This window comes from Nonomuraea sp. NPDC059194, from assembly GCF_042754765.1.
GTDB lineage: Bacteria > Actinomycetota > Actinomycetes > Streptosporangiales > Streptosporangiaceae > Nonomuraea.
Window position 1 is genome coordinate 1 of sequence record NZ_JBHZBH010000030.1, and the last position, 56686, is coordinate 56686.

At 70.5% G+C, this 56686-nt stretch carries 48 protein-coding genes and 1 tRNA gene (1 of these 49 cut by a window edge); 17 read left to right on the forward strand and 32 right to left on the reverse strand.

The annotated features are described in order from the left end of the window. The first annotated feature begins 130 nt into the window (after nucleotides 1-130). Entirely contained in the window at nucleotides 131-568 is a 438-nt protein-coding gene (locus tag ACFXJ8_RS30545; protein ID WP_379647434.1) for a GNAT family N-acetyltransferase, read from the forward strand. Here ACFXJ8_RS30545 and ACFXJ8_RS30550 read toward each other — a convergent pair. Genes ACFXJ8_RS30550 through ACFXJ8_RS30560 form a run of 3 tightly spaced genes read right to left on the reverse strand, consistent with a single transcriptional unit; the run spans nucleotide 498 to nucleotide 3804 of the window. Continuing rightward, complete coding sequence (locus ACFXJ8_RS30550; RefSeq protein ID WP_379647435.1) at nucleotides 498-941, reverse strand: hypothetical protein; 444 nt, start codon at nucleotides 939-941, stop codon at nucleotides 498-500. The genes ACFXJ8_RS30545 and ACFXJ8_RS30550 overlap by 71 nt on opposite strands. 39 nt (nucleotides 942-980) lie before the next feature. Continuing rightward, nucleotides 981-3410: a DUF4132 domain-containing protein gene (locus ACFXJ8_RS30555; RefSeq protein ID WP_379647436.1), complete on the reverse strand. Its 2430-nt coding sequence runs from the start codon at nucleotides 3408-3410 to the stop codon at nucleotides 981-983. A 1-nt stretch (nucleotide 3411) separates the two neighbouring features. After that, nucleotides 3412-3804, reverse strand: a complete 393-nt coding sequence (locus ACFXJ8_RS30560) for a hypothetical protein (RefSeq protein ID WP_379647437.1) — start codon at nucleotides 3802-3804, stop codon at nucleotides 3412-3414. 190 nt (nucleotides 3805-3994) lie between these two features. On the opposite strand from ACFXJ8_RS30560, the gene ACFXJ8_RS30565 reads away from it, so the two are divergent. Next, complete coding sequence (locus tag ACFXJ8_RS30565) at nucleotides 3995-6097, forward strand: hypothetical protein (RefSeq protein WP_379647438.1); 2103 nt, start codon at nucleotides 3995-3997, stop codon at nucleotides 6095-6097. Nucleotides 6098-6101: 4 nt separating this feature from the next. Here the strand turns inward: ACFXJ8_RS30565 and ACFXJ8_RS30570 are convergent, their stop codons facing one another. Together ACFXJ8_RS30570 and ACFXJ8_RS30575 are read right to left on the reverse strand one after the other, a co-directional pair. Further along, complete coding sequence (locus ACFXJ8_RS30570; RefSeq protein ID WP_379647439.1) at nucleotides 6102-8393, reverse strand: helicase-associated domain-containing protein; 2292 nt, start codon at nucleotides 8391-8393, stop codon at nucleotides 6102-6104. 105 nt (nucleotides 8394-8498) lie between these two features. Continuing rightward, complete coding sequence (locus ACFXJ8_RS30575) at nucleotides 8499-9356, reverse strand: hypothetical protein (RefSeq protein ID WP_379647440.1); 858 nt, start codon at nucleotides 9354-9356, stop codon at nucleotides 8499-8501. Between the two features lie 77 nt (nucleotides 9357-9433). On the opposite strand from ACFXJ8_RS30575, the gene ACFXJ8_RS30580 reads away from it, so the two are divergent. Beyond that, nucleotides 9434-9889: a hypothetical protein gene (locus ACFXJ8_RS30580; RefSeq protein WP_379647441.1), complete on the forward strand. Its 456-nt coding sequence runs from the start codon at nucleotides 9434-9436 to the stop codon at nucleotides 9887-9889. On the opposite strand, the gene ACFXJ8_RS30585 is transcribed toward ACFXJ8_RS30580, so the two are convergent. The 4 genes from ACFXJ8_RS30585 to ACFXJ8_RS30600 are packed head-to-tail and all read right to left on the reverse strand — an operon-like array spanning nucleotide 9855 to nucleotide 17704. Continuing rightward, nucleotides 9855-11060: a TIGR02679 family protein gene (locus ACFXJ8_RS30585; protein WP_379647442.1), complete on the reverse strand. Its 1206-nt coding sequence runs from the start codon at nucleotides 11058-11060 to the stop codon at nucleotides 9855-9857. The two genes, ACFXJ8_RS30580 and ACFXJ8_RS30585, sit on opposite strands and share 35 nt — an antisense overlap. Further along, the gene (locus ACFXJ8_RS30590) at nucleotides 11054-15037 is read right to left on the reverse strand and encodes a TIGR02680 family protein (protein WP_379647443.1); all 3984 of its coding nucleotides are present in this window, start codon (nucleotides 15035-15037) and stop codon (nucleotides 11054-11056) included. The genes ACFXJ8_RS30585 and ACFXJ8_RS30590 overlap by 7 nt, the downstream gene beginning before the upstream one ends. Then, entirely contained in the window at nucleotides 15034-16224 is a 1191-nt protein-coding gene (locus ACFXJ8_RS30595; RefSeq protein ID WP_379647444.1) for a TIGR02678 family protein, read from the reverse strand. The genes ACFXJ8_RS30590 and ACFXJ8_RS30595 overlap by 4 nt, the downstream gene beginning before the upstream one ends. Next, the gene (locus tag ACFXJ8_RS30600) at nucleotides 16214-17704 is read right to left on the reverse strand and encodes a TIGR02677 family protein (RefSeq protein ID WP_379647445.1); all 1491 of its coding nucleotides are present in this window, start codon (nucleotides 17702-17704) and stop codon (nucleotides 16214-16216) included. The genes ACFXJ8_RS30595 and ACFXJ8_RS30600 overlap by 11 nt, the downstream gene beginning before the upstream one ends. 203 nt (nucleotides 17705-17907) lie before the next feature. Between ACFXJ8_RS30600 and ACFXJ8_RS30605 the strand changes: the two genes are divergently transcribed. Then, complete coding sequence (locus tag ACFXJ8_RS30605) at nucleotides 17908-19866, forward strand: CehA/McbA family metallohydrolase (protein ID WP_379647446.1); 1959 nt, start codon at nucleotides 17908-17910, stop codon at nucleotides 19864-19866. Here the strand turns inward: ACFXJ8_RS30605 and ACFXJ8_RS30610 are convergent. Next, nucleotides 19863-20102 carry a hypothetical protein gene (locus tag ACFXJ8_RS30610; RefSeq protein WP_379647447.1) on the reverse strand — a complete coding sequence of 80 codons (240 nt, stop codon included), beginning with the start codon at nucleotides 20100-20102 and terminating at the stop codon, nucleotides 19863-19865. The genes ACFXJ8_RS30605 and ACFXJ8_RS30610 overlap by 4 nt on opposite strands. A gap of 13 nt (nucleotides 20103-20115) precedes the next feature. Next, nucleotides 20116-20691 carry a hypothetical protein gene (locus tag ACFXJ8_RS30615; protein WP_379647448.1) on the reverse strand — a complete coding sequence of 192 codons (576 nt, stop codon included), beginning with the start codon at nucleotides 20689-20691 and terminating at the stop codon, nucleotides 20116-20118. Between the two features lie 104 nt (nucleotides 20692-20795). Between ACFXJ8_RS30615 and ACFXJ8_RS30620 the strand changes: the two genes are divergently transcribed. Further along, the gene (locus ACFXJ8_RS30620; RefSeq protein WP_379647449.1) at nucleotides 20796-21431 is read left to right on the forward strand and encodes a hypothetical protein; all 636 of its coding nucleotides are present in this window, start codon (nucleotides 20796-20798) and stop codon (nucleotides 21429-21431) included. 192 nt (nucleotides 21432-21623) lie between these two features. Here ACFXJ8_RS30620 and ACFXJ8_RS30625 read toward each other — a convergent pair whose 3' ends face one another. The 7 genes from ACFXJ8_RS30625 to ACFXJ8_RS30655 all read right to left on the reverse strand — a co-directional run bounded on the left by ACFXJ8_RS30625 (nucleotide 21624) and on the right by ACFXJ8_RS30655 (nucleotide 27797). Then, nucleotides 21624-22226, reverse strand: coding sequence for a DUF6461 domain-containing protein (locus ACFXJ8_RS30625; RefSeq protein ID WP_379647450.1), 603 nt, complete (start codon nucleotides 22224-22226; stop codon nucleotides 21624-21626). 351 nt (nucleotides 22227-22577) lie between these two features. After that, on the reverse strand, nucleotides 22578-24119 hold the full coding sequence (locus ACFXJ8_RS30630) for a plasmid pRiA4b ORF-3 family protein (RefSeq protein ID WP_379647451.1): 1542 nt from the start codon (nucleotides 24117-24119) through the stop codon (nucleotides 22578-22580). 275 nt (nucleotides 24120-24394) lie between these two features. Beyond that, nucleotides 24395-24468: transfer RNA gene (locus ACFXJ8_RS30635), tRNA-Lys, on the reverse strand. A 45-nt stretch (nucleotides 24469-24513) separates the two neighbouring features. After that, a complete protein-coding gene (locus ACFXJ8_RS30640) occupies nucleotides 24514-25437 on the reverse strand; it encodes a nucleoside hydrolase (RefSeq protein ID WP_379647452.1) in 924 nt (307 codons plus the stop codon). 251 nt (nucleotides 25438-25688) lie between these two features. Then, on the reverse strand, nucleotides 25689-26039 hold the full coding sequence (locus ACFXJ8_RS30645; RefSeq protein ID WP_379647453.1) for an OsmC family protein: 351 nt from the start codon (nucleotides 26037-26039) through the stop codon (nucleotides 25689-25691). A gap of 49 nt (nucleotides 26040-26088) precedes the next feature. Continuing rightward, nucleotides 26089-27123 (reverse strand): sensor histidine kinase, encoded by a 1035-nt coding sequence (locus ACFXJ8_RS30650; protein ID WP_379647454.1) that lies wholly within the window; start codon nucleotides 27121-27123, stop codon nucleotides 26089-26091. After that, a complete protein-coding gene (locus tag ACFXJ8_RS30655) occupies nucleotides 27120-27797 on the reverse strand; it encodes a response regulator transcription factor (protein ID WP_379647455.1) in 678 nt (225 codons plus the stop codon). The genes ACFXJ8_RS30650 and ACFXJ8_RS30655 overlap by 4 nt, the downstream gene beginning before the upstream one ends. Before the next feature lie 45 nt (nucleotides 27798-27842). On the opposite strand from ACFXJ8_RS30655, the gene ACFXJ8_RS30660 reads away from it, so the two are divergent. After that, nucleotides 27843-28505 (forward strand): hypothetical protein, encoded by a 663-nt coding sequence (locus ACFXJ8_RS30660; RefSeq protein WP_379647456.1) that lies wholly within the window; start codon nucleotides 27843-27845, stop codon nucleotides 28503-28505. A 34-nt stretch (nucleotides 28506-28539) separates the two neighbouring features. Then, entirely contained in the window at nucleotides 28540-29298 is a 759-nt protein-coding gene (locus ACFXJ8_RS30665) for an FAD:protein FMN transferase (protein ID WP_379647457.1), read from the forward strand. Here the strand turns inward: ACFXJ8_RS30665 and ACFXJ8_RS30670 are convergent. Then, nucleotides 29295-29570, reverse strand: a complete 276-nt coding sequence (locus ACFXJ8_RS30670) for a hypothetical protein (protein WP_379647458.1) — start codon at nucleotides 29568-29570, stop codon at nucleotides 29295-29297. The two genes, ACFXJ8_RS30665 and ACFXJ8_RS30670, sit on opposite strands and share 4 nt — an antisense overlap. Before the next feature lie 170 nt (nucleotides 29571-29740). Here ACFXJ8_RS30670 and ACFXJ8_RS30675 point away from each other — a divergent pair, with 170 nt between their 5' ends. Both ACFXJ8_RS30675 and ACFXJ8_RS30680 read left to right on the forward strand, forming a co-directional pair. Next, nucleotides 29741-30112 carry a phage holin family protein gene (locus tag ACFXJ8_RS30675; RefSeq protein ID WP_379647459.1) on the forward strand — a complete coding sequence of 124 codons (372 nt, stop codon included), beginning with the start codon at nucleotides 29741-29743 and terminating at the stop codon, nucleotides 30110-30112. Continuing rightward, nucleotides 30112-31428 carry an aromatic amino acid lyase gene (locus tag ACFXJ8_RS30680; protein WP_379647460.1) on the forward strand — a complete coding sequence of 439 codons (1317 nt, stop codon included), beginning with the start codon at nucleotides 30112-30114 and terminating at the stop codon, nucleotides 31426-31428. Before ACFXJ8_RS30675 ends, ACFXJ8_RS30680 begins: the two co-directional genes overlap by 1 nt. On the opposite strand, the gene ACFXJ8_RS30685 is transcribed toward ACFXJ8_RS30680, so the two are convergent. After that, nucleotides 31418-32410 (reverse strand): LacI family DNA-binding transcriptional regulator, encoded by a 993-nt coding sequence (locus tag ACFXJ8_RS30685; protein ID WP_379647461.1) that lies wholly within the window; start codon nucleotides 32408-32410, stop codon nucleotides 31418-31420. The two genes, ACFXJ8_RS30680 and ACFXJ8_RS30685, sit on opposite strands and share 11 nt — an antisense overlap. Nucleotides 32411-32541: 131 nt before the next feature. On the opposite strand from ACFXJ8_RS30685, the gene ACFXJ8_RS30690 reads away from it, so the two are divergent. Together ACFXJ8_RS30690 and ACFXJ8_RS30695 are read left to right on the forward strand one after the other, a co-directional pair. After that, nucleotides 32542-33396, forward strand: coding sequence for an amidohydrolase family protein (locus tag ACFXJ8_RS30690; protein ID WP_379647462.1), 855 nt, complete (start codon nucleotides 32542-32544; stop codon nucleotides 33394-33396). A gap of 6 nt (nucleotides 33397-33402) precedes the next feature. Further along, on the forward strand, nucleotides 33403-33942 hold the full coding sequence (locus tag ACFXJ8_RS30695; RefSeq protein WP_379647463.1) for a cysteine dioxygenase: 540 nt from the start codon (nucleotides 33403-33405) through the stop codon (nucleotides 33940-33942). A 2-nt stretch (nucleotides 33943-33944) separates the two neighbouring features. Here the strand turns inward: ACFXJ8_RS30695 and ACFXJ8_RS30700 are convergent, their stop codons facing one another. Both ACFXJ8_RS30700 and ACFXJ8_RS30705 read right to left on the reverse strand, forming a co-directional pair. Continuing rightward, the gene (locus ACFXJ8_RS30700) at nucleotides 33945-34616 is read right to left on the reverse strand and encodes a hypothetical protein (protein WP_379647464.1); all 672 of its coding nucleotides are present in this window, start codon (nucleotides 34614-34616) and stop codon (nucleotides 33945-33947) included. A 34-nt stretch (nucleotides 34617-34650) separates the two neighbouring features. Further along, nucleotides 34651-35808: a CynX/NimT family MFS transporter gene (locus tag ACFXJ8_RS30705; protein WP_379647465.1), complete on the reverse strand. Its 1158-nt coding sequence runs from the start codon at nucleotides 35806-35808 to the stop codon at nucleotides 34651-34653. 73 nt (nucleotides 35809-35881) lie between these two features. On the opposite strand from ACFXJ8_RS30705, the gene ACFXJ8_RS30710 reads away from it, so the two are divergent. Beyond that, nucleotides 35882-36862: a LacI family DNA-binding transcriptional regulator gene (locus ACFXJ8_RS30710; protein ID WP_379647466.1), complete on the forward strand. Its 981-nt coding sequence runs from the start codon at nucleotides 35882-35884 to the stop codon at nucleotides 36860-36862. On the opposite strand, the gene ACFXJ8_RS30715 is transcribed toward ACFXJ8_RS30710, so the two are convergent. The 3 genes from ACFXJ8_RS30715 to ACFXJ8_RS30725 are packed head-to-tail and all read right to left on the reverse strand — an operon-like array spanning nucleotide 36852 to nucleotide 39866. Beyond that, nucleotides 36852-37649 carry a carbohydrate ABC transporter permease gene (locus ACFXJ8_RS30715; RefSeq protein WP_379647526.1) on the reverse strand — a complete coding sequence of 266 codons (798 nt, stop codon included), beginning with the start codon at nucleotides 37647-37649 and terminating at the stop codon, nucleotides 36852-36854. The two genes, ACFXJ8_RS30710 and ACFXJ8_RS30715, sit on opposite strands and share 11 nt — an antisense overlap. Next, the gene (locus tag ACFXJ8_RS30720; protein ID WP_379647467.1) at nucleotides 37649-38554 is read right to left on the reverse strand and encodes a carbohydrate ABC transporter permease; all 906 of its coding nucleotides are present in this window, start codon (nucleotides 38552-38554) and stop codon (nucleotides 37649-37651) included. Before ACFXJ8_RS30720 ends, ACFXJ8_RS30715 begins: the two co-directional genes overlap by 1 nt. Before the next feature lie 13 nt (nucleotides 38555-38567). Then, nucleotides 38568-39866, reverse strand: a complete 1299-nt coding sequence (locus tag ACFXJ8_RS30725; RefSeq protein WP_379647468.1) for an ABC transporter substrate-binding protein — start codon at nucleotides 39864-39866, stop codon at nucleotides 38568-38570. An 879-nt stretch (nucleotides 39867-40745) separates the two neighbouring features. Between ACFXJ8_RS30725 and ACFXJ8_RS30730 the strand changes: the two genes are divergently transcribed. After that, nucleotides 40746-42608, forward strand: a complete 1863-nt coding sequence (locus ACFXJ8_RS30730; protein WP_379647469.1) for an ABC transporter ATP-binding protein — start codon at nucleotides 40746-40748, stop codon at nucleotides 42606-42608. Between the two features lie 124 nt (nucleotides 42609-42732). Here the strand turns inward: ACFXJ8_RS30730 and ACFXJ8_RS30735 are convergent, their stop codons facing one another. Together ACFXJ8_RS30735 and ACFXJ8_RS30740 are read right to left on the reverse strand one after the other, a co-directional pair. Next, nucleotides 42733-44166, reverse strand: a complete 1434-nt coding sequence (locus tag ACFXJ8_RS30735; protein ID WP_379647470.1) for a peptidoglycan D,D-transpeptidase FtsI family protein — start codon at nucleotides 44164-44166, stop codon at nucleotides 42733-42735. A gap of 59 nt (nucleotides 44167-44225) precedes the next feature. Continuing rightward, on the reverse strand, nucleotides 44226-44585 hold the full coding sequence (locus tag ACFXJ8_RS30740; RefSeq protein ID WP_379647471.1) for a MerR family transcriptional regulator: 360 nt from the start codon (nucleotides 44583-44585) through the stop codon (nucleotides 44226-44228). Nucleotides 44586-44666: 81 nt separating this feature from the next. Between ACFXJ8_RS30740 and ACFXJ8_RS30745 the strand changes: the two genes are divergently transcribed. Further along, nucleotides 44667-45587, forward strand: coding sequence for an aldo/keto reductase (locus tag ACFXJ8_RS30745; protein WP_379647472.1), 921 nt, complete (start codon nucleotides 44667-44669; stop codon nucleotides 45585-45587). Here the strand turns inward: ACFXJ8_RS30745 and ACFXJ8_RS30750 are convergent. Continuing rightward, nucleotides 45559-46218, reverse strand: a complete 660-nt coding sequence (locus ACFXJ8_RS30750; RefSeq protein WP_379647473.1) for a TetR family transcriptional regulator — start codon at nucleotides 46216-46218, stop codon at nucleotides 45559-45561. The genes ACFXJ8_RS30745 and ACFXJ8_RS30750 overlap by 29 nt on opposite strands. 72 nt (nucleotides 46219-46290) lie before the next feature. Between ACFXJ8_RS30750 and ACFXJ8_RS30755 the strand changes: the two genes are divergently transcribed. Continuing rightward, on the forward strand, nucleotides 46291-47553 hold the full coding sequence (locus ACFXJ8_RS30755) for a GH1 family beta-glucosidase (RefSeq protein ID WP_379647474.1): 1263 nt from the start codon (nucleotides 46291-46293) through the stop codon (nucleotides 47551-47553). A gap of 5 nt (nucleotides 47554-47558) precedes the next feature. Here the strand turns inward: ACFXJ8_RS30755 and ACFXJ8_RS30760 are convergent, their stop codons facing one another. After that, a complete protein-coding gene (locus tag ACFXJ8_RS30760) occupies nucleotides 47559-48458 on the reverse strand; it encodes a coiled-coil domain-containing protein (RefSeq protein WP_379647475.1) in 900 nt (299 codons plus the stop codon). Nucleotides 48459-48650: 192 nt separating this feature from the next. Between ACFXJ8_RS30760 and ACFXJ8_RS30765 the strand changes: the two genes are divergently transcribed. Beyond that, nucleotides 48651-51698 carry a M14 family zinc carboxypeptidase gene (locus tag ACFXJ8_RS30765; protein ID WP_379647476.1) on the forward strand — a complete coding sequence of 1016 codons (3048 nt, stop codon included), beginning with the start codon at nucleotides 48651-48653 and terminating at the stop codon, nucleotides 51696-51698. 114 nt (nucleotides 51699-51812) lie between these two features. Next, nucleotides 51813-53246, forward strand: coding sequence for an aldehyde dehydrogenase (locus ACFXJ8_RS30770; RefSeq protein ID WP_379647477.1), 1434 nt, complete (start codon nucleotides 51813-51815; stop codon nucleotides 53244-53246). 217 nt (nucleotides 53247-53463) lie between these two features. Here ACFXJ8_RS30770 and ACFXJ8_RS30775 read toward each other — a convergent pair whose 3' ends face one another. The 3 genes in view from ACFXJ8_RS30775 to ACFXJ8_RS30785 are tightly spaced (at most 55 nt apart) and all read right to left on the reverse strand, a layout consistent with a single transcriptional unit that may run on beyond the window. Beyond that, nucleotides 53464-54225: an alpha/beta hydrolase gene (locus tag ACFXJ8_RS30775; RefSeq protein WP_379647478.1), complete on the reverse strand. Its 762-nt coding sequence runs from the start codon at nucleotides 54223-54225 to the stop codon at nucleotides 53464-53466. A 9-nt stretch (nucleotides 54226-54234) separates the two neighbouring features. Continuing rightward, entirely contained in the window at nucleotides 54235-54510 is a 276-nt protein-coding gene (locus ACFXJ8_RS30780; RefSeq protein WP_379647479.1) for an AMP-binding protein, read from the reverse strand. Between the two features lie 55 nt (nucleotides 54511-54565). Beyond that, nucleotides 54566-56686: the 3' portion of an ATP-binding protein gene (locus tag ACFXJ8_RS30785; RefSeq protein WP_379647480.1), read on the reverse strand. Its footprint extends 282 nt past the window's final position; 2121 of the gene's 2403 nt are visible here — the last part of the coding sequence; its start codon lies beyond the right edge, outside the window; it ends in the stop codon at nucleotides 54566-54568.

Sequence of the window (56686 nt, forward strand, 5' to 3'; positions counted from 1 at the left end):
GGTCGCGTTTGTCATCTCCACACCGGGGCGCCGCTCAGCGATCCGTCCGTCCCAGGGCCGCAACCGTCTCACCAGCCGAGAACGCTTCAGCCCTGGGTCAGCCGCCTGTCCGCTATGGCATGGTGTGGCGGTGTCTCACGTGACGATCAGGGCAGCCGGTACGGCGGACGCCGAGCAGGTAGCCGACGTCTTCCTCGCCGCTCGCGCGCAGATGGCCTACCTGCCGGACCTGCATACCGACGAGGAGACCAGGTGGTGGATCGCCAACCTCGTACTCCCTTCCCACGAGGTGTGGCTGGCCTGCGAAGGCGCGCTCGCCGTCGGGTTCGCCGCGCTGCGTGAGGGGTGGCTGGAACACCTCTACCTCACCCCGGCGGCCCAGCGCGCCAGGATCGGGACCGCCCTGCTTGAGCGGGCGAAGCACGGCAGGGCCACCCTCGACCTGCACGTCTTCCAGGCCAACGGCGGGGCGATCCGCTTCTACGAGCGCCACGGCTTCACCCTGGTCGCGACGGGCCACGAGAATGAGGAAGGCCTTCCCGACGCCCACTACAGATGGACGGCCTGATCCCCGCGGCCGTCGCCCGCAGCTCGCCGGGGCCGAAGCGGTCGCCGTCCATTTTCACGACGACCGCGACGCCCGGCTCGACCAGCCGGTAGGCAGCGTCGGCCAGGTCGCCCTCGTAGTACGAAGACAGGAAGGCGCGCAGGGCGGCGGGCGTCGACAGGCGCTCGCCCCGCAGGACGAGCACCGTCAGGTCGACGCGATGACTCCCGTCGTCGAGCCGCCGCTCCCACACCCGGGAGGCGAAGCGGACCTCCTCCCACTCGTAGGAGAAGTCGGACACCTGCTCCCCCACGCCCGGGGGCACGTGGCCGATCTCGAATCCGTCGAGCAGCCCGCAGGACAGAGCCAGGGCAACCAGCATTGCCGCGATCACGCAGGCACCATTCCCCGAGGTGATCCCGGCGACACCGCCTCAGGCGGCGAGCTGGCGCGTGATCGACGGATCGGTGATGGCCGTGTCGTCGGCCAGCAGGAACGCTTTGGACAGGATGACCGAGAGCATGCCGCCGTCCTCCTCGAAGGGCAGGAAGACCGCCCGCGCGTCGCGATCGGCCCCGGGGACGATGCACAGGTAGGCGTCGTTCGGCTCCATGAGAATGTTGCCGGACCCCAGGTGGATCTTGTAGGTGCGCAGGTCTCCCCGCACGCGTAGGAAGCGGTCGGACAACTCGGAGCGGTCGGCGATCTTCAGCCGGGGCAGCAGCCTGGCGAGCGCGTCGCGCCTGGTCCTGGCGGTTTCCGTGAGCTCCCCGAAGCCGAAGGAGTGCCAGTAGTCCTCGTGCCCGCCCGTCGCCTGCTGGTCGAGCCCGACAGAGGCGACGCCCACCGCGAGGTCGGCGTCGCGGAAGACCTCCGACAGCACCAGCGGCGGCACCTCGGTCAGCGGCACGCCCTCGGCGGGGAGCCAGCCGTCACGGTCGGACGTCCGCTGACCCTCTCGGTGGAAACGGATGTCCTCGGCGGCGCTGAACGAGGCCGTCCCCCACCCGTCCGCCTCCGCGTCGCCGGCGATGTGCATCCCCCAGCGGGCCTGCCAGCCGGACAGCTCCTTGATCGCCTCGCCCTGGTCGCCGCCGCATTCGTAGTCCCAGTGGCCGATGGACAGACCCGTCCAGCCCCGCTGGTTCAGCAGCGCCTTGGCCTGGCCATACCGCAACACGTGCCCACCGAACCTGTGGGAGAGGGTGCGGGTCCGCTCCTCGGCCGGGGTCAGCAGGTAGACCTCGCGAAAGGCCTGCTTGTACGGCTGGCGCACCCCGGCATCGAGGAGGTGGTCGCGCCACGTCCGCACGTCGTCGGCCGTCTCGCGGATCGGGTGCCACAGCCGGACCTGGGTGTCGGGATCGGGTTGGACGCGGCGGCCCTGCGGATCGCTGAGCTCCCAGCCGGTGTCGGTCCTGACCGGCAGCCCGGCGGGGCCCTGCGGGATCTGCCAGATCAGGTTCCTGGCGTACGGGCCGGTGACCGGGTGGTCGAGGAAGAACTCGGTCACCTGGCTCCAGCACCACAGGCGTTCCTCGATCAGCGCCCGCTCCAGCCGGAACCGTTCGGCCGGGAGCGCCTGCTTGAGCTCCTTCAGCGTGGCCTTGAGCTCGGCGAGCGCGGGCTCCTTCCTGATCGCCTGCGGGACGGACTTGACCGTCCTGCCCGCCGGGTTGACGAACCGGAGCGCCAGGCCGTCGGCGCACAGCCGTACCAGGTAGTCGCCGATCTTCTCCTCGCGCACCCCGTCAGGGCCGAGCCCGAAGGTCGGGACGGTGCGGTCCAGCAACTCCTCCCGGCTCAGCTCCGCCTGCGCGGCCACCGCGTCGAGGGTGCGCGCGACGTTGGCCAGCACGGACTTCTTGCGGACCTTCACCTGAAGCCTGGCCAGCGCGGCCACGGTGTCGAGCCCGCCGCGGCGGGACAGCACGTTCACCGCGGCGTTGGCGAGCATCTCGCTGCGGCAGTTGGCGCCCGATCCGCCGATCCCGGTGCCGCAGGTCAGGGCGACGTCGCCAAGAAGCTGGGTCACCCACGGCTCGTCGATCAGCTCGCACGTCCACACCATGCCGCGCACCGGTACGGCGGTGCGCTCGTGCAGGAAGACGGTCGCCGTGTAGGTGTAGTCGTTGTCGAGCGCCTGCTCCCTGTGCCGGGCCACCAGCGCGAGGATCTCGCGCACCAGCCCGGCGGCCTCGGGAGTGAGGAGGGCCTTGGCGGTCTTGAGCCATCGGCCGCTGGGCTTGGATGATCTGGCGGTGTTCCAGTGGCGCAGCAGCGGCAGGACGGCGGGGTCGGCCAGGCGCGTGCCGTACTCCTCGGCCATGGCGCACGCGACGGGATCGCAGTCCCAGATCAGGTTGCGGACAGCTCCCGCCGGTCCGTGCGCGGCGGGTTCGGTCAGCACGGCTTCCAGCTCTTCTTGCAGCGCGTCCCACACCGGGCGGTGCCAGCGCCGGAACCAGTCGGGATACCACTGCAGGACCCGGCGGCGCCGGCCGTGGTCCAGGCGTCGTACGGCGGCCAGCGGGATCCGGTACAGCTCCTGGTAGTTGGTGTGCCGCCAGGTCATCAGCGCGTTGGCGGCCGACCACAGGAAGCGGGCGTCGTCGGCGGTCCAGGGAGTGTCGCCGTCGGCGACCTCGCGCACGATCGTCAGCAGGTCGGCATCGTAGTCGTGACCTCCCTCATGGCCCAGGCTGAGCCGCAGCTGCGCCCAGCGGCCGAACAGCCGCCGCTCGCCGTCGTCCTCAGTGGGCCGCTGCCCGGTGTCGAACCGGGCGAAGGCCTCGCGGGTCGGGAGATCCACCTCACGCAGGACATGGTCATGCGCGCGCGGAAAGTCGTCGAGAACGCCCATGTCAGCCTCCGACCAGCGGAACGAGCTTGACGAACGACACGACCTGATCGACGGTCAGGTCGATCGTCTCGGACAGGTCGTCGATCTGCCGATCTCCGACCAGCAGCAGGAACCCGTTGCGCAGGAAGGCCCGCTCGGCGATGTCGGCCTGCCGCTCCCAGTCGATCCGCCGCCCGGCGCCCATCCGGTAGCCGTTCAGCTGCACCTCGGCGTCGACCGGATGCACCAGGCCGTTGAACCGGGCCGAGGGGTTGGCGTTGTGGCGGGCGACCTCCTCGCGGACGCGCAGCCGTACCAGCTCCCTGGCCGTGATCGTCTCGGGCAGGCCGGGGAGCGAGAACTCGTCCAGCGGTCTGCCGGTTGCGGTCTCATCCCTGAACGTGACCGTTGCCATGACGTAGCTCCCTGGGGGGTCGGAGATCATCTGACGCCCATGAATATCAGCCGGGGCCGACAGAACCCGAGCGCCGACCCAACCCTGCAAGCCACATCGCTCCGCAAGAAATCGCCGTTGCTATTCACGTCGGGATTTAACGGCTTACGCATAGCATTCTGGCGAGCAGCAGCGAAAGACAAGGAGCATCGTGGCGCGCGTCTACCAGGCTGTCCTCCGTGACCGTGCCGACCGGCTCGGCCCCCGGCTCCGCCGCGCGTTCCTCACCTGGCTCGCTCTTCCGGACGACGACGGCGACGCCGACCTCGAACTCAACGTGGGCGGGACGCGCATCCGCCTGCACGACGGCGAGTCCTGCGGTCGATACGTCGCCGAACCGCCCGACCTGCTCACGACCACCATCACCTGGGCGCGTACCCAGGGTGACCGGCGCAACTGGGCCACGATCACGGTCGACAGCCCCGACGACGCCCACCCCGACCTGGTCGCCGCCCCCGCGTTCGTGCCCGACTTCCTGGCCACCGCCCGCGCCGACGACGGCGTCGTGCCTCTCGAAGCGACCGCCCACGAGTTCGACGTCACCAACACCGACGAACTGCTCGGCTGGCTGACCAGCCCCGCCCGGCGGGTCCCGATCGTGGTGCTCACCCCCGACGCCCGCGATCCGCAGGCCATGACCGCGAACGCCGCCCTCCTGGCCGAAGCCCTCGCCGGAGTCGCGCTGATCGCCCGGCTGCGCGACCATCCTGCTCAGGTGAAGATGAACGCCGCTCTCGGCGAGAGCCTGGAGGTCTTCGGCGGCGGTCTGCGCACCTATCTGCCCGACCTGCGGCCGGGCGCGGAATCCTATCCGCACCGCCACCAGGTCCGCAGCGGCGGCGCGCTGCGCGACCATGGTCCGCGCGCCCTCGACGTGGTGATCAGCGGCGTCACTCGCGAGTCGGTACGGCGTGCCTTACCCGACGACATCAGGACCGCCGCCCGGTCGGTCACCGGCGTGCTGACCGGCAAGCTCAGCCCCGAGGCGCTGTGGACGGCCCCGCGGCTCACCCACTCCCCGCTCCGCGACCACCTGGCGGCCCTCGCCGTCGATCCCCGGGTCCTGGCCAGAGCAGCCAACCACGTGGCCACGCAACCGGAACCGCCGCGCGCCCCGGCGAACGCGTCCCCGCCGGAGCCCAGTCTGGTCAAGCCCGGTCTGGTCGAGCCCGGCCTGGTCGAGCCCGGCCTGGTCGAGCCCGGCCTGGTCGAGCCCGGTCTGGTCGAGCCCGGCCTGGTCGAGCCCGGTCTGGTCGAGCCCGCTCCCGTGGCGGCTCGCGACGAGACCCCCGAAGCGGAGCTGAGCACTCCGGACCTGCGGCCCGCGGCCCACGACCTCGACCTGACCGTCCTGGCGGACAGGGTCGCTACTCGGGTGGCCGACGAGTTGCGCGGCGAGATCCTGGCCGCGCTGGAGATGGCCGGTGGCGACCGTACCGCCGCCGGTTCGGAGACCCTGCGGTCGATCCACAAGATGTCGGCGCACATGGAGGCGCTGCGTCGCGAACTGGACCAGACCCGCCTGCTGCAGCAGACCAGCGCCAACCTCCAGGCCGAGGCCGAAGGCCAGACCGCCGCGCTGGAGGTCGAGTTCGCCCGGCTCCGCCAGGACCACGACCAGCTCGAACTCGACTACGAGGAGCTCGCGGGCGACGAGCGCCGCGCCCGCGAACGCATCCGCTGGCTGGAAGGCCGCCTCGCCGAACTGTCCGAGCCGGTGTACGGCATGGCCACCCCCGAGCAGATCTGGGAGCCGGAGAGCCTGTGGGACGTCCTGCAACGCGCCCGCGCCGAGCTCACCCGCCTCGACCTCCCCGCCAGCCTCGACACCGACGCGGCCAAACTCGACGTCACCCATCCCCGCCACTGCCGCGTCTGGGCCGGAAAGGCCTGGGACGCGCTGCGCGCCCTCAACGCCTACGCCGCCACCCGGGCGGCGGGGCTGTTCAACGGCGGCTTCCGCCTGTGGTGCGACCAGCCGCCCCCCGGTCAGCCGTCGATCACCAAGCACATGGTGACCATGCGGGAATCCGAGACCGTCTCCGGCAACGGCGCCTTACGCGCCGAGCGCACCTTTCCCGTGCCCGCGACGCTCGACCCGAGCGGCGAGATCTTCATGGAAGCCCACATCAAGCTGCAGCGTGTCGGCTATCCCGCCCCGCGCATGTACTTCCACGACGACGCCGGAGGCCCGACCGCCACAGTCTGGATCGGCTACCTGGGCGACCACCTGAACAACACCAGGACGAACTGACCGGTCACGTGAGATTGGCGCTGATCTTGGCCGGGTCGAGGCGCACGAACCGGGCGAGCTCGTGGCACCAGACGTCAAGCTCGGCGCCGCATACCTCCGGGCTGCTGATGGTGAGATCCTCGCCGTCGTAGGTGACCTGGGTGGTGCCGTAGTAGTGCAGCTCCATCGCCGTCCGCGCGCGCCCCTCGGCCGCCAGCCCGGTCGCGTGCCGGGCGAAGAGCTCGCGCAGCCCGTGGAAGCTCGGCTCAGGCTCCGGGGCGTCCGCCGTGCCGACCAGCCACGCCGCGGCACTCTCCGCGCCGACGACGGCGGCTCTGGGCCGAAGCCCCTGCTGAGAAGCGCGGCGGGCGGCCGGTGCCGTGATGACCAGCGATCCGTCGGCCTCCATCGCGACCGGCGCGTAGCCCGCCTCCCTGAGCAGGGCCAGGGTCCGCGCCGGATCGAGCGCGCTGGCCAGCACGGTGGGCGCGAGCAGCCGCGGCCGCAGCTTGGCGAGCTTGCGGTGGACGGCGAGCTCGGCCAGCAGGCCCACATCGTCGCCCACCACGCAGCAGCCCACCGCGACCACGCCGATCTCACCGTGCCGGCGCGCGACATCGTTGATCAGATACGTCAGGGCCTGCGGCAACGCCCCCGAGGTCACCTCGGTCAAGGCGGCCACGAGGGCGTCGGCCCGATGCCCGGCGTCCAGCGCCCGCCGTACCGAAGACGGACTGAACCGCCAGGTGCCTGCCGTACCGCCGGATTCGCGGTCGGCGGCCCGGTCGAGGACCTCGGCCAGGTCGGCGGAGGGTGGTCCGGTGACCACCGCGGTCAGGTCCGCCCCGAACAGCGCCTGCTGCCGGGCTCCCGCGAGCAGCTTGCCCGCTGCCTCGGCCACCGATCCCGCGCGTACGGCCAGGCCCAGCGGGCTGAGCGCGTCGGCGCCGACCAGGCCCAGCAGCCTGGCCTCCTCGAGGACTGACAGGACGACCTCGGACGCGCTCGCGGGCTGGATCAGCGGCAGGTGCCAGCTTGCGGCCGTCGCTACCTCCTGCGGCAGCCGTACCGCCGCGTCTGAGGGGAGGAGCCCGAACACCACCTCGCGGATGACACTCGACGGAGTGCCTGCGCTGGGCGGGGTCATCGGGGTGCGCGGCTTGCCGTCATAGCGCCTGGTGGGGCTGATCGGCAGCGCCCACCAGGTCTCGATCAGCGCGGCGAGGCGCTCGGACTGTTCGAGAGCCAGCCACGCGTCGTAGCCCTCGGTCGGTGAGATGCCGTCGCGCTCCTGAGCGACCAGCAGTCCGGCCGCGTGGGCGATGTCAAGCAGCAGCCGGATCTCGTCGTCGGCGCAGCCGAGTCGCCTTGCCAGGCGGCGCACCTCCTTGACCCCGACGCCACCGCCCTTGAGCTCCTGCAGCGGCTCCCCCGACACGGCCTCCAGCAGTGCCGCGGCCCGGTCCAGGACCCGGAGGGCGGCCACGGACGCCTCGTGCGCGACGAGTTCGGCTGCGACGGGAGTGGAGGTGATCGCAGGCGGCTCAGCGGGGATGTCCACCCGGTGTCCGTGCCCGCGCAACGCGAGCGCGACCTCCATGGGCATGACGGCGGTGCCTTCCCAGTCCACGTTCCAGACGAGCCCGTGCTCACGCGCCCATCGAGCCGGAGTCATCGGGCGCTGCCGATGGTGGTAGCCGACGTGCGGGAACTCGTCGAGCACCTGCACAGGCCCCCGCCAGGCGAAGTCGTCGAGCAGCTCGCGGGTGCCCTCCGGCGCCCGGGCGACGAGCGCCGCCAGCCGCTCGTCATCGGTGAGGAGCGCTGTGATCGAATCGACGAGCATCGCCTTGCGACCCGTGCCCGTGCCGCCCAGCCGCTTGAGCATGTCGGTCAGCTCCGCAACGGTGATCTGCGGAAGAACGTCGGCGAGCCCGGGACCAAGCCCCAGCGGGGTGGGCAGCACCTCGTCCAGGGCGGAGCAGATCCGCAGCCGATCGCCTTCCCGCCAGACCAGCGCACGCCGTTCGAGCTGGTCGAGCAGGCCGGTGTCATCGAACCCGTCCGGCAGCAGGCCGGAGAGAGAACGACCGGCGCGAGCGGCCACCAGAACCACCTCGGCGAACCGCAGGCAGGCAAGCGACGACCGGGACAGCGCCAGGTAGGCCGACTCCGGAGTGTCCAGCCGATCTGCCAGCTCGGCCAGCCGCCGCGGCGGCACCGGCCGCAACACGTCGGACCGTACGGCCAGCAGGCCCGCCAGCGCCTTCTCATCCAGCCCCGACAGCAACTCCAGGAGCGCCTGGTCCGCATTCACCGGCCAATTGTCGCAGCGCGGCCAGCGGTCGGCGACCTTATGCCGTCGTCGGGCGGTCTGGTGCAGAAGACAGTGCAAGCACCCAGCGAGAACCACCGGGCCTTGTTACGCAAAGGGCACGTGGGAATCGGCATATTCCACTGCGGGCTCGGGAGGCAAGGAGTCACCAGTACGCGGATCAGTGCGAGAGACCTTCATGATCTCGTCAGCCGTCAGGGGATGGAGAGCTCCCTCCCTGATGGCCCAGCCTCGGACGATTTTCACGGGCAGGCCGCTGCCAGGATCGGTTCTGGGGGTGAAGGAACGCATGATGAGACTCCCTCCGGCTTTGCCGGCCCTGGCGAACGTCAACATCAAGGACAGTGCAGCGACCTCCGCGTCCACGACTTTCATCGCACGCTTCCGGGACTCCACCGTGGCGACCACCTCCAGCGGGTCGTGCTCTCCGTCGGTCACGTGACAGGTAAACATGTGCACGCCGCGACCCGCATGAATCGAGAGCCACACGAGCAGGTCAGCGGCATGATCTTCGGCTTCCAGCACCGACCCGTGCGGCAGCGGGTCCAGCAGGTCCATGGCCCGCATGCTGAGCGCCCGAAGCCTTTCGCGATGGGCGAGCGAGGCCACGAGCTCCGCGATGGGCTCGCCCCCATAGCGGAGCGGATCGACCTCTTCACACACCGCCGCGGCGTAGTGGGCCCTGCTCGCGGCCGAGTCGGGCGGCAACTGCTCTGCCTGGCAGAACTCGGCGTATTCGGCCGGGATGAAAGCCTCGACCACGACGCGGTGGCCGTTATGGAGCATGGAGCGCATGCTCTGCTCGCATGCGGCGAGGTACTGGTCGTAGTCGTCGAACTCGAACGACGGGTATGCCTTCATGGCGGCCAGGTCGAGCTCATCGAGGAGTATCGCCACACCGGTGACGCCGCTGTGGCGGGACTGACGCCTTCGTTTCTTGCTCATGCGGGGACCGTAGTGAGGGCTGCCTCGGCGTATGCGGCCGAACGACGTTCTGTGGACAAGCAGCGCCCGTCCGCACAGTGAACACCTACGTCAGGACGATCCGTCAGTTACATGCGGCAACAGCACGAGGTGGCCTGGCTGGGGAACCGCTGTCGGAGATCATCCTGTTCGGCCACGGCAAAGACGCCGACGTCATGATCGAACTTCTCGACGGGCGACAGTTGGTGGTGCCCTTGTCGGGCTCCCTTCGCGTGATCGGCTGCGCGGGGCTGGAAAGCGAGGTGACCGCCTGGGACGACCGCTCCTTGATCATTCGCTATTTCGGCCGAGATCTGGTGCTGACCGCCGCCCGCATCGGGGTTTCTGCCGACGAGCCGAGCTATGCCGAGGGGTTCCGCGACGAAGTGGAGCAGTGGCTGCTCACCGACACCGCCGAGGATCTACCCTGGGCGGCGAGCATCGAGATCGAAGTGGCTCCGGCCGATGCTCGAGGGTGCCCTACTCGTTCACCAAGTCCTCGACCAGCTCGCTGACGAGCCGCTCCTCCATGACCGCTCGCCCCGTAGCCGCCATACGTTCCGCAAGTTCGGGTGCCCAGGGGCTGCCGGCCGGGCTGCCTTTCAACGACTCGGACTCGCCCCGGCCCAGCGCCCGCTCATACGTGGTCAGATCCATCCGCCACGGCGTGGCGCCGTACCTCGTCTGGGCATCGGCGGTGGTCCGTACCCCTGTCCAGTCGAAGTCACCCCGCCACCGCACCGATCCCTCGCAGGCGGCGACCAGCCGGTGGCACGCCAGCGACGGCATCCCTTCGGTGCAGATCAGCGCCGCGCCCCCCACGCCCACGGCCGCCCGCAGCACCGCGGGGTTCTCACACACGAACACCCGCGGCGAGGTCACCCGTACGGGCATCGTCACCAGCTGGTGCAGCGTGACCCGGAACGGCGTGGCCGCCTCCGCCGCGGCGGTAAGCCACTGCGCCAGCGGCGATCCCGCCGCCCGCAGCCCGAGAACGAGCACCTGGCTCGCCAGGTCGTCCACGATCACTCCAGCGGACTCCCACACCGCGCGACGTCCCGCCGCCGTCCCGTCCACCGGCGCGCCGATCCGCGCGGCCAGCGCCCTGGCCACCAGTCTGGCCAGCGGTGTGCCGGACAGCGCCTTGGTGTCGCCGGTGGCCTGCTCGGCCAGCACCGTGATGGGCCAGGCGTCGGCGGGCAGCAGATCCAGTACGGCACGAGCCCGGCGGATCACTTCGCCGCCCTGCCGTGCCGCCTTGGTCAGGGTGCCGTCGCCGGCCAGGCCGGCCGTCCACTCGGTGAACCAGGTCTCGCCCGCGTGACGGCATCCGGCCAGTATCTCCAACAGTTCCGCGCGAGCCTGCTCCGCGCGGGCCAGTTCCTCGGCGCGCACCGGCACCGGCCCGGTCAGGTCGAGTACGGCCGCCTGGAGGTCGTCGCAGATCCCGGCCCGGCGGAGGGCCTCCTCAACAGCCACCGGGGGCACGCTGAGCCGGGCGGAGCCTCGGTCCTTGCGGCCCAGCAGCGCGGCGACCGCCCGTCGCTCCTCGTCGGTGACCTCGGTGAGCAGCACTGGGGCGTAGAAGTCCCTGCCGTGCGTGACCCTGTCCGCCAGGCGCGACAGCACCCGCTCCAGTCCTGGCCCGCCGAGCGTTCTGCGCAACCGGGCCGGATCGTTCACCACAGTCCGCGCTCCGGTTCTTCCGGTACGGCAGGCGCGCTGCTGGAGGTCTCGCGCTCCGCCCGTTCGGCGCGGGCACCGTCCCACTCCCAGGTGGTCACGTGGACCGCGTCGATGCCGTCGCGCCGCACCAGTTGGTGGGTGGCGATGCCGGGCACCGTGGGATAGAAACCCCACTCCCGCTCGCTGGTCATCGCCACGTCCAGGTCGAAGGTGGTCAGCAGGCCCAGGCACTTGGCGCGGGCGTCGTCGTCGACTCCGGCGAAAGCCTCATCCAACGTCACCAGCCGAGGCGCGCACGGCTGCGCGGAACGGTAGTGGGAGGATGCCGCCGCGAACAGCGGCAACGAGACCGTCAGCACCCGCTCGCCGCCGGAGGCCGGTCCGGTGGCCGGACGCCAGCGGCCGTCCTGGTAGCGCTCGATCACGAAGGTGTGCCAGGTCCGGTAGTCCAGCGCCCGCCGCAGGTGCTCGACCCAGGTGCCGTGCTCGTCCTTGTTCCGTTCGGCCTCGATCTGGGCCTGCAGAAAGTCCGCCACGGCCGCCCGATCCGCCGGTGACCACAGGTCGGCGCCCTGGCGCAGCAGCCGGGCGCGGGCCTCGGCCAGACCGGCCGGCGCGTCCTTGTCCGGTATCCAGGACATCCGCAGCAGCATCCCGGTGGAGGTGGGCCGTTCCTTCAGCTCCTTGTTCATCTGGCCGACCTGGTCATCGGCGTCGGCGATGAGCTGCTGCAGGTGCGCCGCCACGTCGTTGACCAGGTGCTCTTCGACGATCTCCCGCTGGCGCGCGGTGAGGGTGCGCTCCCGGTAGTCCAGCTCGGCGTCCAGCAGCGCGGTCAGCTCGCCGGGTGCCCGTTCCCGGCCCTGGAACTGGATCGTCACCACGAACCAGTCGGACAGGCCCGCCACGGCGTGGTGGCCGTGCCTGGTCAGCGCCTCGGACAGCTCGGTGTAACGTCGGGTGATCTCGTCCTGGACCCGTCGCCACGCCTCGTCGGATTCGTCGACGTCCGACAGCGCCTGTTCGACGCGCCGCGCGAGCCGTACCGCCGGGTCCGCCGCCCAGGAGCCGGTCTGCTCCACCTCGCAGGCCACCTCCAGCAGCCCGGTCTCGGCGAACCGGCGCAGCGCCTCGATTGCCTGCTCTCTGCGTCGCGAGACGGTCTCCGCGTTCTCGCGCAGCTGCTCCTGCCGTCCTTCGGCCTTGGCGCGCTGCTCGACCGCGTCCCTGTGCGCCTGATCCAGCCGCTTGAGCTCGGTGGTCAGCGCCGTGATCCTGGCCTTGGTCCGGGTCAGCCGTTCGCGCAGTTCCTCCACCGACGCGCCGATCGCGGCCTGCAGCGTCTCCAGCCGGGCGTGTTCCTCGGCCGCCCTGCGTCGCGCCGCGCGTTCAAGCTCACGGGCCCGCTCTCGCTCCTGCTCTGCTGCGCGCAGCTCACCGGCCCAGGTGCGCGCCTCGGCCTGCCGTTCGGCGTGCAGTCGGGCGGCGGCTACCAGCTCGGTGACCACCTGGCGGTAGGCGGCCAGCGCCTCTCGCACCTCAGCCAGCCCGCCGACGTCGGCAGGGAGCCGGGTATCGGCCGCCGCCCGGTCCCGCTCCTCGACCGCGGCGGCCAGGTCGTCCTCGGCCCACCGGACCTCGTTCTCCTGCTCCTCAACCGCGGCGGCGGCGTCCAGGTGGCGAGCGGTCGCGGTCGCGAGCGCCGCATGGGCGTCTCGCACACCGGTGTCCAGGGGGTGCCCCGCGAGCTCGGCGGTCACCCGATCCTGCCGGGCCGTCAGCGCCGCGACGGCCTCCTCGGCCTGCCGCACCTGCTCGACCGCCTGGTCGATCAGAGCCGCAAGCTCGGCGAGGCGACGCTGCCTGGCCTCCTCTCGGGCGGCGGCGCCGACGTACTCGGCGCTCTGCTTGGTCCAGGCGCCGTGCAACGGCCCGAGCCGCCACCGGCCGTCGGCGCACACGTAGGGCCCCGGCTGCTCCTCCAGGCCCATGCTGTCCAGTACGGCTTGCGCCGCCGGGTCGGCGGTGACCAGCGCGCGGCTGAGCGGAGCCTGCGCGCGCTCGCCGGGCAGCGCGATCACATCGTGGGCGACCGGCTCCAGCAGCCGCCCGTCCGGGGTGACCCAGGAATCCAGGAGCCCGGAAGCTTCGAGTGCCGCCTCCAACCCGGCCCGGCTGTCCGCGTCGAGCTCGGCGCGGAAGTCGACCAGCGTCCACAGCGGCGCGCCCGGCTGTCCGTCGCGTACGCCCTCTCCACGGGTGTACGGCACGCGGGGCCGGGCCTGCTCGCCCGCGGCCAGCCGGTCCCGCTCGGCCACCAGCTCGTCGTGCTCGCTGCGGCGCGTGGTGAGGGTCATGTTCGCCGCGGCCAGCGCGTGGGCCAGCTCCTGTTCGGCGCGCCGTCCCGCCTCGCGCAGCGCCACCTCGCCGGGGTGCGGCCCGGTCAAGCTGTCGGCCCAGGCGGCCAGGCCGTACTCCTCGGGATCCGGCATCCGCAGGTCACGCAGGCCCGTGCCGTACCGCCGCCAGTCCGTGACATGGTCGGTGATGGCGGCGACCAGCCCTTCGCGTGCGGCGGCGAGCCGGTCGGCTGCCGTGTCGCGCTGGGACTCGCTCTTGGCCAGCTGGGTGCGGGCGGCGACCAGGTCGCGCTCCCGGTCGGCGGCGGTCTGGGCGAGCGCGGTGACGTGGTCGATGGCCTGTGCCCGCGAGACGATGGCGGCCTGGACCGGCTCTCCGGTTTCCAGCAGCCTCTCGTTCTCCGCCGCCAGCCCGGTCCGCTCGGCCAGCGGAACGGCGCGAGCGTGGCAGTCGGCGAGCGCTCGCCCGCTCGTTTCCGCGGCGGCTTCGGCCCTGGTATGCCGGTCGGCTCTCTCCGCGACCTTGGTCTCGGCGCCCTCGACCGACTCCACGGCAGCGGTGACGGCCTTGTCCGCCTCGTCGGCGTACCGTTCGGCGGCGTCCAGGTCCTTGATCCGGCTGTCGCCTGCCAGCTCCTCCCTGACCGCGTTCTGCTCGGCCAGCCCGGCCTGGGCGAACTCCGTGGACGCCGCGGCTTCGGCCTCCCGCCGGGCCGCGTCCCCGATCAGCTCGGCCACCGTGTTCAGGTCACGCTGACCCTGCTCGTAGGCGGAGTGCGCCAGCCGTACCTCTCCGCTCTGCCTGCGCGCGGCCACCGCGGCGTAGCGCTGGTAGCGCGTCATGAAGCGGCGCACGTGCTCACGGGTGTCCTTCAGGGCCGCCAGTTCCTCGCGCTGCTGCTCCAAGTCATGGAAGGCGGCGGCGACGTCGGAGATGAGCGCCTGATCGACAGGGGCCAGGGCTTGGGAGAGCGCCTGGGACAGCCTCTTCTCGTCCGGACGCTTGGACAGCTGCGGTTGGCGGAGCTGGATGAGCAGGTTGATGAGCGCCTCGTACCGCTCGGTTCCCAGGTGGAACAGGTGCTCGTCCAGCAGCCTGCGGTAGGCCGAGGATTGCTGAACGACCTGGCCGGAAGGCCCGATGGCCTCGGTCAGGCGATCACGGGTGAGCGCGGTGCCGTTCTTGCCGATCAGGAACAGCTCTTCGCCGATCCGCTGCGAGGTGAGGAAGAACCAGCGGTCGGCGATGCCCTTGCCCTTGACCGCCTTCAGTCCGCAGCCCACGGTGAGGTAGGCGTGCTCGCCGTCCTCGGTGACCCGGCCGAACTCCAGCCAGGTGTAGCCGAGCCGCTCCTCGTACCGATCGCCCAGCAGCAGGTTCCACTCCATCCTTTTGCCGGGGTCGCCATCGGGCTCCACCCTGCTCGGCGACAACTCGCCGTCCAGCAGGAACGGCAGCGTCAACGCCAGCACCTTGGACTTGCCGGTGCCGTTGTTGCCCCGGAACAGGATGCGCCCGTCACGGAACCAGAACTCCTGGTCGTCGTAGTAGAACAGGTCCACCAGACCGGTGCGCAGCGGCTGCCAGCGGTTCGTCGCGGCGATCGGAAGGTTCATGCCTCTTTCTTTCCGGTGATGATGGGTTCGCCGAAACCGAAGCGGGCCAGCGCAGGCAGAGGAATGATCGTGTCAGCCTGGAGCCGGACGAGCCCGAGCGACTCCAGCCGGTGGATGGCGCCCGTCGTCAGCTCCGAGATCGAGGCGTTCTTCCGCCACCGGGTGCGATGCTGTACGGCGAGCCGCTCCATCTCGCTACGGACCTGGTCGGCTTCCACCGGCGCGCCCGGGTACATCCGCAACTGCGCGGCGAGATACTCGGCGAGCAGCAAGGTGGCGTGCCCGTCGGTACCTTCTTCCGGCATGCCCAGGTCGGTGGTCTCGCGGGTGGGGTCGAGCAGGGCGATGCCCTCGGCCCGGACCTCGGCCACCAGGCCGGTCGCCTCGGTGAGGCGCTTGAGCAGCGGGCCGCGCTGGCGTTCCAAGTAGCCGCGTTCGGCTTCGGTCAGCTCCTGGTAGTAGAGCACGGGGTCGTCCAGCAGCCGCCTGGCGAGCGTGTGCCGGATGAGCCGGTTCCGTCCGTCCTCGGTGTCGGGGAGAAGCTCCTCGGTGATCGCGGCGAGCCGTTCGCCCAGCGTGGCGGCCTGCACGATGGAGGGCCCGCGCCTGGTGGTCAGCAGGACGGCGAGCACCCGCCGATTCACGTCGTACAGGGCATCACCGGAGCCGCTCACGTAGGCCGATTCATCGCCCGCCACCTTGCCCAGCACCCCGACCGCGATCAGCAGGGCGGCCACGGTCGCCAGGTCCGCGCGCTCCTCACGGGTGCTGAGGGTGAAGACCATCCCGGCCGCGACCAGGTCGGGGTCGCCGGCGAAGGCCAGCATCCGCTCGGCCAGCCAGCCCAGCGTCACCTGGCTGTCGGCGCGTTCCAGGGCGGCCAGAGCCAGGCAGGTCAGCACGTAGCGGCGGCGGCTGAAGGCCACCTTCCCCTTGGTCTGCGCGGCCCGCGTGCCGTCGAGGTGACGGGCCGGTAGCTTGCGCAGCCTGGCCACCGCCGTGTCGGCATGGAGCGTCCACCCTGCCTCCCTGGCGAACCAGTCCGCCAGCCACCCCTGATGCTTGCGGACCAGACGGTAATCGGGAGCGTCGGGTGTGAGCAGCGGACGGCGCAACAGTGCGCGGATGGCTCTGCGGCGCTCCTCCTCACGCTGGGCATCGAGGACGTCGCCGACCTCAGCCGCCATGCGGCACCGCCATCAGGTCGATGATGGTCAGCTCGTGGTCCGGCCCGCGCAACACGCCGTCCTCCGTGCGAATCTCGGCGTAGCCGTCCACCGGCTTCAGGCGGACCTCCAGGCTGCCGTCCGCGGTTCTGGTCGTCACCTCACCGGGCCCCGCGGCCAGCCCGTCGCCCAGCAGCCGCAGGAAGAGCCGGAACTCCACCGGGTCCAGCTCCCCCAACTCGCTCAACAGCACCGGTTGCCCGGTGGCCAGCCGCTTACGCGCCAGCTCCGTCTGCTCTCGCTCGGCTGCCACGAACACCGCCAACTCCTCGCGCTGTTTGCTCCGGTTGACGACCTTGCTCGGAGCGCCCCGCCGGGAGTAGCTTCCCGTGGCGCGCAGCCGTACCGAGATCTCCGCCTGCGGCGCCTCCAGCCAGCTCGTGGTCGCCGTCACCCCGTCCGACTCCTCGGCCTCGACCGTCAGGTGCCGGGCCGAGGTCAGGCCGAACGCCGCCCGCCACAGGCGATGCGCGTCGGCCTCAGTGGGGCACTCGGCGAACCAACGTGCCAGAGCCCGGAAATCAGCCGACCGGTCGCTCCGACCCGCCCGGCGTTCCTGCAGCACGCTGATCGTGGCCAGCAGGTCAGGAATCGCCTGACGCGCCCGGGTCCGCAGCAGATCGGCCTGGCAGGGGCGCGCGCGATCGCCCACGAACCACGACCGCAGGCCCGACCAGCGATTACGCCACTCCGCCAGCTTCGCCTCCGCTGGGTCTTCCTCGTCAGGCGCCACATCAGCCGCCTCACGCTCGGCGGCCAGCCTGAGCAGGGTGTCGATCCCGTCCAGCTTCCGGATCTTGTCGGCGATGTCGAACGCCTTGACCACCAGTTCCGAGACGAACCGCTCCAGATACGCGATCAGCCGATCCTTGTAGGCCAGGAACGCTTCCTCTTCGATGTCCTGCAAGTCGATGGTGCGCTGCAGACCGCCCATGAACGCGCTGGCATTGGCCGCAAGGCTGTCCAGCCTGCTCATGACCTCCAGCAGCAGATTGTGCACGACCGCCGGATCCGGTCGCGCGTCCAGGGCCGACAGCGCGTGCAGCCGTACCCGGATGTCCTCCAGCGCCACCGCCTGCAGCTCACCCCTGCGCCCCAGCTCGCGGTCGAATATCTCCAGCGCCCGCTCGGCGGCCTCGCCCTCACGGCTCAACTGGTAGAGGTAACGCGCACGGTAGAAGTCCTCCACCGTGGTGACTCTGCCGGTGTCGGGATCGGCGCGCAGGTTGCCCCAGTCGCGCAGGCTGCTCAGCGCGTTGTCCACCTGCTCCTGGACGACCGGCTCACCGCCGTCGCCCCGAAGTGTCTCCGCGACGTCCTCCGGCCGTAGGTGCACCACGAAGCGGCGCTTGTTGGCCATGAACCCGCCCATGATCCGGCGGTAGAGGTCGGCGTTGGGGGCGCCGAGATAGGCAAAGGCCTGAGTGCGCGAATGAGACATAACAATACGTCAGTATGCCGTTACCAGACCGTCCCGCGTCACGGTTTCCGGCAGAGGTTCGGATCGCGCCGAGCACCCTTGCCGAAGTCCTCGTGCGACCTCAATATCGAAGATCGCGAAGTGTCACTGGAATCCTCGGCGGGTTGCGGCATGGCCCTGGCCTGCTCATCCATCGACCGTGGAAAACGACTGAGGAGGACCGGGTGGAGGAGTACCGCCGTCTGCTCGAACAGCATGGGATCACCTGGGGCGAGGAGCTGATCCCCTACGTGGGCGAGGTGGGCACGAGCGCCTACCTCATGAACGGCTACGACTACTGGACCGCGTGTTTCCGCCAGCTCGGCGGCGCTCGTCGTGACATGGACGCGCGGATGGGCGAGCTCGACCTGGACCGGGTGGTGCGTGACGCGCTGGGCGGCGATGTCCTGGACAACCTGGCAGCCCTGCGCCTCACCCCCGAGGGCAGCCGCCTGGAGGCCAGGACGCTGGCCGTACTGGACGACACGCCGCTCGCGACGACGCTGCTGCTCGACTCCCAGGTGACGTCCACGGTCACCGTGACGGTCGACGGCGTCGCGCACGCCGTGCCCGCGGGCGGCGCCAGGCTGGTGGAGATCACCAGTGACAGCGTGGTCGTCGCCGAGCGGCCGATCGACCTGTCCCCGCTCGCCCGGCGGGCGCCCAAGGCCCGGCTGCGCCTGCGAGCGGGGTTCGCGTGCCGGTGGGGCGTCACCGGCGTGGACGGGCAGGGATGGTATCCGGCGGGCACCGTCCGCGCGCTGGACGCCCACCTGAGGCCGTACTTCCACGGCGACGACCTGGTGCTCGACGTGCCCGCCGAGCGCCTCACGGTGTCGGTGACGCGCGGCATGGAGTACGGCACGGCCACCGTTGACGTCACCCCGCCGCCAGGCGAGGAGGTGACGGTCGAGCTGACACCCGAGCGCGTCTACGACGCGGCCGCACGCGGCTGGTACGGCGGCGATCTGCACGTCCACCTCAACTGGATGGGCGACGCCCCGGCGACCACGGAACGCGCCGCCGCCGCGCAGCTCGGCGAGGACCTGCACGTCCTGAACCTGGTCGCCGGCAACGTGGCGGGCGACCGCGTCTACGACAAGGACCTGCTCGAAGCGTGGGTAGGACGGGACCTCCCCTGGTCCGACGGACGCCACGTGGCCAGGTTCGGCGTGGAGTACCGCAACGACCTGCTCGGGCACGTCAGCGCCTTCGGCCTCACCGGCATGCCCACCCACTTCCACAGCGGGTTCGGCGACAGCCCGGACAATCACCCCAACAGCGTGCCGCTGACGGAGCTGCGCGGCCTGGACGCGATCACCGGCTACGGCCATCCGTTCCACACCGATCTGACCGACACCGACCCGCCGGACCTGGCCGTGGCCGCCGGCCGTAACTGCTCGGCCAGGGAGATCGTGGTGGACGCGGCACTGGGCCTGATCGACAGCCTGGACGTACTGAACCACTCCTCCGTTCAGGCCACGGCCGTGGTCTACCGCCGGCTCGTCGGCGCGGGCAACCGGCTCGCCGTGACCGCGGGCACCGACGCAGTCCTGTCGATCTCACGGCGCGGCACCGCGTCGAGTCCACCGGGCTGGGAGCGCGTGTACGCACGCGTCGACGGGCCGCTGACCGCGCGGTCCTTCGCCGAAGCCGTACGGCTCGGCCGCACGTTCGCCACCACGGGCCCCTGGCTCGAGCTCGACATCGACGGCTGCCAGCCGGGCGACACGGTACGGGCGGCCGAGGGCGACACCGTCGTGATCACCGCACGAACCGTCGGCCCCGAGGTCGAGTGGCTCCAGATCAGAACCGCCGACGGTGTCCTGGCCGAGGGCGGCCCCGCGGAGCTGACCGCCGAGCTCACGGTGCGCGAGCCGACCTATGTGGTCGCTGTGGCGGGCGGACGGCGACATCCGCGATCGCTCCACCCCATGGGCGGCTACGCGCACACGAGCCCGATCTACGTCGGCGGGCCCGTGGCCAGGCGTGCCGATGTCGAATGGTGCCTGCGCTGGCTGGACCTCCTGGAGCGGCTGCTGAGATCGGACGGCCGGTTCACCTCCGAAGCGCAGCGGACGGCGCACCGCGACCTGCACGAGCGGGCCCGCGCGGTCTACGAGGCCAGACTCCGCACGACTTAGCGATCCTCGTCCGCGACCACCTGCCGGTAGGCGGCGAAGTCGGCGCCGCTGAACTCCACCCACTCCTCCACGTCGACCCGCTCGGACAGCGTCGCCAGCATCGAGCGGCCCCGGTTGTAACCGGCATTCCAGACCGAGCCGTAGCAGACAGCGACGGCGCGCCGCTTGTGGGCGAGGAGCAGGCAGGGGGCCGACAAGCGTGGCCGCGACCGCAAGGTGGGCGTGACGCTGCGCATGCGGCGGCCAAGGTCATTCCGGACGGATCTTCGAGGCGGTCCGCAACAAGCCGATCAGCCTCTCCGGAGGAATCGCGGCCAACTCGGCCCGATGCGCTGCCATGAGGAGAAGCTGGGCCACCATGTCGACGCAGAATTCGTCGCCGAGCCTCCACTCCCACAGTTTCTCCATGCCCAGGTCGTTGAGCTCGGTCGTGATTCCGTGCCGCCGGACCTCCTTGATGACCTCCTCGATCGCGTCGAGGCGGTCAGCACCCCGGCGCAGACACCACAGCGCCGGATAGCCGTCGAGCACAGCCCAGTGACACCCCTGTGGCAGATTCGCCCGGACCAGCTCGTATACCGCCGACTTGTCGCGACCCGAGTAGTCATTGAAGAGCAGCAGGAAGGGGTGCAGCACCTCGCCTTCCTCGTCGACCAACCGGACCTCACCAGGGAGCTTCGGATGGTGTCCGCCCGGGATCAACTCCCCGAGCGCCCACGCTGCCAGGCGCGGATCCTCCACCCGCGTCTCCCCGACTACAGGAAGTCGCGCAATCCAGGCGTCGCCGACATCCACCATCGTGATGACAGGCGCTTGCTGATCCATGCGCCGACCATAACCACCGCGACCGACAGTCGCCCTGCGTCGCGCTTATCCACAGAACGTCGCTCGGTTCGCCGGCGATTTCACGCGCGGTCCATCCTGCCGCCATGGACGACCACCTGACCCCAGCGGCCCTGAAGGAACGAGGCTGGACCCCCGCCATGATCCGGACCTTGCTGGGCCCTCCCGATGCCCTGCGCCCCAATCCCGTCTTCCGCTCCGCTGCCCCCATGCGTCTCTACGACGGCGAGCGAGTACGGCAGGCTGAGTCGTCCGACCGGTTCACCGCCTTGCGCACATCCGCCGATCGCCGGTCACGCTCAGCGCTGAACGCCTCGGCGCGCAGGCGAGCGCAGACCATGGCCCAGATCGAGGACGTCCCCATGACTGTTCCGCTCTTGGCCTGGGAAACCTTGGCGGCCAAGGCTGTCAGCCATCGCAATCGCCGCGATGGCGAGCGAGCCCTGGAGCGCACCGACCACCTGCCCACCCCCGCGACGGTGTCCCAGGTAGATGAGGTGACTCTGCAGCGATGGATGGTCAACTATCTCCGACACGAACTGACCCGCTACGACGAAGCCACTGATCAGTTGTTCGGCAAGGTCGGCCGATCCGCGGCCGCCGACCGGCTCAGAGCGCGGGTCTACGCCGCGATCGCCCGAACCTACCCTGCGCTGACACCCGAGTGCGAACGGCAACGCACCCAACGACGGGCACCCCCGTCAGGAGAATCGACCGGGTGATCTACGCGCGGGTCTCCTCCAGTTCCATGCCGCCCCGTTCCAGCTCTTCCCTTCTCGGCGGTCAGTTCGCGCAGGCGGTGGACGACCGACTGCCAGTCGATCTCCGCGCGGTCGATGGTCGCAGGCAACGTGGCCAGGTGCTGCCCGCGTGCTATCACCACCTTCTCGGCCGCGGTGAGCTGCAGCTCGTGGTCATCCTCTCCAAGGGTCTGGGATGTCCCGGGACTGGGGCTCGGGAACGACGCCCCACAGGTAGGTGGACTCCATCACCAACTGCTCGGTCAGCGTGATCCCGGTCAGGCGCTCGGAGAGGAGGAACGAAGGCCCTTCGCAGGGGTAGGCGAATGGACGATAGAGCGAGTCGATCTCATTCATGGTCTTCACGAGCTCCTCCGGCACCTCGTCCGGATAGCCTTCCTGGGCGATGAAGTAGAACCGGATCTCGCCATCCTCGATCCAGTAGAAGTAGTCGATGCCCTTGACGCCGAGCAGGAATTGAGAGACCAGCCGGGTGCCTGCCGACAGCGGCATGACGATCTCTTCGGTGATGCCGAACGACCCATCGCCGAGGACGAACGCCCAGTCGCCGACGGCCGTGACACCGATGGTCATGCCGGATGCGGGGGGAGTGCGCCACGCAGGCCCGTGGCGCCCGCCCGGCGTGAACGTATCCGGCCGGCCGCCGAGGCGAGTCACGAGCTGCTCGGGGGTGAGGCCGCGAACGTAGGTGAAGTCATAGGAGCCATCTCCCGCGTCGTCGGCGAGCCAGGAGTAGTCGGGCGGAGTCGCGATCACGTCATCATGGTGGCAGGTGCCACCGACACAACGATCCGTTCACGAGAGCCAGGAGCACGGGGCGTCGCGGGTGGTCGGCGAGCGCTCCTGACCAAACCTGAGACCATCCGAACGCTGTGACGGCCCTACTCGACCAGCTACGGACCGCCGCCCGCCCGGTGCGCGGCAGGATCCCTGGGATCCCTGACGAGAGCAGGCGCCTCCTCCCGTCTCTGGATGCCCGCAGCGGCGATGACGCTGGGGTGGGTCTGGCCGCGCCAGATGGAGGAGCCAAGAATGTGGATCTGCGGGTGCGCATGCCTGCGCGGTCCAGGATTGCGGGGTGAGACCATCACGAACAGCGACGGCGCGTTATGAGGCCACCCGCCAACCGTGAGCGAGGAGCAGACGACGGACACCGTACGATCCCAACCGAGAAAGTCGAACTGCCGAGCTCTTGCGCACCGCGGTGAGCGCCGGGCGGAGGAACTGTTCGGCTGACAACCCAGGTCCCGGAGCCGGCTCTTTGGTGAATCCCTCAGCCAACTCCTTCAGCAGGGGCTCGATGAGCCCGGGCTCGAGAGGCTGGCTGGTGGGTTCGACGACTCCGGCCAGCGCCCAGTCGCTCATCGCGGCATGCACGGCGCCAAGGAGACTGTCGGTCAGACCGTACAAGCCCATCACATCGCCGGTGGCAGTCGCGATGGGCAGTGCGGGCAAGAGCACAGGAAAGGGCTGCTCGCCGAGGTCGTCCAGGATGTGGGCGGTGATAGGCAGGATTTCCTCCTGGCGCGCGCCACGGCCGAAGGAGGAGCGGTCTGCCTGCTCGGCTGCGACGCGGGAGCCCAGGAGTCCCGCCAGCAGGCGCGCCCACACTTCCAGCCGCTGCTCCGCCGTACCGCTCCCCCATATCTCTACGGCGGAGCCGACCACGGCCTTGGAACCGCGGATCTCGATGAGACCTGCCTCGACCGCCGCGCTCCACAAAGCGTGCAGGGCCGGAAGGTCCTTGGCGCTGCGCAGCCTTTTCGAAGCGCCTGCCGCGCGGAGGGATTCCTGCTCTCGGCGCCGCATGACCCAGTCGCCGAACTCGGATCGGCCGGAGGGAAGATCAGGCACGTCCATCGCCGGCAGGAGCGCTTCGGCCAGCCCGAGTTCGGCCTCAGCCTGGATCGCGTCGGCCGGGCGCAGCACCTTGCTCGGGGTCAGCGCCCGCCCTGACCCCACCCAGTGGGCCAGCGCGATCGCGCGCCGTACCAGGGCAGACGTGGCGGCCCGCTCGGCCAGGGCCGGGACCGGCGCATCCTCATGCGGCTCCAGCAGGCGATCCTCCTCGGCGTAGGCCATTGCCGGGAACAGCGCGGTGAACACCGGATCGACGTCATCAGCCTCGACCGGCAGGTCGTCGCCGGGCAGTGCTCCGTTGACCCGGAAAAGCTCGTTGAGGGCGCGCCGGTCAGCCTCGGTGAAGGTGCCGGGGGTGTAGTCGTAGGAGTCCTCTTCCGGTGCCAGGCCTCGACCGGCGAGGCACATCGGGTACAGCACGCCCGGCCCGGCGGGGATGATGTCCTCCACCTCGATCCGGTGCCGCCACTCATCGCCCAGGTCGTAGATGTACTGCAGCGCTGCGCCTGGACGGGGCACCACCTGTTCCAGACGGACGGCATCCTCATGGATCATGGGAGGGCCGAAGCCGAGGAACGACCGCTCCAACAGCAGCTCCGGAACGTAGCTGACGTTGGCGAGCTCGAACTTGTGCAGATGGTCGCCGTCCCACTCGAAGGCGTCCTGCAGGATGTCGCTCAGCGTCCCGAGTGTGATCGCGGACGGCACCTGGAGCCGCCGCCACACTTGCACCCGCAGATCCCTCAGCGTGATCTTCAACTGGTGGATCCGCGCGGGTGCGTCTGGCATCGTCCAGGCTCCATCTGTCCAGGGGGCAGATCCAGCCTAGTGGGGTTGCTCGCGGCGGCTGCACCCGCTTCGGAGGCATTGAGGGAGCACATCCCGCAGGATGGAGCCGTGGACTCGTGGGCCGAATGGAATGATCCGGCGGGGCTTCGTATCCGGCTGGATCTGGCCTTGCAAGAGGCCCGCGCCACATTGCCCTGCTCAACGTGGCCAGTTAGGTCGGGCAGCAAACAAAGAAACCCCAGCTCGGAGATACCCAAGCTGGGGTTTCTGCGCTGTGCGCCGCCAGGGACTCGAACCCCGGACCCGCTGATTAAGAGTCAGCTGCTCTAACCAACTGAGCTAGCGGCGCTTGCGACAGGTGTAACTGTAGCAGCAGCCAACCACCACTCGCACATCACACGATCCTGACCGCCAGCCTCTCGTATGACTCCAGCATCAGCTTCCAGAACCGGTCCACGTCGAGGTTCACCGCCACCGAAGCGTTCGCCGCCCCTTCGTCGACCTTGAAGTCCGTGACCGTCATCCCGGACGTGTACGTCCCGACCGTCTCGACGTTCACGACGGCGGGGACGAGGGTCAGCAGGGTGGGGTCGATGACGTGCGCGACGGCCACCGCGTCGTGGATGGCGGGGCCGCCGTCGGCCTCGACCACGCCGTAGAACTGGGAGATCGGCACGACCAGGTCGGCCAGCCGGCCGAGCGACCGCATCCGGTCGAGGATCGACTCGGTGACGACGGCGGTCAGGGTGACGTCGAGGCCGACCATGGTGACCTTCCACCCGGCGTCGAACACGATCGCCGCGGCGGCGGGGTCGGCCTTGATGTTGAACTCGGCGGCGGGGGTGTGGTTGCCGCGGGTGTAGGAGCCGCCCATGATCACGAAGTCGCGCACCCAGTCGACGATCCTGGGCTCCCGCCGTACGGCGAGGGCGATGTTGCTGAGGGGGCCGACGGCGACGAGGGTGATCTCGCCGGGCGCCGCGCGGAGGGTCTCGATGATGTAGTCGACGGCGTGCCCGTCGGCGACCCCGTTGACGGGCGCGGGGAGGGTGACGCCGCCCAGGCCGGTGGCGCCGTGGACGGATTCGGCGCGTACTCCTGCCCCGAGCAGTGCTCCGGCGCTGCCCGGCGTGACCGGGACGTCGCCGAGCCGGTAGAACTCCCGCAGCGCGAGGGCGTTGGCCGTGGTGAGGTCGAGGCTGACGTTGCCGCCGACGGTGGTGATGCCGATCAGGTCGATCTCGGGTGAGCCGGCGGCGAGCGCGAGGGCCAGCGCGTCGTCGATGCCCGGGTCACAGTCAAGGAGGAGCTTTTTCACCCCAAAACAGTACACATGAAATCGGGGCCGGATGGTTTCCCCCAAAACCATCCGGCCCCGATCTACCGCGGTCCAGGCCGACACCTTCCCCCGAAGTGTCGGCGGTCCCGCACAGCAGACGACGGTCCCCCTCCGCGTCCGCATCGGCAAAAGCTCTGCAAGTCAGTCGCAGCACCCTTGACCTGCTTCAACGTTACAGAGGCGAATGCAACGGACGCGTCATACCAGGGTCGATTATCGCCCTAATCAGCCTAGGGGAGCTCCAAGCGGACCTCCGTGCCCTCCCGCAGGGAGCGGCTTACCGTGCAGTGCTTCTCCTCCACCCGTTGGGCCACCGCCCTGTACACCTGGTCGGCCTCCTCGGAGGGGATTTCGACGTCGTAGGTCATGGTGACGGGCCCGAGCTTGTTCGGTTCGATCTTCTCCGACTCGACCGTCATCGCCAGGCGCAGCAGGCGATGCCCTCGCTTTGCCGTGAGCGGCTCCACGGTCACGATGTTGCACCCGCCGACGGCGGCCAGGAGCAGTTCGACGGGGGTGAAGACGCCGTCCTGGTCGCCTCCGCCGATCTCGATCCGCCCGCCACGGGCGTTGGTCGCCACGAAACCATCATCTGTCCGCTCAACACGCACGTTAGCCATGCCGGCAAACCTACCGGGAGTATCCGGACGGCGCGCGGCCCCCTACGCAGAGGCGGACCAGCGTTCCACCGTCCGGTGCCGACACCGCCGACACCGTCCCCCCGTGGCTGTCGACGACCTGCCGTACGATCGCCAGCCCCAGCCCCGAGCCCGGCTTGGTCCGCGCCTGGTCGGAGCGGTAGAACCGGTCGAAGACGAACGGCAGGTCCGACACCGGGATCCCCGGCCCGTGGTCGCGCACCTCCAGCACCGCGTCCCGCAACGTCACCTCGACCGTGTCCTCGGGCGTGCCGTACTTGGCCGCGTTGTCCAGCAGGTTGCCGACCGCGCGGGCCAGCCGGTCGGGCACTCCCCGCACCACCGTCGGCTCCACCGACACCGTGAACCTGGTCGCCGGCCAGTGCAGCCCCGCCCTGGACACCTCGTGGGCGACGATCTCGTCGAGCCGCACGTCCTCGACCAGCGCCACCGGCTCCTCGTCCCTGGCCAGCTCCACCAGGTCCGACACCAGCCCGCTCAGCTCCTCGATCCCGTAGACGACCGCCTGCGCGACCTCAGCGCGTTCCTCGGCCGGAACGTTGCCGCGTACCAGCAGCTCGGCGTTGGTCCGCACCGCGGTCAGCGGCGAGCGCAGCTCGTGGGAGGCGTCGGCGACGAGCTGCTTCTGCGCCTTGGCCGACCGCTCCAGCGCGTCGAGCATCGTGTTGAAGCTGGCCGCGAGCTTGCCGATCTCGTCGTCGCGGGCCACGTCGATGCGCAGCCCGAGGTCGCGGGTGACGGCGATCCTGGAGGCGGTCGCGGTGAGCGTGGAGAGCGGGCGGAGTGACGCGCGGGCCGCCAGCCAGCCGAAGACGGCCGCGATGGCCAGCCCGCCCATCGCCACGGCGAGGAACGGCCAGCCGAACTCCGACTGCCACCGCCCGATCTGTCCCATGACGCTCTCGGCCCTGCGGCAGGTGACGTAGTAGGCGGCGCCGAGCACGAGCAGGACGGACAGCGCCGCCGCGAGGCCGGCGGCGAGCGCGAGCCGTAGATGAAGCCTCATGACTCCCTCAACACGTATCCGAGGCCGTGCACCGTCTGGATCAACCGGGGCTCGCCGTCGTGTTCGGTCTTGCGCCGCAGGTAGCGGATGTAGACCTCGAGCGAGTTGGAGCCCGGTGTGAAGTCGTATCCCCAGATCCGTTCGAGGATGACCTCTCTGGTGAGGACCTGTCCGGCGTTGCGCATGAGCAGTTCGAGCAGCGCCGCCTCCGTCCCGGTCAGCTCGAAGACCCGGCCGCCGCGCCTGGCCTGGCGGCTGTCGGTGTTCAGCGCGAGTCCGGCGAACTCCAGCGCTCCCCCGGAGGAGTTGGTACGGCGCAGCAGCGCGCGCACCCGCGCGAACAGCTCTTCGAGGGCGAACGGCTTGACCACGTAGTCGTCGGCGCCCGCGTCGAGCCCCTCCACCCGGTCGCCCACGCCGGACAGCGCCGTCAGCATGAGCACGGGTGTCCTGTCGCCTTCGGCGCGCAGGCGGCGGCAGACCTCGAGCCCGTCCATGCCCGGCATCATGACGTCGAGCACGATGAGGTCGGGCCGGTCCACGGCGGCCACGGCCAGCGCGGTCGGCCCGTCGGGCGCGCTGCTGACCTGGTATCCCTCGACGCGGAGCGCTCTGCTGACCGCGTCGCGCACCTGGGGTTCGTCGTCCACCACCAGAACTTCGGATTTACCCATGTTCTCTTCAGGCAACTCTCATGTACGTCGCGGACCGTTGTTCATATGACTACCAGCACCCAGTCTCTCCCGCCGGTGCTCTTCTGGTCTGGCGCGGCAGTGGGACATTTCGGAGCAATCCATCCCGCTTGGAGCTCCCCGTGGCTCCCAACCGCCCACGTCGGCGCCGCCGTTCTGGTGGTGCTCGGCCTGGTCGCGGCGCGCTGGAACCGGCAAGAGCGGCTGCACCCCAGCCTCAGGTGGGCCGCCTACCTGACCGGCGGCGTGCTGGTAGTCCATCAGCTGGCCTCGCCCGCGCAGGTGACGGGGCTGAGCCGGGCCGGCTCCTTCCTCCTGTACGGCGCGGCCCTGGCGGTGCTGCTGTGGGAGCGCAGGCCCGAGCCGAGGACGTCGACCCTGCTGATCGCCGAAGGCGTGGGCGCCGACCGGATCGCTGCCCGGGTCAAGGATCCGGGCAGCACGCTGGTCCTCTACCGCGCCCGCGACCCCCGCGAGGCCCAGCAGGCGCGTGAGCTGCGCGAGCGCGGCGTGCCGGTGGTGCTCGTGGAGGGCACCGAACACGATCCTCGGGCGAAGGAGGCGGTCAGCGCCTCGGGGCTGCGCCGCCTGGTGCCCGACATCTCCCAGAGAAGAGTCCACGTGTACGGCCCGCGGGGCTTCGTCCGCTACGTCAGGGGCGCGTTGACAAAGCTCCGGCAAAGGGCTTAACCAGGCGTTATCTCTCCCGTGGGACGGTGACTTCATGACCTTTCCCGGTGCCGCTCGCGTCCAGATGGTGCTGAACCTGCCTGTATGCGTGGACATCCGCACGGCGCTTCCCGAGCGGGAGCTGACGCCGCTGCTGGACGACGCGTTCGCCTGGCTGCGCTGGGTGGAGGACACCTTCCACCCCGACAGGGAGGACAGCCAGATCGCCCGGCTGAACACCGGGCGCACGATCGAGCAGATCCCCGAGGTCGTCGAGGTCCTGCACCGGTGTGACGAGCTGAGCGAGGCGACCGGCGGCTGGTTCGACAGCGGCAGGGGCGAGTCGCGCGACTCGTCCGACCTGATGACCTACGTGGGAGGCTGGGCGGTGGAGCGCCTGTCGCGCGCCCTGACCAACGCGGGCGCGGTCGACCACCGGGTGACGGCGGGCAGCGGCACGCGGGTGCGCGGGTCCTCCGCTCCCTGCCGCCGCTGGAGGCTGAGCGTCCGCGACCCCTACGACGGCGTGACCACCAGGGTGCTGTTCGCCAACGACGCGGCCGTCGCGACCGCGGGCGGCGGGCAGTACAGCGGGGACGGCAGGGCGTGGGTGTGCGTGGTCGGCCCCGATCTGGCCGCGGCCGGGGCCTACGCGCGGGCCATGCACGCCATGGGCACGGCCAGGGCCAGGCGGTTCGCGAAGGAGCTGGCCACGGGCGGGCCGTACGAGAGCATGGTGGTCGGGGCGGACGGGCACACGACGACCACCCCGCGGTTCATCGACCACGGGGTGGACACGAGGCTGGCGGGCTAGGCGTCAGGGTGCTTCGACAGGTAGTCGACGTAGAGCGGTTTCAACGCCTCCCCCAGGTCGCCGTGGCCTGAGGCCATGGCATCGCTGAGCAGCGCGGACAGGTGGCTGAGGTCGTTGACGACCTCGCCGCCGTGACCGCTGGCCGCCTCGGCCGCGGGGATCGCCTTGAGCAGGTCCCAGATGAACGCGAAGTCCCCGTGGCGTACGGCGTAGTGGACCGCCCGCTCGTGCAGCTCGATCGTCGGCAGCGTTTCGAGTTCTCCACTGTCCATATCGCTCCCTCCCTGGAGGGCTCTTCCCCGCGATATCGCCTCGATAACGCCTCAGGAAGACTACTTAGCGTCATCCTTGGGCACGTAGCGGGGGTGATCGATCGTGACCAATCCCTGGCAGCATTGCGGTTGTATCGAATCTCCGATCAGAAATGCGAGGATCGTGTGACGTGAGGTTCATTCTGAACGTTCTCGTCGTGGCAGCCGCCCTCTGGGTCGCCGTCCAGCTCGTGAGCGGGGTCTCGATCACGACCCCGACGGGCACGGCCAAGTACTGGGGCACCCTGCTCGTCGTGGCGCTGATCTTCGGCCTGATCAACGCGGTGATCAAGCCGATCGTCCGAACCGTCGGCTGCGCCTTCTACGCGGTGACGCTGGGGCTGTTCGCCCTGGTCGTCAACGCGGGCCTGATGCTGTTGACGAGCTGGGTCTCCGAGCAGCTCGACGTCCCCTTCAGCGTCACCGGATTCTGGCCCGCCTTCTGGGGGGCGCTCGTGGTCTCCATCGTGAGCTGGGTGCTCAGCCTGGTCCTGCCCGACTGATGGAGCTCGACGGCACCGGCCTCACCTGCGCGCAGGTGGCCGCGGGCGGCCCGGTCTCGATCGCGTCCCTCGATCGGGCCCGGGCCGCCTGGCGTACGGCGCGGGCCTTGACCGGCCGCGTGTACGGCCAGAGCACGGGCGTCGGCGCCAACAGGGACATCTCGGTCGAGCAGGGCGGCCTCGACCTGGTGCGCAGCCACGCGGGCGGCGCAGGACCCCTCGTCTCCCCCGAACGGGCGCGGGCGATGCTCGTCGTCCGGCTGAACCAGCTCCTGGCGGGCGGATCGGGTGTGGACCCGGCGCTGCTGCCCGCGCTCGCCGAGGCGATCAACGGCGGCCACACCCCGCCGGTGCGCACCTATGGCGCGATCGGCACGGGCGATCTGACCGCGCTGGCCACGACCGCGCTCTGCCTGCTGGGCGAGCGCGAGTGGCGTGGGCCGGGGCCGGGGCCGCGGTTCGAGCTGGCCTCGGCCGACGCGCTGCCGTTCATCAGCTCGGGCGCGGCCACGCTGGCCGACGCCGCTGTGGCGATCCACCGGACGAAGACGCTGCTCGACGCGGCGGTGCGCGTGGCCGCGCGCACCTTCACCGCGGTCAACGCCTCGGCGGAGCCGCTGGCGCGGGCCGTACACGAGGCCAGGCCGCAGCCCGGGCAGGCGGAGGTGGCCGCGCGCCTGCGCGCGCTGCTCGCCACCGAGGAGGCGGTCAGGGTCCAGGATCCGTACGGCTTCCGCGCCTTCGCCCAGGTGCACGGGGCCGCCGTCGACGCGCTGGCCAGGGCGGAGCGGGTCGTGGAGATCGACCTCAACGCCGCAGGAGAGAACCCGCTGTTCGACGGCGGGCTCGCCTGGCACAACGGCAACTTCCACGCCGCGCCGATCGCGCTGGCGCTCGACGCGCTGCGCGCGGCGCTCGTGCCCTCGGCGCAGCTGTCGACGGCGCGGCTGGCCACGCTCATGGAGCCCGCCTACACGGGCCTGCTCCCCTTCCTCGCGGGACGGCAGGGCGGGTCGGGCGCGATGATCCTGGAGTACGTCGCGCAGGACGCCCTCGCCGGGTTGCGCCAGGTGGCGGCGCCCGTGACGGCCGCGACGGCGGTGATCTCGCGCGGCGCCGAGGACCATGCCAGCTTCGCCACCCAGGCGGCGCGGGCCGCGCTGCGATGCGTGGAGCCGCTGGAGATCGTGCTGGCCTGCGAGCTGGTCGCCGCCAGGCGCGCCCTGGCGCAGCGCGGCTCGCCCGGCGAGCGGGACCGGCCGCTCGACGGCGACCTCGACGCGGCCAGGCAGGAACTGCGCCAGGTCAGCCGTTGATCCGCCGCACCGAACCGCGTTCGCGCAGCGTGGGCTGCTGGACGACCCTGCGGCGGCGGGCGGGGCCGTCGGCGGCGGCGGACATGAGACGGACGGCGGCGCGGACGATGCCGTCGAGGTTCCAGTCGACGGTGGTGAGACCGGGGGTGAGCAGGCCCGACATGGGATGGTCGTCGTAGCCCATCACCGAGACATCGCCGGGCACCGACAGACCGCGCTCGGCCGCCGCCGCGTAGACGCCGTAGGCGATGGAGTCGGAGAAGCAGAACACGGCGGTGTGGCGCCCGCCGGACAGCACCTCGCGGGCCACCTCGGTGGCGCCCGCCAGGTCGTAGGGCGCGGTGGCCACCTCGATGGCCAGGCCGAGCCGGTCGGCCTCGGCGCTGGCGTGGACGTCGGCCGGCCGGTCGGGGGTGCGGGCGCCCGTGGGGGTGAGCACGGCGATGCTGCCGTGGCCGAGGTCCTTGAGGTGTTCGAGGGCGAGCGTGACGCCGTGCCTGTTGTCGAAGACCACCTCACTCGCGGTGCCCGGCAGGCCGTCGCCGATCGCGACGACCGGCACGGACTCGCACAGGTCGGCCCAGAACGGCGCGGCGGGGTCGACGGGCTGCACGATGAGGCCGTCGACGCGCTGGTCGCGCAGTTGCTGGGCCAGGACGCGTTCGCGTGCGGGGTCGCCGACCGCGTCGAGGATCAGCGCGTAGCGGTCCTTCTCCCTCAGCCCCCTGCTGATGCCGACCGCGAGGGACTGCTGCCACAGGTCTTCGAGCGAGCCGCAGAGCAGGCCGATCATGCCCGTGCGGCCGCTGGCCAGCGCTCGGGCGATGGGGTCGGCCTCGTAGCCGAGCTCGGCGGCGGCCGCGCGCACGCGTTCCATGGTCTCCTCCGAGACCTGGAGCCCACGCAGCGCGTAGGAGACGGCGGCAGGTGACAGGCCGGTCGCCTGCGCGACCTCTTTGATGGTCGCTCGCTTTCTGGCCATTCGCCAAGCGTACTCAGCAGTTGACGAATCAGAGGTGAAGCGGTTCACTGAACCGTATCACTGAAACGGTTCACAAGGTGATCCCCAGATTTACCTGTATTGTCGGTAGGAAATAGAGGGAGGTGTGGCCTGTGAGCATCGATGTGCACCAGCATCTGTGGACCCCGTCGTTCGTCGACGCGCTCCGCGCCCGGACCACGCCCCCCTACCTCGACGGGTGGACGCTGATCCTCGACGGCGAACCGCCGTACGAGGTCGACCCCGCCGACCACGCCGATCGCGACACCACGGGGCTCGAGCTGGCGCTGGTCTCCCTGTCCAGCCCGCTCGGCATCGAGTCGCTGCCGCCCGAGGAGGCCTGGCCGCTCATCGACGCCTACCACGAAGGTTCGATGAAGCTGCCCGAGCCGTACGGCGCGTGGGCGGCGACCTGCCACAGCGAGATCGACCCCGACCGGCTGGCCGCCGACCTCGACCGCGGCTTCGCCGGGCTGCAGATCCCGGCGACCGCCGCGCCCGACGACCGGCTGCTGGAGGTGCTGACCTCGCGCGACCTGCCGCTGTTCGTCCATCCTGGACCGGCCGCGGCCGAGCGCGACCGGCCAGGGTGGTGGCCCGCGCTGGTGCCGTACGTGCAGCAGATGCACGCGGCCTGGCACCACTTCCAGGCGGTGGTGCGCCCCCGGCACCCGCGCCTGCGGGTCTGCTTCGCGCTGCTGGCGGGGCTGGCGCCGCTGCACTCCGAGCGGCTCATCGCCAGGGGCGGCGGCCGCGGCCGGGTCGACCCCGGCCTCTTCGTCGAGACCTCCTCGTACGGCCCGCGGGCGATCGACGCGATCATCCGCGAGCTCGGCATCGACGTGGTGGTGAACGGTTCGGACGCGCCGTACGCCACCGCCTTCCAGGACGGCCCCGGCATCGGCCAGGCGGCCGCGCATGCCATCAGGGTCACCAACCCGCGTCGCCTCTTGGGACGAAAGGAGTAAACGCCCGTGAGCACCAACCTTCCCGCCCGCACACTCGACCGGCGGGAACTACGCGAGCTGGTCGACGAGCTGGCCGCGGACCCTGCCCAGTGGCAGGACCAGGTGGAGTTCCCGGCCGACGGCGGCCGGCACTACGCCTCGCTCTACCGCGACGCCTATGTCGATGTGTGGCTGCTCTGCTGGCGTCCCGAGGACGATACGGGCTGGCACGACCACGACATCTCCTCCGGAGCGGTGCACGTGGTGCGGGGCGCGCTGCTGGAGTGCAACCCGCGCATCGGCGGCGAGCACCTGGAAACGGTTGTCGCCGAGAGACAGTCGTTCCACTTCGGGCCCGACCACATCCACCGGCTGACCGGGGCGGTGGACAGGAGCGTGTCCATCCACGCCTACTCGCCGCCGCTGTGGCGGCTCGGGCAGTACTCCATCGACGACACCGGCCTGATGCGCCGCGTCTCGGTGAGCTACGCCGACGAACTGCGGCCGATCGACAGCGCGCCCGTCGGCGGCGCCATAAAGGAAGGCGCCATGGAGGAGGTGGCCTGAGTTCAGGCCGCGCACGCCTCCCGTTGCACGCAGCAGGTCGAGCAGGCCTCGCTCTCGGGGAGCGTGACCCACAGGCAGCAGGTCCTGCGCCGGTAGCCGTCGGCGGTCTGTTCGAGCAGGCCGTCGACGGGCCGGCCCATCGCGCGCAGCAGGCCCATGTAGTCGGCCTTGACCACCGCGGTCATCGGATGCGCGAACGCCTCGGCCGTCGAGCCCCACAGCGTGCGCCTGCCCACCCTCGCGCGCTCGCTGATCGCGTTGACCAGTGGCTCCTGCGCCTGGAGCAGGGCCGCGCGCATCGCCTGCGGACTGTCGGCGACCGACACCGAGGTGGCCGCGATCGTCACGCCCGCGTCGGACTGCCTGAAGTAGATGTCCTCGTGCCGCATGACGGGCGCCCGACCGTTCAGCGCCCAGCCGATGGCCATCGGGAACGTGAGCCAGTAGCCGAGCGTCTTCCACAGCAGCGCCGCGCCCACGTGCCGCGGCGCGCCGTAGCGGCCGGCGGTCTGCTCGATCAACGTCGCCAGCAGCAGGGACGGCTCGCGCGTCAGCTCGCGCAGCGGCGTCCATGACTCGTCGGGCTCGACGACCAGACCGGCTTCGACACCCAGCACGCCACCACGCTCGGCGGCGACGCGCTCGAGCACTCCGGTCAACTCCGCGAACGGCACGGCAAGGCCTTTCCCGTAAAAAGGTTAGCCTTACCTAAGATAGCAGAGGACGTCCGGCCCGTACGCCCACCACCAACTGGACCACACACGCCGCCAGACCGGCCAGCAGCGGCAGCGTCCACCCGCCCGACACCTGCCTGAGGATGCCGATCAGCAGCGGGCCGAGCGCGGCCAGCACGTAGCCGACCGACTGGGCCACGGCCGACAGCGCGGTCACCGACGAGGCGTCGGGCGCGCGCAACGTGATGATGAGCAGCGCCAGCGCCAGCGATGCGCCCTGGCCGACGCCGAGCACCATCATCCACAGCCACGGCACGGTCGTGGGGGCCAGCAGCACGCCCACGTACCCCGACATGGTCAGCAGCGCGGCGGCGGCCACGTGCCCGGCCTGCGACTTCCTCCGCTCGGCGTGCAAAGGGACGGCCAGCGTGCCGACGACCTGGGAGAGGTTCGTGACGGCCAGCAGGAAGCCCGCGTGCTCGGCGGGGATGCCCGCCTCCTGGAAGATCGTCGGCAGCCAGGCGAGCATCACGTAGAAGGTCAGCGACTGCAGGCCCATGAACGCGGCCAGCACCCACGTGAGCGGGCTGCGGATCAGGGCCGCGAACGGCCGCGGGCCGTTGGGGGGAGCCGCCCGCCCGCCGAACGCCTGGGGCAGCCAGAGCAGCGCGGCGGCCACGGCGGGCAGCGCGACCAGGGCGGAGACGCCGCGCCAGCCGTACCCGGTGAGGTGTTCGAGCGGGATCATCAGCGCGGAGGCGGCCGCGGCGCCGCCCACCAGAGCGGAGACGTAGACGGAGGTGAGCAGGCCCGCCTTCGTGGGGAAGTGCTGCTTGACCACGCCCGGCATGATCACATTCATGATCGCGATGGCGGTGCCCGCGATGGCCGCGCCCGTGTAGAGGGCGGGGGCGCCGTCCAGGCTGCGGACCAGCACGCCCGCGGCCAGGATGATCAGCGCGACCAGCAGGGTGCGGTCCAGGCCGATCCGGCGGGCGAGCAGCGGCGCCACGGGGCCGAACAGGCCGAGGCAGACGACCATGACGGTGGTGATGGCGCCACCGCCAGCGGGGGTGAGGCCCACGTCGGTCATGATCTGGTCGAGAAGGGGGGACACGCCCGCGATGGCGGGGCGCATGTTGAGCGCGGCCAGCACGAGCCCGGCGACGACGAGGGTGGATCTCAGTGACATATCGGGGCCCACTCTGTCATGCCGGGCTGGTGACAACGTTGTCCATCCTCCGTGCATGAGAAATGATCCTGGTGTGAGACCGACGATGAAGGATGTCGCGGCGGAGGCGGGGGTCGCGCTCAAGACCGTCTCCCGGGTCGTGAACAACGAGCCGGGCGTGAACGCCACCACCGCCGACCGGGTGCGCGCGGCGATCGAGCGCCTCGGCTACAGCCGCAACGAGAGCGCCAGAGTGCTGCGCCAGGGCAGGACGTCGAGCATCGGCCTGGTCATCGAGGACGTCGGCGACCCCTTCTACTCGGGGGTCAGCAGGGCCGTCGAGGAGGTCGCGATCAGGCACGGCTCCCTGGTGCTCAGCGGATCCTCCGGCGAGGAGCCGGAGCGGGAGAAGGAGCTGGTGCTCACCTTCTGCGCGCGCAGGGTCGACGGGCTCATCGTGGTGCCCGCCGGGGGCGACCACTCCTACCTGAGGGGCGAGCTGGACGCCGGCACACCGGCCGTCTTCGTGGACCGGCCCGCGGGGCCGGGCCTGGAGGTCGACACGGTCCTGTGCGACAACGCGGGCGGGGCGCGGCTGGCCGTGGAACACCTGCTCGCGCAGGGGCACCGGCGGGTGGCCTTCCTCGGCGACAGCCCGGCGATCTTCACGGCGGGTGAGCGGGAGCGCGGGTACCGGGAGGCGCTGGGCGACCTGGTGGACGAGCGGCTCATCTCGATGGCGCAGCCCACGCTCGAGGGGATGCGGACGGTCGTGGACCGGTTGCTGGGGATGGACGATCCGCCGACCGCGCTGTTCACCGGCAACGGCCGGTGCACGGTCACCGCGCTGCGGGCGCTGGAGGGGCGGCGCATCGCGCTGGTCGGGTTCGACGACTTCGAGCTGGCGGACCTGCTGCGGCCCGCGGTGACCGTGGTGGCGCAGGATCCCGCGGGCCTGGGGAGGGTGGCGGCGGAGCTGCTGTTCCGGAGGATCGCGGGCGGCCGTGGCGCGGCCGAGCGGATCACCCAGCCGGTACGGCTGATCGCACGCGGCTCGGGCGAGATCACCCCTTGAGCGCTCCGGCCATCAGCCCGCGCATGAAGAACCGCCCGAGCACCAGGTAGATCAGCATCGTCGGGATCGAGGCCAGCAGCGCCGCTGCCATCTGCTGGCTGTACGGCGTGGCCTGCGCCCCCGCGATGTTGTTCAGCATGACGGTGGTCGGCCAGCTCGTCGGCCCGGTGAGGAAGACGGCGAACAGGAAGTCGTTCCACAGCGAGGTGAACTGCCAGATGATCACCACGGCGACCGCGGGACCCGACACGGGCAGCACCACCGACCAGTAGGTCCGCAGCATGCCCGCGCCGTCCACCCTGGACGCCTCGATCAGCTCGTCGGGGATCGTCACGTAGTAGTTGCGGAAGATCAGCGTGCAGATCGGGATGCCGTAGACGACGTGCGCGAGCACGAGCCCGGGGATCCCGCCGTAGATGTCGAGGTTCACCATGAGCTGGACCAGCGGGATCATCACGCCCTGGTACGGGATGAACATCCCGAACAGGAACAGCGTGAACAGCACGTCCGCGCCGGGAAAGCGCCATTTCGACAGCACGTAGCCGTTCATGGAGCCCAGCGCGCACGACAGCAGCGATCCCGGCACCGCCAGCAGGACGCTGTTCCAGATGCCGGGCGCCAGCTTCTCCCACGCCACCCGCCACGCCTCGAACGTCCAGACCTGCGGCAGGTTCCACGCCTGCGCGGGGTTGGCCTCGGTGAGCGGCTTGAAGCTGGTGACCAGCAGGACGTAGATCGGGATGAGGAAGACGACCGCGAAGACGATCAGCAACCCACGGCGGACGATCACGAGCGCCTCTCCTTGCGGACCGACCAGATCAGGTACGGGATCACGAAGATCGCCACGCTGAGCACGATGTAGGAGGCGATGGTCGCGCCCTTGGCCGGGTCGTGGGAGTCGAAGACCGCCACCCACATGAACACGGCGGGCACGTCGGTGATGATCTGCTTGCCCGACACGGCCATGACCAGGTCGAAGGTCTTCAGCGAGATGTGCCCGAGGATGATGAGCGCCGACAGCGTCACCGGGCGCAGCAGCGGCAGCACGATGTGCCGGTAGACGCCCCATTCGGTGCAGCCGTCCACCCGCGCGGCCTCGCGCAGTTCTTCGGGGACGCCCCGGAAGCCCGCCAGGAAGAGCGCCATGACATATCCGGACATTTGCCAGATTGCTGGGATAGCCATGGCGGCCATGCCCCAGTCCTGATCCCTGAACCAGGCCCACTGCGGCAGGCCGACCACGTCGAACAGCCGGTTGAGCCCGACCGCCCGCTCGTCCTGGCCCGAGTTCATCAGCCACCGCCACACGATGCCGGTCGCCACGAACGAGATCGCCATCGGGAACAGGTAGATCGCCCTGAAGGTTCCCTCGCCCCTGATCCCCTTCTCCATCAGGAAGGCCAGGAACCAGCCGAGCAGCAACGCCCCGCCCACGAACACGACGGTGAACACGATCGCGTGGTTGACCGACAGGTGCCATCGGGGCAGGTCCCAGATGTCGATGAAGTTGCGCAGGCCGACGAACGAGCCCTCCGACACCTCGTCGTGCTTGTCGGTCATGGCCAGGCTGAAGTTCCAGCCGAGCATGCCGTACACGAACACGCCGATCAGGATGATCGAAGGGGTCACCAGCAGCAGCCCCGGCAACCAGGCGCGGACCCGCCGCAGGGCGGGCCCGCCTCTTCTGGCCATCACTGTTCCGGCCTCACTGGGCGTTGGCCGCCGCGGCGTCGGCCAGGCCCTTCTGCAGCGCGGCCACGTCCTTGCTCGCGATGAACAGGCCGACCGCCTCGTTGATCGCGGCCAGCCAGGGCTGGTTGACGGACACGCCGTGCTGGATGGACCCGGCCAGCTTGTTCGAGGACCAGTCCTTCAGCGCGTCACCGAGGTAGTCGGTGTAGAGCGCGGCGTCGGCGTCCTTGCGAGCCGGGATGGAGCCCTTCTTCGGGTTGAAGGCGTCCTGGCCCTCCTTGCTCGCCGCCACCTTGAGCCACGCGATCGCGCCGTCCCTGTTCTTGGCGCCCTTCGGCAGGGTGAAGCTGTCCGACAGCCACATGTACGTGCCCTCGGTGCCGGGCGCGGCCGCCCAGTCGAAGTCGGTCTTCGACTGCTTGCCGAGACCGCCCTCCGGCGGGTTGTGGAAGTAGCCGTAGGCCCAGTCGCCCATGATGTTGAAGGCGGCCTGGCCCTCCGCCACCTGCGCGGCGGCCGGCTGCCAGTCGTCCTGCGGGTCACCCGCGTACGACATGATCTTCTTGAAGTTCTCCAGCGCCTTGGTGACCTCGGGCGAGCCCCAGTTGGCGCCCGGCTGGAACAGCGCGTTGTAGCCGTCGGTGCCGAGCGAGCCGAGCAGCACGCTCTCCATCAGGTGGGTGACGGTCCACTCCGAGCCGATGGACAGCGGGACCTTGCCCGTGGCCTTGACCTTCTCCAGGGCCGCGACGAACTCCTCGATCGTCTTGGGCGCGCCCGCGACCCCTGCCTCCTTCAGGACGCCCGGGTTGAACCAGAGGATGTTCGACCTGTGGATGTTGACGGGCACCGAGTAGATCTTGCCCTCGTAGCTGATCTGCTCGACGAGCTGGGCGGGGAAGACGTCCTTGAGCTTGAGCTCGTCGTAGAGGAAGGTCAGGTCCTCCAGATCGCCCGACTTGATGTAGCCCTGCAGCTCGGCGCCCGCGTGACCCTGGAAGGTGTCGGGCGGGGTGTCGGCCTGGAGCTTGGACTGCAGCAGCGCCTTGGCCTTGTCGCCGGAGCCGCCCGCGACCGCGGCGTCGAAGAAGGTGAAGCCGGAGTTCTGCTTCTCGAAGATCTCCTTCATCGCCTTCAGGCCGTCGGCCTCGCCGGGCCCGGTCCACCAGGAGAAGACCTCCACCTGTTTCTTGGCGTCTCCTCCCGCTCCTGAGGCCTGACCCGACGGAGCCGCAGTGCCGCCTCCGCCGCCGCAGGCCGTCAGCCCGAGCACGGCCGCCAGGGTGATCGCCGCTAACCACCGTCGTCTCATCGCACCGCTCCTTTGTCACGATTGGGTGACAACGTTGTCAGTAGGGCCATCAACCCACTTCGCCCTCCGCGACGTCAAGGCATGTGCGGGTAACAGGTCGGCATATTCGGGGAGCGCTCTCTCCACGGTCGCTCCCCGCCGCTTCCGAGCTCCGGACCACGCCCACCAACCAGTTCTGCCTGACACCCGGACAGATCAAACCTGAAGCGACGCCACGCCAACCCGGACCGCAGGTCAGACCCGAGGCATGCCCACCGGCCCGGCAGAGCCCCCCGGATCGGATCCGAGGCAACGCCCACCACCTAGCCCGGCAGGGCGTCCTCGTGGATCACATCCAGGCGCCACCCGCCACCCCGGGCCTGGTGCCACGTGGATCAGGCCCGAGGCGGAACCTGCTATCTCGGGGCCGGGGCGGCGGTAGCCGTACAAGAAACTCGCACGCGAGCCGACGGGACAGCCGCCACGCTCAGGGGCGGCGGCGCAGACGCCGCCCGGCTACGGCGGGTGCGGCATCCTCCGAAATATGTACGGCGATATGCAGGCAAGCGGGGGCGGGCTCGAGCCCTGCGCGGCTCGAGCCCGCTGTCGCGCCCGCCGGGCCACGACCCCCACCCCTCCGAGGAGGCCAGGTCCGCCTGCGAACGCGACGTCTCGGATGGATCGACCGGCGTGCTCGCCCCGCGTGTGGGCACCCGGGGAGCCGGGTTCGTGGCGCGCCACCGGTCGATCACAGACGCCACGCTAGGCCGAGCGGACTCCGGGCACATGCGCCGAGATGGCCATTCGGGCATGTATCCGCCGCGGGTCAAGAATGTGTAGAAACAGGCCCAGCCCGACCAGCCACCGGAATTTGTCAGTGGCCCCGGTCACACTGCAGGTATGGCGGACGAGCCCCTCGAACTCGGCGAGATCTCCTTCTCCGACTGGTACGCCCACACCGACAAGATGGCGGAGGTTGGCTTCCTGACCATCGCCCGACGCCTGCCCGCACTGGTGGGGCAGGCGATGCGGATGGCGTGGCGGGCCAGTCCGCGCGACACCGCCGCCACCGTCGGCTTCAACCTGGCGGGCGGCGTCTGCACCGCTTTCGGCCTGCTGGCCACCACCGGCGTCCTCGAAGCGCTGTTCCGCGAGGGGCCCACCCCCGACAGGGTGCGGGCGGCGCTGCCCAGCCTCGCCCTGGTGGCGGGGGCCGCCGCGCTGCGCACGGTCGTGCAGGCGGCCGCGGGCTGGGCGCAGTCCAGGCTCGACCCACAGGTCTCCAGGCTCACCGAGGAGCGGCTGTACGGCCTGACCAGCAGGGTTCCCCTCATGGCCTACGACGATCCCGACTTCCACGACGCGATGGAACGTGCCAGAATGCGCGGCGTCGCCATGGCCGACGTGGTGGTGATGACGGCGATCGACGTGATGACCGCCTTCATCGGCATCGCGGCCGTGGCGGGTGTGCTGGGCATCCTGCATCCCTCGCTGCTGCCGCTGCTGGTCCTCGCCGTGCTGCCCGACGCGTGGGCGGCGGTGCGCTCGGCCAGGATGCGCTACTCCTCGATGTACGCGCTGATCCCCGCCCGCAGACGCAAATGGATCATCGCCGAGCTGCTGGCCGACCGCTCCCCCGCCGCCGAAGTCCGCTCCTTCACCATGCGCGGCTTCCTGCTGCGCATGTACGACGCGGTGGCCAGGGCCGAGCAGGAGGTCCTGCTGCGGCTGGCCAAACGGCAGACACTGGCCAAGATCGTCGGCGAGGCGCTGGGCGGCATCGGCACCGGCCTGGTCTACCTCACGCTCGGCCTGCTGCTGGCCTTCGGGGCGCTGCCGCTGGCGGTGGCGGGCACCGCCGTCCTGGCGATCAGGCAGGGGCAGATGTCGCTGAGCAACCTGATGTACGCCACCAACCGCCTCTACGAGGAGGGCCTCTACTTCACCGACTTCCTCGACTTCTGCGCCGACGCCGAGCGGCGGATCGCCGACCCGAGACCCACGCCCGCGCCCCGGTCGTTCGACGAGATCAGGGCCGACGACGTGACCTTCAGCTATCCAGGCTCGGACAACCCGGCGCTGCGCGGCGTGTCCGTCAGGGTGGGCAAGGGCGAGGTCATCGCGTTCGTCGGCGAGAACGGCTCGGGCAAGACCACGCTCGCCAAGATCCTCTCCGGCCTCTACGAGCCCGACGGGGGCACGGTCAGCTGGGACGGCCTCGACGTGCGGGAGGTGGCGCCCGAGGAGCTGCGCCTGGCCACGGCGGTCATCGCGCAGGACCACACCAGATGGCCGCTGACGGCCCGCTACAACATCACCATGGGCACCGACAAGGGCGAGCCCGCGCTGGTCGCCGCTGCCGAGGTCGCGGGGGCCGACGAGGTGATCGCCGAGCTTCCGTACGGCTACAGCACGCTGCTCGACCGGCGCTTCAAGGACGGGCAGGAGCTGTCGGGCGGCCAGTGGCAGAGGATCGCCGTGGCACGCGGCTTTCACCGGGACGCGCCGCTGCTGATCTGCGACGAGCCCACGGCCGCGCTCGACGCCAGGGCCGAGCACGCCCTGTTCGAGCGCATCAGACGCCACTCCGACGGGCGGACCGTGCTGTTGATCACGCATCGGCTGGCGAGTGTGCGCTACGCCGACCGGATCTACGTACTCGACCACGGGAAGGTCGTCGAGGAGGGCACCCACGACCATCTGATGGCGGAGGAGGGCCTCTACGCCGACCTGTACAACCTGCAGGCCCAGGCCTACCGCTGACCCAGCACCCGACCATCCCCGCCGGAGTCCCGGAACACCGCCCCACCCCGAGGTCACGGGACGACGACCCACCGCGGGGTCACGCGGCGATGGCGGACCGCGGATCGCCGGGACCGGGGCCAGGTCAGGTGAGGACGGCCTGCATGATGCGGCGGGCGATGGGGGCGGCCACGTCGCCGCCGGAGCCGGACCGTTCGACGACGACGCCCACCGCCACCTGCGGGCTGTCGGCCGGGGCGAAGGCGGTCAGCAGCGCGTGGTCCTGCGCGCCGCGCACGTTCTCCGCCGTGCCCGTCTTGGCCGCGACCACCACGCCGGGCAGCGCGGCAGCCGTACCGGTGCCGCCCTGCTGGGTGACGTCCACCATCATGGTGGTCAGCTGGGCGGCCTCGCGCGCCCTCATCGCCGAGCGCCACTGGGACGGCTCCGCCGTGTCGATGACCGAGCCGTCGGGCAGGCGCACCTCCTCGACGAGGTAGGGCCGCATCAGCGCGCCGCCGTTGGCCACCGCCGCCGACAGCATCGCGATCTGGAGCGGCGTGGCCCTGTCGTCGTACTGCCCGATCGCCGACATCGCGGTCTGCGCCTGGTCGAGGCCGCTCGGGTAGACGCTCATGGAGACCGGCATCGGCACGGTCAGCGTGTCGTCGTTGAAGCCGAACGCCTCGGCCTGCTGGCGCAGCGTGTCCTGTCCCATGTCGAGGCCCATGGCAGCGAAGGCGGTGTTGCAGGAGATCTGGAAGGCGTAGGCCAGCGGCGGGTGCCCGTTCCCGCAGGGGTGACCGCCCGCGTTGCGCAGGTAGGTGGAGGTGCCCGGCAGCAGCAGGCTGCTGGGCGCGTCCACGGCCGAGGCCGACGCGTAGGCGCCCGAGTTCAGGGCGGCGGCGCTGGTGACGACCTTGAAGGTGGAGCCCGGCGGGTAGTTCTGGTTGAGCGCCCTGTTGAGCAGCGGTTGTCCGGGGTCGGCCTGGAGCAGCGCGTCGATCTCCGTGAGCTTGGCGGGGTCGAAGGTGGTGTAGAGGTTGGGGTCGTAGGACGGATAGGAGACCATCGCCAGGATCGCCCCGGTCGACGGGTCGAGGGCGACGGCGGCGCCGCGCCGTCCGGTCGCGGCCAGGCCCTCGTAGGCGGCCCGCTGTACGCGCTCCTCGATGGTGGTGCGGACGTCGGCGCCCTCGCTGATGCCGTCGGTCACCAGCGCGCGCACCCTCACTTTGGGATCGCTGCCGTTGAGAGCGGCGTCCTCGGCCCGTTCCAGGCCGGTGGTGGCGTAGAGCGAGGAGTGGCCGGTGACCGTCGCGTAGAGGTTGCCGTCCGGGTAGGCGCGCCGGTAGCTGTAGCTGGGGTCCTTGGTCCTGCGGCTGGCGGCCATCACCTTGCCGTCGTGGGTGAGGATCTTGCCGCGCGGGTGCTCGAACCTGGAGATCAGCACCCGGTGGTTGCGCGGGTCGGCGTTGAGCCGCGCGGTCGTGAACCCCTGGATGTAGGTGACGTTGACGAGGAGCGCGAACAGCATCAGCGCGCACAGCATCGACGCGCGACGCAGCGGGATGTTCATCCGTCTCGCCCGGGGTCCGGCCATACCCCCGGTTTAGCAACCGGAAGGCCAAGGGGGGGCTAGAGCACGCTGCGGTAGTAGGAAATCTTGTGACGGATGTAGCGCTGGCGCTCGATGAGGTTGTCGATCTGACCGCGCACCCTGGCGTCGTGCTCCTCCAGGAGCGCGATGCGGTCGGCGATCGTGTGGTCTCCCGCGCGCACCAGTTCGGCGAAGCGCAGCATCTCGGCGATCGGCATGCCCGTGTCGCGCAGGCACCTGATGGTGCCGAGCCATCCGACGTCCTCCTCGGAGAACCTGCGCTGTCCCGCGGCGTTGCGGTCGATGGGATCGAGCAGCCCGATCTTCTCGTAGTAGCGGAGGGTGTCGAGGCTGAAGCCGGTCTCCTCGACCACTTCGGCGGGGGTGTAGACGCTCACGTGGCCGATTTTCCCACCTGGAGCGCACTCCAGGTCAACCGGCTTGACATGGAGTGCGCTCCAGGTCGCAGAGTCTCGGCCATGGACTTCGCGATCGGCACCATCGACTTCGGCACCAGGGTCTCCCTGGAGGACACCTTCGCTCTCCTCGACCGGTTCACCGAGGCGGGCGGGGCCATCGTCGACACGGCCAACAACTATCCGTTCTGGAACGCCGGCCGTACCGGCGACGAGAGCGAGGAGGCGGTCGGGGCGTGGCTGGCCGCGCGCGGCGCCAGGGACAGGATCGTGCTGAGCACGAAGGTCGGGGCGCGCCCCACCGTGGCGGGCGACAGGACGCTCGACTCGGCGGAGGGCCTGTCCGCGCGGGCCATCGGCAGGGGCATCGAGGGCAGCCTGCGGCGACTGGGGACCGACCGCGTCGATGTGTACTGGTCGCACATGGAGGACCGGCCCGTTCCGCTGGAGGAGACGCTGGGCGCGTTCGACGAGCTGGCCGCGGCGGGCAAGATCGGCAGGCTGGGTTCGAGCAACATGCCGGCGTGGCGGCTGGAGCGGGCCAGGAACATCTCCGCGGCCAACGGCTGGCTGCCCTACACCGCCCTGCAGTTGCGCCACACCTACCTGCGTCCGCGGCCGATGGTGCGGCTGCCCGAGGGCGCCCACGTGCTGACCACCGACGAGACGCTGGCCTACGCGCGTGAGGAGAACCTGTCGCTGTGGGTGTACAACGCGCTGATGTCCGGCGCCTACACCCGCGCCGACCGGCCCATCCCCGAGGCGTACGACCACCCCGGCACGACCCGGCGCCTGGCGGTGCTGCGCGAGGTGGCCGGCGAGCTGGGCGCGACGCCGAACCAGGTGGTGCTGGCCTGGCTGACGGCGCAGGGGCTGGTGCCGATCGTGGGGGTGACGACGATGGCTCAGCTGGAGGAGGCGATCGGGTCGGCCGGCCTCAAGCTGGACGACGAGCTCATGAGGCGGCTGGACGAGCCGTGCTGAGGTGCTCGGCGAGGTAGCGGCGGACCAGCTGCTTGCACTCGGCGATCAACGCGGGGTCGCCGTCGGCGCGCGTGCGGAAGGCCAGCTTGAGTACGGCGTCGGCCGCCTCGACCGCGACCCGCAGCGCCAGGTCGAGCCCCTCGCCCTCGGGCTTGTCGTAGAGGCCGACGATGAGGGTGCGCAGCCGGTCGGCCACGACGGCGCTGTTCTCCGTCGCCTCGTCGAGCATGTGGGTGGTGCCGGGCAGCGCAGGGCCGCCGGGTGTGGGCAGCACCTCGCCGAAGTCGACCACCGCGAACCCGGGCGTGGTGCGCTTCATCACCACGAACTCGTCGATCGCCAGGTCGGCCAGCTCCGACCAGTGGGCGAGGTCGGTCGCCGCGATCCGGTCGGTGACGCGGGTGAGGAACCGGTCGAGGTTGCGCATGGCCAGCGCCCTGACCAGGCCCTGCTTGTCGGGGAAGAACTGGTAGAAGGTGCCGATCGGGACCTCGGCCCGGCGGGCGACCTCCTTGGTGGTCAGCGCGTCGTAGCCCACTTCGCCCAGCAGTGAGGCGCACTCGTCGAGCATCCGCTCGACCCGTTCGGCGCTGCGGCGCTGGGAGGGACGGCGGCGCAGAGTACTCGTCATGTTCCCATCCTGGCTCATCCGGACCGCCGACCTCGCGACCCGGCACCGGTTGATCGCCTAATATGACCGGTTATGTTCCTCTGGGGTACGGCCACCGCCGCCTACCAGATCGAGGGCGCCGTGCACGAGGACGGCCGCGGCGCCTCCATCTGGGACACTTTCGCCCACCAGCCCGGCAGGACCCGCGACGGGCACACCGGTGACGTGGCGTGCGACCACTACCATCGCTGGCCCGAAGACCTCGAGCTGATGAGCGGCCTGGGCGTCAACGCCTACCGGTTCTCGATCGCGTGGCCGAGGATCCAGCCCGACGGCCGCGGCGAGGTCAACGCGAAGGGGCTCGACTTCTACGACCGGCTCGTGGACGGGCTCGGCGAGCGCGGCATCACCCCGGTGCCCACGCTGTTCCACTGGGATCTGCCCCAGGCGTTGGAGGACAGGGGCGGCTGGCTCGACAGGGACACCGCCCAGCGCTTCGCCGACTACGCCGCGCTCGTGGCCGACCGGCTGGCCGACCGCGTGAAGATGTGGATCACGCTCAACGAGCCCTTCGTGCACATGGCCTACGGCTACGCGATGGGGATGCACGCGCCGGGTCACGCGCTGATGCTCGACGCGCTCCCCGTGGCCCACCACCAGCTGCTCGGGCACGGGCTGGCCGTACGGGCGCTGCGGGCCGCCGGTGCGCAGCAGGTGCTCATCACCAACAACTGCACCCCCGTGTGGGCGGAGGACACAGCAGCCGGCGACGCCTATGACGTCCTGCACAACCGCCTGTTCAACGACCCCGTCCTGCTGGGCCGCTACCCCGACCTGTCCGCGTACGGTGTCACCCTCGACTGCGTGCGCGACGGCGACCTGGAGATCATCTCCACGCCGCTCGACGGCCTGGGTATCAACTACTACAACCCCACGCGGATCGGCGCCCCGACCGACGACTCGCTGCCGTGGACGGACCTCGGCATCACCGGCTACCCCACCACGGCCTTCGGCTGGCCCGTCGTCCCCGACGGCCTGCGCGAGCTGCTGGTGGGCCTGCGCGACCGGTACGGCACGGCGCTGCCGCCGATCTACGTCACGGAGAACGGCTGCTCCTATCCCGAGCAGGACGACCAGGCCCGCATCGCCTTCCTCGACGGCCACCTCGCGGCTCTGCGCGCCGCCCAGGACGAGGGCGTGGACGTGCGGGGCTACTTCGTCTGGTCGCTGCTGGACAACTTCGAGTGGGCCGAGGGCTACCACCAGCGCTTCGGGCTCGTCCACGTCGACTTCGCCACCGGCCGCCGCACCCCGCGCGCCTCCTACCACTGGCTGAAGGAGCGACTCCACCAGTAGCGGGCTCAGAACACCGACACGTGCACGTGGTCCCAGTGGTTGGCGGTGACGCCGCCGCGGTCGGACATCATGTCCCAGCCGCCGCCGGTGCGCACGTCGTAGTAGCGCTGCTTCCAGATGATGTACATCACGCCGAGCCGTGACCCGTTGGAGATCAGCCACTGGGCCAGCTTGTCTCCCCTGTCGAGGTTGGCGCCCGAGGCCATGCTGCCGCCGGGGCTCATCATGAAGTCGCAGGCCCGGCCCTTGCCGTGCTCGCCGGGGTCGCCGACGCGCAGGCACCCGACGCCGTAGAACATCGGGAAGTTGCGCATCACCTCGTCGCGGACGGAGACCATGCGCCCGGTGAGGCCGTTGGCGCTGCCCGGCTGCTGGATGCCGTACTTGGCCAGCAGCTTCTCGATCTCGCCGCGCTTGCTGCGCATCTTCCTGATGTCGCGCTCGAGGTCGTCGATCTTCGCGTCGGCCTCTTTCTTCGCCTTCTGGGCGTCGGCGACCATGTCCTTGACGCGGTTGAGCGTGGAGCCGCGCTCGGCCGCCAGGTAGGCCAGGTTCGCCGCCTGCCCGAGCACCTGGTACGGCTCGCCGGGCGTGCTGAACAGGCTGGTGCCGTCGAGCGGCCCCTGGATGTAGGTGGTCTGCGCGATCTGGCTCACCTCGACCTCGGCGGCGGCGAGCGCCGCCTTGAGGTCGCGGGCCCTGTCGGTGGCCTTTTTGGCGGCCAGCCTGGTGTCCTCGAGGCTCTCGATGGTGCCGCGGTAGACCTTGTTGAGCGCGGTCGCCTGTTTGGTGAGTTTGCGCAGCTTGCTCTGGCCGTCGGGGTCGGCGGTCGCGGTGTGCGCGAAGGGGGCCGCGACCAGCGCGACGAGGATGACGGCGAGCATGGCGAGACGCCCTGATCTCACTCCCGTCCTCCCCTCATAGACGGAGCGACTATAGAAGATGATCTTGACCCCTGCCACCTGAACCAGCGAACTCGTGCGTCTTTGGCGAACTATCTACCACTTTGTCGGGGATCGAGCCAACAGTTGGGTCTTGCCGAGCTTTCTGTGCCGGGTGACATTGCGAGCATTCCGTTTTCTGCAAAGGGGCAGAACTTGTCGCGAACTTTCACCCTCATCACCGCCGTGACCGCCTGCCTGGCCGCTTCCCTCGTGGCAGGGCAGGCCGTCGCATCAGAGGACCCCGCCTTACCCCAGGCCGACCGGATCGAGCTCTACCAGTTGGACGCCCCGGTGGGCACCGGGCAGGCCCTGGCCGAGGACGGCTTCGACGTCGTGCAGAAAAAGGCGACCGGGGGCAAGGAGCACATCGAGTTCACCGCGGACCGCGACGACCTGGTCAAGATCGGAAAGCTCGGGCACAAGCCGGAGCCGGTGCGCAACCCGCAGGGCCAGACGCAGCTCGAGGCCGCCAAGGCGCAGTCGGCCGGCGGCTTCACGGTCTGGCGCAGCTACTCGGAGCAGGGCGGCATCGCCGACCAGCTCAAGGCCATCGCCGAGGCCAACAAGGACATCGTCAAGCTGCAGTCGATCGGCAAGACGGTCAAGGGCCAGGACATCCTGGCCGCCAAGGTGACCAGGCACGCCAGGATCCTGCGCGACGGCGCCAGGCCCGCCGCCCTCTACTCGGCCACCCAGCACGCCCGCGAGTGGATCGCCGCCGAGGTCGACATGCGGCTGCTGAAGTACGTGGTCGCCAACAAGGAGGCGCTGTCCGGGCTGCTGAGGACGACCGAGCTGTGGTTCGTGCCGGTCGCCAACCCCGACGGCTACGACTTCACCTTCACCGAGGGCAACCGCCTCTGGCGCAAGACCCTGCGTGACAACAACGGCGACGGGCAGATCACCAGCGGCGACGGCGTCGACCCGAACCGGAACTTCCCCACGAACTTCCACTACGACGAGGAGGGCGCCTCCAGCGTCCCCAGCAGCGAGACCTACCGAGGGACGGCCGCGGCCAGCGAGCCCGAGACCAGGGCGATGGACGGCCTGCTGCGCCGGATCAAGTTCAAGCTGCAGCTCAACTACCACTCCTTCGGGCCGCTGCTGCTGTACCCGATGGGCTGGCAGATGTACACCGCGACCGCCGACAACCCGGTCTACGAGGCGCTCAGCGGCACCGACGCCAACCCGGCCGTCCCCGGCTTCAACCCCGGGCTCGCGGCGGGCGAGCTGTACATCACCAACGGCGACACCAACGACCGCGCCCACGGTGAGTACGGCACGCTCTCGTGGACGCCGGAGCTGAACGAGGGCTGCGACGGCTGCGGCTTCGTCTTCCCCGACGACGAGGCGCTGGTCCAGGCGGAGTTCGAGAAGAACCTCCCGTTCGCCCTCGACATCGCCAGGTCGGCGGCCAACCCGGTCGAGCCGGTCACCCACCTGGGCAACAAGACGCCCGACTTCGTGGTCGACGACTTCGAGGTCAGCCACGGCACCGACCAGGTCGTCCAGGTCAACGCCAAGCGCAGGCTCGGCCCCGTGGTCGTGCAGTACCAGGTCAACGGCGGCCGGACCAGAACGGCGCTGACGAAGGCGTGGAAGGGCGGCGAGCGGTACGGCAAGGGCTACAACGTCTACTACCACCAGCTCCGCGGCAAGATCACCGGCACCAGGCCGGGTGACAGCGTCAAGGTCTGGTTCAGGTCGCTGACGAAGAAGAGCGCCGACTTCACCTACAAGGTCGCCGACGACATCGGCGGTCAGGTGCTGGTCCTGGCGGCCGAGGACGTCACCGGCATCAGCCCCGCGCAGGGCGTCACCGAGTCGAAGTACGTCGACGACTACGCCAAGGCGATCTCCGAGGCCGGCTACACCTCCGACGTCTACGACATCGACAAGAACGGCCGCAAGGCGCCGCATCCGCTGGGCGTGCTCAGCCACTACAAGGCCGTGATCTGGGAGACCGGCGACGACATCAACCCGCGCTCGCCCGAGCAGGTGCCCGGCACCCTGGCCAGGTACAGCGTCGAGACCGAGATCGCGGTGCGCGACTACCTCAACGACGGCGGCAAGCTGCTGACGGCGGGCAAGTACGCCCACTACGCGCGCAACGCCAACCAGGGCTTCTTCTTCCAGCCCGACGCCTCACTCGGCGAGTGCGTGGTCGCCTCGACCCCGCCGTGCCTGGAGGCCAACAACGACTTCCAGCAGTACTGGCTGGGGGCCTACATCTGGTTCGACAACGGCGGCACCAGCCAGCAGACGCACGAGCCGTTCGGGCTCAAGGGCGCCGTGGGCGCCTTCAGCGGCTTCACCGGCACGCTGAACGGTGGCGACTCGGCGGGCAACCAGGACCACAACAACTCGTGGGTGGCCACCTCGGCGATCCTGCCCGCAGACACGTTCCCGCAGTTCGAGAGCAGGGCGGGCATCACGTGGGACAGGCCGGGCGGGCCGTTCGACCCGCACACGGGATCGTGGGACGTGCAGAGCGGCATCGCCGACGCCTCGTGGAAGCGCCTGACCAAGACCATCGACCTGACCGGCAAGAGCAGCGGAGACCTGACGTTCTGGGCCTCCCTCGACACCGAGGCGGACTGGGACTTCTTCACCGTCGAGGCGCGCACCGCGGGCCAGGACGACTGGACGACGCTGCCCGACGCCAACGGGCACACCACCCAGTCCACGGGGTCGAGCTGCAACACCCCGAACGGACAGCGCTGGAGGGAGATCCACCCGCACACCACCCGCTACCAGGGGCCGAACTGTGAGCCGACGGGCAGCAGCGGCGCCTGGCACGCGGCCACCGGCAACTCGGCGGGCTGGCAGCAGTGGAAGATCGACCTGACCCCCTACGCGGGCAAGAAGGTCGAGATCTCGCTGTCGTCCATCACCGACTGGAGCACCCACCAGGCCGGCGTCTTCCTCGACGACGCGAAGGTCACGCTCGACGGCGCGGCGGCCGAGGAGACCTCCTTCGAGGCCGACCTCGGCGGCTGGAGCGCGGGCGGACCGCCGCCCGGCTCGGGTCCGCTGCCCAACAACTGGACCCGCACCGACAAGCTCTTCGACGAAGGCGGCGGCATCATCACCGAGGACACCGTCCTGCTCGGGTACGGCGTCGAAGGCGTCACCACCCAGGCACAGCGCACTGACCTGGTGAAGCGGTCGCTGACCCACCTGCTCGGCGATCCCCGCTAAAGGCGGCGTGAGGGGTACGGCTCCCGCGAGCCGTACCCCTCTTGCGTGCCCGCACAGAACATGATTCGGTCTCCCAAGGGAGCAAGCACTCGGTCAAGGGAGAAGGGTCACGACATGCGCCAGCACGACACGCTGTTCATCGGGGGCGAATGGGTGGCCCCGGCGGGCACCGGCATCATCGAGGTCGTCAACCCGCACACCGAGCAGGTCATCGGCAGCGTCCCCGACGGGACGCCCGCCGACATGGACCGCGCGGTGGCCGCCGCCCGCGACGCCTTCGACCACGGCCCCTGGCCCAGGCTCAGCTTCGCCGAGCGCGCCGAGGCGATCGGCAGGCTCGCCGAGATCTACGCCGCCCGTCAGGGCGAGATGGCGGCCCTCATCACCGAGGAGATGGGCTCGCCGATCACCTTCTCCCAGCTCGCCCAGGCGCCGCAGCCGCTCGGCATGCTCCAGTTCTACGCCGAGTACGGCAGGACGTTCCAGCAGGAGGAGGAGCGACCAGGCCTGTTCGGGCCCTCGATCGTGCGCAGGGAACCCGTCGGCGTGGTCGCCGCCGTCGTGCCGTGGAACGTCCCGCAGTTCGTCTCCATGACGAAGATCGCCCCCGCGCTCCTGGCCGGATGCACGATCGTGCTCAAGCCCGCGCCGGAGACGCCGCTCGACGCCTACCTGCTGGCCGAGATGGTGCGGGAGGCGGGCATCCCCGGCGGCGTGCTCAACATCGTTCCCGCGGGCCGCGAGGCGGGCGAGCACCTGGTCTCCCACCCGGGCGTGGACAAGGTCGCCTTCACCGGCTCCACCGCTGCGGGCCGCCGCATCGCCTCCATCTGCGGCGAGCAGCTCAAGCGCTGCAGCCTGGAGCTGGGCGGCAAGTCGGCGGCGATCGTGCTCGACGACGCCGACCTCGGCGCCAGTATGGGCATGCTCGCCATCGCCTCGCTCATGAACAACGGCCAGGCCTGCGTCGCCCAGACCCGCATCCTGGCCTCCCACCGCCGCTACGACGAGGTCGTCGAGGCCGTGGCCGGCATGGTCACCTCGCAGGCGGTCGGCGACCCGGCCGATCCCGCCACCGGCATCGGCCCGCTGGTCGCCAGGCGCCAGCAGGAGCGGGTCGAGGGCTACATCAGGATCGGCATGGACGAGGGGGCCAAGATCGTCGTCGGCGGCCTCGACCGGCCCCACGACCGGGGCTGGTACGTCGCGCCCACCGTCTTCTCCGGCGTCCACAACGACATGCGCATCGCCCGCGAGGAGATCTTCGGCCCCGTCCTGGCCGTGATCCCCTACGAGGACGAGGCCGACGCCGTCCGCATCGCCAACGACAGCGACTACGGCCTGGCGGGCACGGTCTGGACGGCCGACGCCGAGCACGGCATGGACATCGCGCGCCAGGTCCGCACCGGCACCTACGGCGTCAACTGCTTCATGCTGGAGGCCAACGTGCCCTTCGGCGGCTACAAGGCCAGCGGCGTCGGCCGCGAGCTCGGCCCCGAGGGCCTGTCCGCCTACCTGGAGTACAAGACCATCTCGCGGCTCGGCTGAGCGCTCGGCCGGCCCCGACCGCCCCGGTACGGCATGCCGTACCGGGGCAGGGTGCCGGGTGGCACCCAGCGCGCCCCCGCGACGCTGGGCGGTCACCCGGCTACAGAAGTATCTCCCGCGTCCATCGCGTTGACGGCTGCTCGGGCCGTCGGCAATCCCCCGGCGGGTTCCTTCCTTACGTCATAGGTAGACGCATTTACTACGGAAAAGGTTCGATCTAGCGCTGTGCCGTGTTCGAGATGATCCATTTCCCGATTCGGCGGATGAGGTCGGGCGTGGCGGCGGATTCGGCGTGGCCGTAACCAGGCTCGATCCACAGCTCCTTGGGCTCGCGGGCGCCGTCGAAGATCTGGTGGGCGTGCTCCAGCGGGAAGAAGGTGTCGGCGTCGCCGTGCACGAGCAGCAGTGGCGTCGGGGAGATCAGCGCGGCGGCCTCGTGGGGCGGCATCGGGATCGGGTCCCACTGGCCGCGGGCGATCCTGGTGCGCTTGGCCACCCGCGCCGCCCACCTGCCGAACGGCCGCTCGATCGCCCAGTGCACCTGGCGCATCGGCCTGGTGCCCCGGTAGTACCAGCGGGCCGGGCCGCTGACCGCCACCACCGCGTCGACCCCGCGGCGCAGCCCCGCGTGCCTGAGGGCCACGGCCGCGCCCATGGAGAAGCCGACCACCGCCACCGAGGAGTAGCCGACGACCCTCGCGTGCCGTACCGCGGCCTCGATGTCGAGCACCTCCAGGTCGCCCACGGTGGTCTCGCCGCCGGAGTGCCCGTGGCCGCGAAAGTCGAAGGCCAGCACCCCGCCGAACCCACTCAGCACGTGGACGATCCTGCGGGCCGAGCGATCCCGCCACGACCCGGTGAAGCCGTGCGCCACCACGATGCCCAGGTCGCCCCGCCCTCGTGAGTGGGTGTGCGCGGCGTCGATCCGCACACCGTCGGCGGTCCTGAGCATGACGGGAAAGCTGGCGGCGAAAGGCATGCTCTGAGGTTAGAGTGACTGGAGTTCGGCGCTGCCGATGACCTGCCTGATGCGGGAGTCTTCGGCGGCCTCGATGGCGGCGGCCGAGTCAGAGATCATGATGCGGGCGGCGCTCGCCCTGATGTGCTCGTCCACGTCGAGGCCGGCGGGCAGCACGGTGACGATGGCGCCCACCGCGATCGCGCCGTCCACCGCCGCGCTGAGATCCGCTCCCCGGGGCAGGCAGACGACCACCCGGTCGCCGGGGCGCAGCCCACGGCTCCGGAGCAGGTCTTCTGTGCTCATGCGCCCAGGTTAGGGAGCGCGCTTCGCCCGCACATGGGGCGTAATATGCAGACCGCTATGCAGAACCCAGGTCGTGCTCGACGGCCCAGAGGGCGATCTGCGAGCGCGAGCTGTAGCCGAGCTTCTCCATGATGTTGGCGATGTGCCTGGCGACGGTGGCGGGGCTGATGACCAGCTCGTCGGCGATGCCCCTGTTCGACAGTCCGCGGGTGAGCAGCCCGGCGATCTCCTGCTCGCGGGCGGTGAGCACGGGATGCGGCACCTCGGCCACGGTGGGCAGCGGCAGCCGCCCGTTGCCGCCCTCCAGCACCAGGCGGGCGACCTCGACCGGGTCGAGCTCCCTGCCCCTCGACCATTGCAACGCCGTACGGCCCTCGCCCAGCCGGTCGCGGGAGCGCGCGAGCAGTTCCTCGATCCGGCCGGAGACGGTCGGCTCCCCCATCTGCTCGGCCAGCGCGGTCGCCGCCCCCGAGGAGAGCACCGCCCCCGCGAGGTCGCCCTCGACGTCGGCCAGCCTCGACAGCACCCGCAGCACGCGCGCCATGCCGAGGCGCTGACCCGTCCGCTGCGCCAGCTCCAGGCATTCGGCCAGCAGGTCCTTGGCCATCGCGTGGTCGCGGCGGCCGATCGCGACCTTGGCGACCATGACCAGGCACCGCTCCATCTCCACCCGGTTGTCGAGCTCGCCGAAGATCGCGGCGGCCTCGCGGTAGTGCGTCACCGCCGCCTCCGTGTCGCCGCGCCACTCGGCCACCGCCGCGAGCTGGCTGGTGGCCATTGCGACGTGCCAGGGGTGACCGTTCTCCCTGGCGACCGCCAGCGCCTGGCTCGCATGCCGATGGGCCAGGCGCGGCTGCCCCCGCAGCCCCGCCAGTACGGCCAGGCACGAGTGCGCGATGGCCCTGTTGAAGGTGTCGTCGTGCTCCGTCGTGGTCGCCACGACCTGCTCGAAGTGCCGCTCGGCCCGGTCGAACCGGCCGGTGCGCAGCAGCAGCACGCCCGCGACGTTCAGCGTCACGCCCTTGCCGAGACTGTGCGGGACCTTCTCCTGCTCCCTGAGCGCCTCCTCGACCACCCGCTCGCAGCCCGCCAGGTCGTCCCTCGCCTCCAGGCCGTAGGCGAACGCGCCCTTGCTGAGCGCGACGACCTCGGGCGGCACGCCCGTCAGATCGAGCCGCAGCAGCCGCTCGAACCACTCGACGCCCTCGGCGATCTCCCCGTGGACGGCCAGCATCGCCGAGGCCACGTAGGCGAGCCGCAGGCCCAGCAGGGCGTTGCCCGACTCGACCGCCCAGTCGACGGCCGCCCTGCAGTCGTCGAGCAGGCTCCGGCCCCTGACGAAGGACGGCAGGCGCTCGGGCCAGGGCGCCCGGGGCGTGGCCAGGCCCGACTCGAAGCAGCGCTCCTGCACCTCGCAGATCACCTGAAGGTGGCGGTCGCGGAACCAGACGAGCTCGTCCTGCTCGCGCAGCCGCTCGAGCGCGAACTGCTTGATCGTCTCCAGCAGGCGGTAGCGGCCGCCGTCGGCCAGCAGCAGCGACTTGTCCACCAGGCCGCCGAGCAGGTCGAGCATCTCCTCGGCGGGCAGGTGCACGTCGTCGGCGCACACCTGCTCGACCAGGTCGAGATCGAAGTGCCCGGCGAAGACCGACAGCCGCCGCAGCAGCACCCGCTCCTTCGCCAGCAGCAGGTCATGGCTCCACTCCACGGTCGCCAGCAGCGTCCGCTGCCGGGCGGGCGCCGTACGGTCACCGCTGGTCAGGAGCCTGAAGCGGTCGCCGATCCGGTCGGCGATCTGCGCCGGGCTGAGCATCCTGGTGCGGGCGGCGGCCAGCTCCAGCGCCAGCGGCAGCCCGTCGAGCGCCACGCACACCCTGGCCACGTCGTCGAAGTCGGCGCCGGACAGCCTGGCGCCCACGGCCAGGGACCGGTCGGTGAACAGCAGCACCGCCTCGGCGTCGGGATGGCGGGCGTCCGGCAGGTCGAGCGGGGGCACTCGCCACACCAGCTCGCCAGGGATGCGCAGCGCCTCCCTCGTGGTGAGGAGGATCCGCAGCTCGGGGCAGCCCGCCAGGAGCGCGGACACGAGCTCGGCGCAGCGTTCGACGACCTGCTCGCAGTTGTCGAGCACCAGCAGCGCCCTGGCGCCGCGCAGCCGGACGAGCAGGCCGTCGAG

What these genes read in the sequence shown, in the direction of transcription:
- ACFXJ8_RS30555 (WP_379647436.1), bottom strand. Translation starts at nt 3,410, where the DNA reads ATGGGCGTTCTCGACGACTTTCCGCGCGCGCATGACCATGTCCTGCGT.
- ACFXJ8_RS30560 (WP_379647437.1), bottom strand. Translation starts at nt 3,804, where the DNA reads ATGGCAACGGTCACGTTCAGGGATGAGACCGCAACCGGCAGACCGCTG.
- ACFXJ8_RS30575 (WP_379647440.1), bottom strand. Translation starts at nt 9,356, where the DNA reads ATGAGCAAGAAACGAAGGCGTCAGTCCCGCCACAGCGGCGTCACCGGT.
- ACFXJ8_RS30590 (WP_379647443.1), bottom strand. Translation starts at nt 15,037, where the DNA reads ATGAACCTTCCGATCGCCGCGACGAACCGCTGGCAGCCGCTGCGCACC.
- ACFXJ8_RS30595 (WP_379647444.1), bottom strand. Translation starts at nt 16,224, where the DNA reads ATGGCGGCTGAGGTCGGCGACGTCCTCGATGCCCAGCGTGAGGAGGAG.
- ACFXJ8_RS30600 (WP_379647445.1), bottom strand. Translation starts at nt 17,704, where the DNA reads ATGTCTCATTCGCGCACTCAGGCCTTTGCCTATCTCGGCGCCCCCAAC.
- ACFXJ8_RS30610 (WP_379647447.1), bottom strand. Translation starts at nt 20,102, where the DNA reads ATGCGCAGCGTCACGCCCACCTTGCGGTCGCGGCCACGCTTGTCGGCC.
- ACFXJ8_RS30615 (WP_379647448.1), bottom strand. Translation starts at nt 20,691, where the DNA reads ATGGATCAGCAAGCGCCTGTCATCACGATGGTGGATGTCGGCGACGCC.
- ACFXJ8_RS30620 (WP_379647449.1), top strand. Translation starts at nt 20,796, where the DNA reads ATGGACGACCACCTGACCCCAGCGGCCCTGAAGGAACGAGGCTGGACC.
- ACFXJ8_RS30630 (WP_379647451.1), bottom strand. Translation starts at nt 24,119, where the DNA reads ATGCCAGACGCACCCGCGCGGATCCACCAGTTGAAGATCACGCTGAGG.
- ACFXJ8_RS30650 (WP_379647454.1), bottom strand. Translation starts at nt 27,123, where the DNA reads ATGAGGCTTCATCTACGGCTCGCGCTCGCCGCCGGCCTCGCGGCGGCG.
- ACFXJ8_RS30655 (WP_379647455.1), bottom strand. Translation starts at nt 27,797, where the DNA reads ATGGGTAAATCCGAAGTTCTGGTGGTGGACGACGAACCCCAGGTGCGC.
- ACFXJ8_RS30660 (WP_379647456.1), top strand. Translation starts at nt 27,843, where the DNA reads ATGACTACCAGCACCCAGTCTCTCCCGCCGGTGCTCTTCTGGTCTGGC.
- ACFXJ8_RS30665 (WP_379647457.1), top strand. Translation starts at nt 28,540, where the DNA reads ATGACCTTTCCCGGTGCCGCTCGCGTCCAGATGGTGCTGAACCTGCCT.
- ACFXJ8_RS30670 (WP_379647458.1), bottom strand. Translation starts at nt 29,570, where the DNA reads ATGGACAGTGGAGAACTCGAAACGCTGCCGACGATCGAGCTGCACGAG.
- ACFXJ8_RS30680 (WP_379647460.1), top strand. Translation starts at nt 30,112, where the DNA reads ATGGAGCTCGACGGCACCGGCCTCACCTGCGCGCAGGTGGCCGCGGGC.
- ACFXJ8_RS30685 (WP_379647461.1), bottom strand. Translation starts at nt 32,410, where the DNA reads ATGGCCAGAAAGCGAGCGACCATCAAAGAGGTCGCGCAGGCGACCGGC.
- ACFXJ8_RS30705 (WP_379647465.1), bottom strand. Translation starts at nt 35,808, where the DNA reads ATGTCACTGAGATCCACCCTCGTCGTCGCCGGGCTCGTGCTGGCCGCG.
- ACFXJ8_RS30720 (WP_379647467.1), bottom strand. Translation starts at nt 38,554, where the DNA reads ATGGCCAGAAGAGGCGGGCCCGCCCTGCGGCGGGTCCGCGCCTGGTTG.
- ACFXJ8_RS30725 (WP_379647468.1), bottom strand. Translation starts at nt 39,866, where the DNA reads ATGAGACGACGGTGGTTAGCGGCGATCACCCTGGCGGCCGTGCTCGGG.
- ACFXJ8_RS30730 (WP_379647469.1), top strand. Translation starts at nt 40,746, where the DNA reads ATGGCGGACGAGCCCCTCGAACTCGGCGAGATCTCCTTCTCCGACTGG.
- ACFXJ8_RS30735 (WP_379647470.1), bottom strand. Translation starts at nt 44,166, where the DNA reads ATGAACATCCCGCTGCGTCGCGCGTCGATGCTGTGCGCGCTGATGCTG.
- ACFXJ8_RS30745 (WP_379647472.1), top strand. Translation starts at nt 44,667, where the DNA reads ATGGACTTCGCGATCGGCACCATCGACTTCGGCACCAGGGTCTCCCTG.
- ACFXJ8_RS30750 (WP_379647473.1), bottom strand. Translation starts at nt 46,218, where the DNA reads ATGACGAGTACTCTGCGCCGCCGTCCCTCCCAGCGCCGCAGCGCCGAA.
- ACFXJ8_RS30755 (WP_379647474.1), top strand. Translation starts at nt 46,291, where the DNA reads ATGTTCCTCTGGGGTACGGCCACCGCCGCCTACCAGATCGAGGGCGCC.
- ACFXJ8_RS30770 (WP_379647477.1), top strand. Translation starts at nt 51,813, where the DNA reads ATGCGCCAGCACGACACGCTGTTCATCGGGGGCGAATGGGTGGCCCCG.
- ACFXJ8_RS30775 (WP_379647478.1), bottom strand. Translation starts at nt 54,225, where the DNA reads ATGCCTTTCGCCGCCAGCTTTCCCGTCATGCTCAGGACCGCCGACGGT.
- ACFXJ8_RS30780 (WP_379647479.1), bottom strand. Translation starts at nt 54,510, where the DNA reads ATGAGCACAGAAGACCTGCTCCGGAGCCGTGGGCTGCGCCCCGGCGAC.